Genomic DNA, 56,548 nt, shown 5'->3' with positions numbered 1-56,548 from the left:
AACGCGGGGGCAGAGCCATCCGAGGCGACCCAGTTCACATGATCCGCCGGGATACCCAACTGTTCCAGCAAGCCGAGCCAGGCCAGATGCGACAGGCCACCCCGGTTGGCCCCCGAGGCCGCGATGGACATCGGATCCTCTTCCATCGCGCCGATCAGGCCCTTGGCATCGCCATAGGGCGCGTCGGCGGCGATGTTGATCGCGATGGGATCGGCGTTGAAGCGGCCGACATAGGTGAAGTCCTCCGGCGTGACGCCCGCAAGGCCCTGCGCCGCATACATGGTGCTTTCGATGGTGATGACGCCAAGCGTGTAGCCATCGGCATCGGCATTGGCGATGGCCGAATGCCCCACCAGACCGCCGCCGCCGGTACGGTTCACGACGTTGAAGGGCTGACCGAAGATCTCTTCCAGCTCCGATGCAACGGCCCGCGCCGTCGCATCGGTTCCCCCGCCCGCCGACCAGGGTACAATGACAGTGACTGCCTTTTCGGGCCAGTCCGCCATGGCAGCGCCCGCAGTGGCGATCAGGGCGATACCCGTCGCGCAAAAGACCCGGCGACCGGACTTGATGACATCTTTAAGCATGGTTTCCTCCCAGTTGCTTCGGTGAGCGCCTCTCCCAAGCAGACTCACACTTGACATATGACTTATGTCATAAGTAACGTATCCAGTATTGGAGCGGCCCGTCAACCGCCCTTCTCGAATTTCCGCCGCGCCTTTCAACCCACTGCAATCAAGGGACGAACTGACATGAGCTTGTCTTCCACGCCGACCAACAACCGGGAACGTCTGCACGTCACCGTGCAGGCCACGTTGGAGGATCGCATCCTTGGCGGGGACCTGAAGGTGGGGGACAAACTGGAATCCGAAAGCCGGATCGCGCAGGAATTCGGCGTCTCGACACGGTCCGTCCGCGAGGCGATCCAGGCGCTGGAAACCAAGGGGCTTGTGCAGCGGCGACACGGCGGCAACACGACCGTCGTGCGTCAGGACGTGAACGAATTCATCGGGTCCCTGGCCGTTACCGTGCGCCAGCAACTGGCCGGCGACCCCGATTACCTGCGCGAACTGATCCAGGCCCGCCAGATGATCGAAACCGAGGTGATCGACCTGCTTGTCGCCCGCGACAGCCCGGTCGACGAGGCGATCGAAAAGGCCCTGGCCGGGATGCGCACCGCGCGTGACAAGGGCGACTTCGACGGGTTCGTCAATGCCGACGCGGCCTTTCACCTGGCCCTCGTGCGGTGCTCCGGCAATCGTATCCTCGCCATCATGTACGAAAATTTCGCCAACCTGATCAGTGACATGATCCAGGTGTCCAGCCGGGTGCCCACCAAGTCGCTGGACGAGGCCTATACCGAACACGAAGAGATCTTTGCCCGCATTCGCGACCACAACGGTCCGGGCGCCAAGGATCTCATGCGCGATCAGATCGCGCGGTCCGGGGACTACCTTCGGATCGCGATCGAGAAGGAAATGGAGGACAAGAATGTTTGATTACAGCTACAGCCAGATCGAAGAAGACGCCATCGCGCGCCTGAAGAACTGGTACTCGGGCGATGTGCACGACAGCATGGAGGCGCTCGGTCTATGGGGGTTCCTGGAAGGTATCTCGCTTTTCGGAACGCTGGCGCCGGGGGCCGTGATCGTCGGCCCCGCCGTGACGGTCCAATTCGAACCCTCGGATCGCAAGGGTGAACCCCAGGACGTCTATCACAACGCCATCGACAACGCCCCGCCCGGATCTGTCATGGTCGTCGAGGCCGCCTGCGCCGATGGAAGCTGCTCCGGCGAACTGATGAGCACCGGCGCCAAGACGGCCGGCCTGGCGGCAACGGTGGTCAATTCGACCGTGCGGGACATCGCGCAGGTCCGCGACCTGGGGTACCCGCTGTTCGGCACGCACCCAAGCCCCGTCGGGATTACCGGCAAGAAGGAACCGAAGAAAAGCCAGGTGCCCGTCATCTTTGGCAAGACGACGGTAAACCCCGGCGACATCATCTTTGGGGACATCGACGGCGTGGTCGCCATTCCGCGCGAACACCTGATCGCCGTCGCGGATCAGGCCGACCATCTTGGAGCCGACGAAGCCTCTGCCCGCGACCGCATCCTTGCGGGAGAAAAGCTTCAGGCGGTCTGGCCCGTCTGACTTTCCGGATCAAGAGAGGGCCCTGCCCCCAATGCGGGCCCTCTCCCCCATCGGATTTTCAATACCGCCCGGAACCTTCCGGCGACCCGCAGATCCCGCAGGGCAATTTGCATGACACGCCTGCGAAAGCCTGAATCCCGCACTATTCCGGCCTATCGATCAATTCACTGACATAGCCGCCAGGCGATCAAATTTTTCATAATATGCCTCACCGACCCAAAATTCGGGCATTTCCCCGATCTCTATTGGCGATTGCCGTCCGAATCTCTTGATCGAGCCCTTGGGGCAGGCAAATTGGTCCGGTGCCGACCGCTCTCGAATTACATTTCCTGTGGCGCAAAAGTTCATTTCAACAGACGAACTCCGAATTCGTGTTCTTGAAAGGTCTTTAAATGTTCAAGATTCTGGCCCGGTTAATTCCCATTTCCCTGCTCACCTGTTCAATCTCGGCTTCCGCCAGCCTGGCGCAGCCGCAAAACGGCTGGACCGTCTCGCGGCAAGATGACCTTGGGCTGGTGACAGCCGACGCGCACGTCGCCGGTTCCAGCATCCTTTCCATGCGATGCCTCCGGCCGGACAGCACCGCGAGCCTGGCCATGACGGATCATGTTACCGGCCCGGGAGAGATCAACCTGCTCCTGGCCGCAGATGCACGCGAAGCTTCCGTCACCGCCGATCAGACCTTCGCCTTGATTGTCGATGACCGGCGCGTGCTGAACCTGCCCATGCGCCATGACGGGAGCTCCAACATCCTGCACGCCACCCTGTTGCTGAGCGCGCCGATGTTCTCGAGCCTGCAACAAGGCAGCGAGCTTCAGATCCAGAGCGGGATCAGGGGGCTGGGCAACCGGGTCCTTTCGCTCTCCGGGTCAGGTGCCAGCATCGGGTCCTTGTTGGAATTCTGCAGCAGCGTAATCGGCTCGCGTCAAATGCCGCAGCCGGGCTTCGACTGCGCGATGGCTCAGACCGCGACCGAAGTATCGCTGTGCACCGATCCGAACCTCGCCCGTCTGGATGCCGATATCGCCTCTGCCTATGCATCGGCCCGGGACAGCGGCGCATCCGACGTGCTCGACCAGCAAAGAGAATTCATTCGCAATCGCAGGGACTGCAACGGCGGATTTTCCTGTATCCGGTCGCTTTCCCAGGACCGCCTGGATCAACTGACGCGCCACCCCGCGCTTCTTGCCGAAATCACGCGGAACGATGTCGGCACAGCGCCAACTGCGGCGGGCGCGCTTCCCGTCTCTGCGCTGCCCCCGGCGGCAATGGCGCAGGACGCACAAGACATCACAGCCGCGGGCGCGCTTTCCCGTCTTCGCGCCCGCATGATGCTGCACCTGATTTCGGAACGCGATCTCGAAAATGAACGCGGCGAGCTGGTGTTCATAAACGATATCTACGGGGCGAAGACCATGGACTGGGCCGGGCTGATCGAGGTTGAGGATACCTTGCGCAACCGGCTCCTTGAAGGGGGCATCCGGGCAATGGCGGATCTTCAGGACAAGGCGCGCGGGCTGTATCTGCCGGATCGGATCACCATGGATATCGGCGCGGTCCTGACCCCGGACCAAGGCGCCATATCCGTCTCGTTTGACCCCTCGGGGAACGGAGCGATCACCAATCTTTTCGATGATGCCCCCGTCCCCGGATTGTCCCCGAGTCAGGTCGTCAACTTCGCGGTGACGCTGACGCCCGGATCACCGCACTTCATCCGGATGCCCCTGGACGAAATTCAGGACTTCTCCCTGCCCCTGCAGACGTCACGAGACCTTCTGGAGGCAGGACTGGATCGTCCGGTGAACGCCACCCTGCAGGTCACGCTCGAACTGGATCGCCCGCTTGCCCGCAAACCGCTCGGCCGGGACGGCCTGCGGGCGAAGGGCACCGCCGTCGTGCTGCCTTCCCGGACCCTGTCGGCCAGCCTGTCGCTGCGCGACGCTGATATTCCCGGCGTGCAACAGCAGCTTCATCAATGGCAATTCGACGGTGCGGACACGGCGATAACCGCACCCGGTGCCGATGTCGATGCACTGGCCACAGCACTTGGCCTTGGCATTGATACCTCGCTGGGGCAGCCGCGCTACGTTCTGCCGACTTTCGGGGACGACGCCATGATTGATCCCGATTGGCGGGCTCGGACCTTTGCCGCCGCGCGCATGAAACCCGACCTGGCTTCTGCCTTTCCGGGGCCAAGCTACGCCAGCGCGCTCGAACTGCGGTGGAGGGCCGCCGCGGCAATTCGGCTGGAACCGGATCTGCCATTCGAGATCGGCTTCGCGCAGAAAGTCGCTTTCGGGGCGATGACAGCCCTGGACCGGGCCGAGATATTGGCACCGGACCTGCTGCCTGATCCAAACATCAGCAGATCTTCCAAGCACCCGACAGCCGTTGCCTTGCAGGCCGCGGAACCGGACCTGCGCGCATTGATCGAAAGAAGCACACCGGCATTGCCATTGCCCATGCGGCGCTATGCCTGGATCACGCTTCCTGAACATGACCCCGCGTTGAACGGGTTCGACCTCTCCGACAGCCTCGCGGCATTCGCGCAGGCCCAATTGACGGCCGAGGGAACGGCCTATCCGGGGCTGCCCGACGGGCTGCGCCGACAGGTATTGCACATGGCCCCGGAGGAAGCCGCCGCCTTGCTGGATCGGCTGGAAACGGCGGGCAACGGCAGGCGCGTCCTTGCGGCGCTCGACCATGACGCATTCCCGATCCGGCGGGACGCAGGGCTTGGCATGGGCAACCAGATCGGAAGCATGGGCGGCTCTCAACTCAGGCTTCAGCAACGGCCTCACCTGTTCCGGGCGCTCTATCTGAAGGAAGGCTACGACGGCGCCGTGATCGAACACTTCACCTTTGATCCTGCTGCCTCGGATACCCTGCCGCCCTTCGTCCACCAGACAACGGCTGCCACCCTTCTGGGCCACCTGCCCGAAGAGCGCCTCAAATCCCGTATTGCGCCCTTCATCGACCGCGAAGGACGCACGCACCTTGAGCAAACCGTCATTGTCACCAATGAAGCCCGCCGTCTTCGGGACCTGGCCCGCGACATCCACACGATTGCGTTTACCATGCGCATGGGACCCTATCGCCGTGAACGCGACGGCTATCTAGTCAGCTTGCAACTGGCCGATGATCCGAACCCCAACCTGCTGGATGCGACCCCCTACCCTTTTCCCGAGATAGAGATCGGTGACCCTGAAGGGTTCGAGATCCTGCCGATCTCTCCCGATGACCTGTCGCGCCTTGCCGGGTTCGCGGACCCCACGACCGCAGAGATGACCGTCCTTGTCGAAGCGCCGGTCAAGGGGGTGTCACCCGAGGACCGGGTGATCCTGGGCTGGCCCCTGCAGATGCATTTCGGTCCCCGGAAACAGTTCAGCAATCGCCTTGAAACGATCGCCATGTCTGTTCCCGTACCAACGCCGGAACCCCCGACGCTCATTCTGGCAGACGCCGATGAATTCGAGGTGCCGGACCGGCTGTACATGACGCCCGAACTGGCCGACTTGCTGACCCTGCGCCTTTTGCCGGACCTGCTGAACGAAGCGAGCTTCCATCGCATGATGGCAGAGCGCCTGACGCTGGAACGCGATTTCGCCGCACGCGCTCAGACACCCCCCTGGGGGCCGTTCTTCGAGGATCCGGCGAAGCCGTTTGACACCCTGGCCCTGCCCGCCTTCGTCGACTGGACGCGGGCGCGGGCCGAGGCCCTGCCGGATCGGCTGAGCTTTTCGCTGTCCAACCGGCATCCGCTGACAGGGTGCCTGGGATTGATCGAACTGCCGCCCGAAGGGTTCCAGACCGCAGCGACGATGAACTATGCCGCCCTGGTCGGGGATCATGCCGCAAGCATCGCGCCGAATTTCGGCCGCCCCCTGCAGTCGGAAGTGCCCATGCCGGGCCAGAACACCGCCCTGATCTTCACGGGTCGGCCGCTGCATACCCGTCAGACACGGACGTCCTGCAGGTGGCAGCCCGAACCCGACGTCGCCAGGTTGCAGGACTCGGACGCCCCCTTTGCCGATGTGGTCCTGATCGTGCCCGACCTCCCCAGCCTTGGTACCCTTGGCGCGACGGCTGTCGCGGCAGATCTGCATGCGGATATTTCGGCCTTCCGGACCATCGATCTGGGTCCGGGACCTGACGATCAACCGGGCCTGAGCGCGGCCATCGTGCTGGAACTCGACGTGAACGGGGCGGATATCTGGCAACGCGGCAACGCGGGACAGCCACCGGTGATCGGCGCCAGCCTGACACCGGAAGACTGGCAAGCAGGCGCTGCGCAATCCCCGTCGGCACTGGACATCCTCGGCATGTCCATAGGCATGACCGAAACGGATTTCCTGACGCAGGCCCGCACGCATCTGGGGCAGCCCGGAGTATTTCGCACCTTGCCCGCCTCCGATCCGGGTCTTTATTCCACTGCGGTCGGGCTGGCAAAGCCGGACGGCTCGGATCGACTTCTGGCCATATTGCAGCAAACAGCCGAGGGTCCGGAAGTGGCCGCCCTCATGCGCACAGCGCTCTATCCGATTGGCCAGGTCACAACGGGCGCGCTCATGGATGCCCTGAAACAGAAATACGGCACGCCGTCCCACGAATCCCTGGACCACGGCGCAGGGCGTATCGCCTTTGGGGCGCCGCCACAAGATCTTGACCCCATGGGCGTCTGCGGTCGGTATCACCTTGATCACAGCCCGCGTCATATCTCTTGGGAAGCGATCGACACGACAGGATTCGAGGTCGGCAGCAGCGCCTCGCAGCCGAATATATGGAAGGAATTCGGCTGGCCTACGGAAACAACGGCCATCCCGGAATCCTTCGCCAATCGGGGTCTGCCCCATTGTGGCCCCATGGTGGTGGCCTGGATACGGGAATTGCCCACCGAGCGCAGGCTGCAACTGACGATCTGGTCGCTTGACCTGCCTTCGGCCCTGGCGAGGCAGGAAAATGCCCCGGACCCTGAACCGGAAGCCGTGCCGGAAATCAAACTGTAACAATAGCAGGCTCTCGGGTCGGTAGATCGGACAGGCTGCCAGCCTACCGGGCTGTTTCCGTGTCCCTTGCTGCCCGGTCACGCGGCCCAGGACCGCGCCTTTAAGGCAGCGTTGTCATGATCACGACGATGTCGCCCCCCTTCTGAAACAGGGTCCGCTGACCATCCACGGAGCGGTCGGGCCTTTTCCCCCATCCTTTAACCACGGGAATGGTTTCAGGGACGCGGGACCCCACGCCCATTGCCCAAACGGCCGAAGAATGACAAACATAAGCAGAACACCCCAAGAGTGCCCTCTCATGAAAGGGCAGGTCAATCTCCGTACAGGCATACAGAAAGACCGATCATGCATAATTCCACCGTCGTGACGTCGATGAAAGATGAAGCCCCTTACATCATCGAGTGGGTGGCATACCATCGGGCATTGGGATTCGATCGCATTGTGATCCTGGCCAATGATTGCACCGATGGAACGCATGAGATTCTTTCGCGGATGAATGACATGGGGGTCATCACCTATATAGAGAACAAGGTACCTCTCGGCGCCAAACCCCACTCAAGAGCCCTGAAGATCGCCAATCAGTCGGACGAAGTGAAAAGCGCCGATTTCGTCATGGTGCTGGACGCCGACGAATTCCTGGTCGTGAAGCAGAAACCACATACCCTGGACGTGCTCATCAAGGAAATGACCAAAAGATCCGCGGATATGATGGTCATCCCCTGGCGGATCTTCGGCTCTTCAAAAAGGGTCAATTTCAAGGATCAACCGGTTATCGAGCGGTTTACCTGTTCCATGAGCGTGTCCGGGTTGCCCAAGGCCGGCGTAAAGACGTTATTCCGACAGTCGGATGACACACGTCTCGCCATCCACTTTCCCAAGCCCTTGATGAAGGGGGGGAAAGCAATAACTGACCCCAAAAAGAGCTTGTGGATAGACGCCGGCGGCAAGAAAATTGACTCGGGCAAGCTTACCTGGAACGGCGGCAAGAACAAGATCCATCGCGACTTTGCCGAAGTTGCGCACTTCATGATCAAGAGCCTGGACGAATACCTCCTCAAGATATTCAGAGGAGACGGCCTCATGAATTCCAACCGCCATGGCATAGATTACTGGAGAAACGGCGACCACAATACGGAATCCGACTTGATCGTATCGGATATGTGCCCCGGCTTTGAGGCCGAGTACGATAAACTGTCCGCGGACCCGGAGCTGGCATCCCTGCATCAACAGGCTGTCGCCATGCGCCTCAAGCGTGTCCGGAAGATCCTGACCAACCCCAGCGTGAAAGAATTGCGTGACATCCTGAAGCGCAGCACTCAGGGATCCCTGAAAAAATCCGACGTCAAGAGATCGAGAGATCTCGTTACGGAAATGTCACCGCCGCCAGTCCCTGAAGTCATCATGGACGGTCCCATCCCCCATTCAACGCTACTTAGCATTACCGCCCCGGGATTGGCGGATTCCAGCGACATAGCTCATCGGGTATTCAAGGGTGCTCGCTCGAATGCGACCATGTTTTCTCCCGAAAAGGATTTTGCAAAACGACCAATCACCAATTTGGTAAAGGGGCTGGAAAGAGCTCAGAAAGGCAATCGCACAAAAAGCCTGAGTGCGAGATGGTTTCACAACTATGCCCGCGCCCTTCCTCAAGACGGATGGCCGCTCGATGAGGAAATTCTGGTCGTGATAACCCGCGACAGCCCCTCGATCATGGAGCAGTTTCCAACCTACGTCACTCGTTCGAAATCGAAGTACGTGGACAAAAACCATGGCGGCCGGCCCCCGTTGCGAAAAGTTCTTTCCGGCAAGGAAACACCGGAAGACCTTGAGGCCCTCATTGCCGATGGGACGATTGAAGATCCCCGGTTGAAGCTGTCGAAGTACCTGTCAGCAGAGCCAAAGGCCATCGTATTGAACCTGGATCATCCCGAAGACGTCGCTGCGACACTGAACAGGATCGAAGAAAGCAAGGGGCCTTCGGGTCCGGTCGTCGCAACGCTCCTTCGGGGTGTGCTGTCAAATTCGCTTCCAACCGAAACGGCGCCATCCCCCGCGCCGAGTGCCGAAGAAGCGGTGCCAATTACCCCTGCACGGACCCGGCCAGTCAAACGCGTCACCACACAACCCTTGCGCATGCATTGGTTCCAAAGAAACGGTGGCAACAGCGCGGGCAATTTCGGGGATGAACTGGGACCGATGGTCGTGCGCCACCTGACCAACAAAGAAGTCGCATGGGCTCCCGCCGGTCAGTGCGACCTTGCTTCGATCGGCAGCATCCTCTCTCAGGTTTCCCGCGCGGCGCAGAAATCGAAACGCAAGACCCCTCTCTTGATCTGGGGCAGCGGGCTTATTGAAGAGGATGCGACCCCCCTCCACTCCAGCTTGTCGGTATTGGCTGTCCGCGGGAAAAAGACACGTTCAACCCTGGGCCTTGACCCGGACATGCCGCTCGGAGATCCCGGGATCTTTGCCTCGGACCTGGTCCCTGCGGCCGCGAAAAAGTACCGCTGGGGGATCGTTCCGCATTATTCGCAGCGGAATTCCTCCAACATTCGCGCCCTCGGCCGGTCAGATGACTGCATCATCATCGACCCGACAGACTCGGTCGAGAACGTCCTGAAAAAGATCTCCAGTTGCGCGGCCATCATGTCCTCCAGCCTTCATGGGCTGATCGTCGCGGACAGCTACAACATCCCCTGTCTCTGGCTCAACATTCCCAGCCACAAGTCGCATGAATTCAAGTTCGCCGATTACTGTTCGGGATTGGGCCGGGAACTTTTTTCGGAAGTTTCCCTGGAACAAGCTGAAAACGCCTTGTTGCTGGACCCCCCGGTCGAGCCGCATTTCGTGGACGCTTCCATCAAGGAACAATTGTCGAAGGCACTGATCTTGTGACCCCTGGCCGAATATTCATCCAGCCCGATATCATGTAGGGCCTGCCTTGTGGGCCGGCGGTGCAGGGAATTTCCTGCCCGCCGCCGACAGCCGATCCGAGGTCCGGCGCCCCGCGCGAACAAGCGGCTATCCCAAGATCCTGTTCACCTTGCTCCTCGACCTAGGGCTCAACGCCTCGATCATGACATCGCCCGCATCGACCCTCTCCTTCAAGCTTTGGACAAGTTCAGGGGCCCCGGATTGCACCACGCTATCCAGATATACGGAAAACAGCTTTTTCTTCCTCAGGGTCGCCATCTCGACGTTCAGCAAGTGCCCCGCTCGGGTGAAATCGGACGCATTGAAGGCCAGAACGCCATCATCCAGCTGACGGTTCAATGTTCCTTCGGGAAAGCGAAGGCGATCATTTTCTATCGACTCACCGGCAACAAAGCTGTTGAGCAAGTAGGTCAAACTTCCTGCCTGCTTCAGCATTTCAAGCGGCTTATGGCCGGAGTTCGGGATATTGATCAAGGTCGCGTCCGGATAGGCAGGAAGCACCCACTTCTCGACCGTTTTACGATCTTTCGGCTGACGTTCATCATACACGATTGTCGGAGAGAACTTCGAAATCGGACAATCCTTCAGATCCGGTGTATGATAAAAACCGCGTTTCAGTTCATTGATCTTCTCAGCTCCCAGCCGCTTGATCGTCGCAGGACGGTAGTGAAGCGGATGCTGGCTGTTGCGCGGGCAGGCCGACAATATGCGCGCATCAATCGCCCCTCCGTAGTAAAGCGCGGCATAACCACCCGCGCTGGATCCATAGGAAACAACGTCCTTTCCGTCCACGACCCGCGCAACGGCATCGTAAAAGGTCTCGAGCGAAAGCGAGCGAAACTTGGTTTGCTGAGCCTTGCCTACATAAATGTAATTCCAGCCGTTCTTGATGCAAACGGAGGCACCGAATCCTACCGGCCCCATTCCTCCGCCCTGAGGCGCAAAGCAGACTATGATCTTTGAGCAGGTGGGGTCGTTCTCATGAAATGTAATTCGATGTTCATCGCCAAGATCAAGTTCATAGACGCTCATTTCCAATCAACCATAGCCTACTTCTTGGAACCTTCCCCGAGCCCGCAAAAATTCGTCATCTTGAAACAATCCAGTTCCTGCACATCATATTTATCCCGGCAACATTAACAATACAGAAATACGTCCGGAAGCTCCGAGGGCAGAAGCGCTCCGTCATGTCCCGACGAGGTGGACCACCCACCGCGGCAGGCCGTGCGGCACCTGCGCTTTCAAGAAATGCAACTGCCCCGTCGGTGGGTCGGGACGTGAAAGCCGAGACCACTTGAAGATGCCAGATGCTCGTCGACCTTGATGGCCTGTTCCAGCCCCCGCTCGTAGTCCTTGATCACCACTGCATTCAGCGGGTCGTTGCCCGCCTCGATGGCGGCGACGGCCTGTTGCGCCACTTCGGTGGCCCCTGCCTTCGCAACCGGGGTCAAAAGCCGGGCCTGTGACCGGGGATGCTGCTTCGGGCAGCAAACCTCAAGCCAAATTTTATAAACTTTGTAAATTGTATAAAATATCATTGACCGACGCGGAAGCCGACGGACAACTGACCCTCAGACAAGAACAGATGGCGCCGCGGGCTGCGCCTGAAACGGACAGTAAAGAGGTTTGGGATGAAGATCGCTATTCTTGGGGGCGGCAACGGATCGCTGGCAGCTGCGGGGGATTTTTCCCTTGCGGGGCACGAGGTACGGCTGTGGCGGCGCGGCGCGGCAGATGTGGCGGAACACGCCACCTTTGACGACACGATCACCCTGCGCGACGCCGACGGGACCCATAAGGGCAAAATGGCGCTGGTCACCAATGATATTGCCGCCGCGCTGGACGGGGCCGAGCTGATCTTCTGTCCAATTCCCGCCACGGCGCATGACGACCTTGCCCCCGTGCTGGCGCCGCATCTGAAACCCGGTCAGGTGATCTATCTGCCGCCGGGGACCCTGGGCACCATGATCCTGGCGCATGCGGCGCGGGACGCCGGGACGCTGGCGGGCGTGGCCTTTGCCGAAACCGGCACGCTGCCCTGGCTGGTGCGCAAGCATGGCTTTGCCGAAGTGGTGATTTCCACCCGGGCCGTCCGCCTGCCGACCGGCGTTTACCCGGTCGCGCTGCGGGAGGCCGCGCTGAAAACCATCGACGCGGCCTTTCCCGGTGTGATCGAACCCTGCGAAGATGTGCTGTCGGCGGCTCTCATGAACGCAGGCCCGATCATCCACCCGCCGCTGATCCTGATGAATGCCGGCCCTCTGGAGCATTTCGAGGCCTGGGATATCCATAACGAGGGCACGCAGGCTTCGGTGCGCGCTGTGACGGATATGCTGGATGCCGAACGTGTCGCCGTCCGCGAGGCTTTCGGTTACGGCGCGCCGCACTTTCCGCTGGCCGACCACTATCACGACGACGGCGAGATGTGGATGTATGACCGCAAGAGCCGTGCCAACCTGACCGACAGCGGCGACTGGCGGGAAAAGATCGACCTGCACGCGCATCGCTACATGATGGAGGACACGCGCCTGGGCCTGTCCCTGATCTGTTCGATGGCCAAAGTCGCAGGCGTCGATGTGCCCTTGTCGCGCGGCCTGCTGGCCATCGGCGGCGCGATCAACGGCGTCGATTTCATGCAGGACGGGCGGACGCTGGCCGACGTCGGCCTTGGCGGGCTGTCGCTGGAGGACCTGAAAGCCGCCGCCGAAGGTCCCTCCGCATGACCGACCCGATTGCCTGTCTTGGCGCGGGTCGCATGGGGCGGGGCATCGCCATCGTCTTTGCCTACGCCGGTCACCCGGTCAGCCTGATCGACTTCAAGCAGCGCGACGCGGCAAGCTTCGCGGCGCTGGCCGAAGAGGCCCGGACCGAAATCACTGCAACGCTGCAGATGATGTCGCGTTTCGGCATGTTCGACACCGCGCTCGTGCCGGACATTGCCGCACGCATCCAGGTCGTGCCCGAAGCAGAGGCGGCCAGCGCGCTGGCATCCGCTGCGGTGGTGTTCGAGGGCTTTCCCGAGGTGCCCGCGCTCAAGCGCGAGGCCCTCGCTCGGGCCGAGGGGCTTATGGCCCCGGATGCGATCCTCGCCTCGACCACTTCGACGATCCTTGTCGATGACCTATCCCCCGCGCTGGCGCGGCCCGGCCAGTTTCTCAACGCCCACTGGCTGAACCCGGCGTTTCTCGTGCCGCTGGTCGAACTGTCGCCCGGTGCCGCCACCCGGCCCGAGGTCACAGCGCAGTTGTCTGCGCTGCTCGAGGGGATCGGCAAGGTGCCCGTCACCTGCGCCGCCAGCCCCGGTTACATGATCCCCCGCATTCAACAGGTGGCGATGAACGAAGCGGCCCGCATGGTCGAGGAAGGCGTCGCCAGCGCCGAGGATCTGGAAAAGGCCATCCGCTACGGATTCAGCTTTCGGTTCTCGGTTCTGGGCCTGCTGGAATTCATCGACTGGGGCGGGGGCGACATCCTGTTTTACGCCAGCGAATACCTGTCGAAAGCGCTGGAGAACGACCGCTACGCCGCCCCCGAGGTGATCCGCGCCAACATGGAACAGGGACGCATCGGTCTAAAGACCCGGCAGGGCTTCCTGAACTACGCCGACATGGACGTCGATGCCTACCGCGAAGATCGCCTGCGCGCCCTGGCCGGACGTCTGGCGGCCGAAGGGTTGATGGTGCCGCCCGTCGTCTGACCGGCGGCCGTCTCTTTCCGCCCGACCACAAATCGGGCGGATTTTCGAAAGAAAATTGAATCGTGCAAAATAAGTTTGACTCCGAAAGGTCCGGGAAAAATCATCCAAATCGCACGACAACAGAAGCCTGCCCCCCAGGGGCGGAACATTACAGGCCGGTCAACCGGCTGGACCACACCCCAACAGGAAAGCGAATGACATGATTGACAAGACCACTCCGCGCCGCCGGTCTCGCGTCAGCCTGGGCATGATGGCAGCCGCCGTCGCCGGTATGATGCTGTCGGGCACCGCCCTGCGTGCCGAAGAAGTGCTGAAAGCCGTCAGTGCCTTTCCCGTGCCGATGTTCTGGACTCAGGATTTTCAGGATTTCGTTGCGGACGTGAATGAAAAGGGCAAGGGCGTCGTCAGCATCCAGATGATGGGCGGCCCCGAGGTCGTCCCCTCGACCCAGCAGATCGACGCGGTGAAACGCGGCATCATCGACATCCAGTATGGCCCGGCAACCTATCACCTCGGCTCGGCACCGGAAATCGACGCGCTGGTCGGCTCCAATGTCACACCGCAGGAAGCACACGAGGATGGCGGGTTCGCACTGATGCAGACCATCCTGCAGGACCGTCTGGGCGTGCGCCTGCTGTCGATGGCGCAGACCGGACTGGAATTCTTTATCTGGACCGTCGACGAGCCGAAGATCAAAGAGGATGGCGGCATCGATCTGGACGGGATGCGCCTGCGCTCGCAACCGATTTATGCCTCGTTCTTCGAAGGGCTGGGCGCGGTTCCCGTTTCGGCAGGGGTACCGGATGTCTATACCGGGCTGGAACGCGGCACCTTCGACGGCATCGGCTGGCCAATCGCCGGCGTCACCGACCTGTCCTGGGACAAGTACCTGAAATACCGCATCGATCCGGGCTTCTTCAACTCGGACCTCGTGATCGTGATCAACCCCGACAGCTATGCCGACCTGTCGGATGCGGCGCGTGCGATCATTGACCAGGCCGCGATGGATTACGAACGCAGTTCCCGCGAGCGCCTGGCCGAGGTCACGGCCGAGACCGACCAGAAGGTGCGCGATGCCGGCATCGAAGTCATCACACTGGAGGGCAGCACAGGCACCGCCTACCTCGACAGCGCCTTCGGAAGCGCATGGGCGCGGCTGAAAGCCTCGGACACCACGCATTACGACGCGTTGCGCGCGGCGTTCTACCACGAGACCGAATGAACCCGCGACCCTGCAACCCCCGGGGCGGGCCCGCTCGGGCCTGCCCCGCCTTTCCCAGAACAGGACGTGCCCCATGCTGGTCAGGCTCTATGACCGCGCCATCCTTGGCCTTGCCGCGACTGGCGCGCTCAGTCTCTTTCTGATCACCCTGATGATCGTCGTCGATGTCGTTTTGCGCAATACCGGCTATCACCCCCTGCAATCCGCAAGCGCACTGTCGGAATATGCAATGTTGTTTTCCACCATGGCCGCCGCGCCATGGCTGGTGCGCGAGGGCGGCCATGTCGCCATCACGGCCTTTGTCGCCATGATGCCGCCGGCCCTGCGCTTTGCCATCGCCATGGCGACCCAGGCCCTGGCGGTCGGCATTCTGTCCCTGCTAAGCTGGCGCGCCGCCGTCATCGGGGTCGACAAGGCAGCAAGTCACACCATGGACATGCGCGCGATCACCATCCCTGCCTGGGTGCTCTATGCGATGCTCGCGGTCGGGCTGGGGCTCATGGCGCTGGAGTTCCTGCGCCTCTTGTTGCGGCGCGCGGTCTATTCCGGCAGCGCGGGGGCCTGATCATGGAATGGTACATGACCTGGGTCGGGGCCACCGCCCTGTTGCTGGGTGGCTTGCTGACGCTGATGTTCCTCGCCATGCCGGTCGCCATTGCCTTCCTGGTGATCAACGTCGCGGGCGTCCTGCTGTTCATGGGCGGCCTGAACGGCATTGATCAGCTGATCGCCAACTCGACCGATTCCATCACCTCCTTCGCTCTGGTGCCGGTGCCGCTTTTCACCATCATGGGCGAGCTGCTGTTTCACACCGGCTTGGCGGTAAAGCTGTTCGACGCGCTCGACATGTGCTTTGGCCGCATCAAGGGGCGGCTCAGCTATCTGACCGTCGCGGGTGGCACCTTGTTCGCCACGCTGTCGGGGTCCTCCATGGCCAATACGGCGATGCTCGGGTCGACCCTGATGCCCGATATGCTGCGCCGGGGGTACAAGCCGCATCTGATCATGGGGCCGATCATCGCCACGGGGGGCGTCGCGATGATCATTCCGCCGTCGTCGCTGGCCGTGTTGCTCGGCTCTCTGGCGCGCATCGACGTGGGCGCCCTGCTGGTCGCGGGGCTGATACCGGGGCTGGTGCTGATGGCGATGTTCGTTGCCATGATCCGGCTGCAGATCGCGATCGACCCCGACGCGGCGCCGACCTATGCGGTCGAACGGCATTCTCTGGGGCAGATCCTGCGCGCGCTCGCCATCAACGTGGCCCCGATGAGCCTTGTTGTCTTCTGTGTCATCGGCCTGATCCTGCTGGGATGGGCGACACCGACGGAATCCGCGGCCTTCGGGGCGCTCTCTGTCGCGATCCTTGCGGCGGCCTATGGCAAGCTGACCCGCGAGGCGCTGACCAAGGCGATGATGGGCACCCTCAGGGTCTCGGGAATGATGTTGCTGATCATCATCGGCTCCACGACCTTTTCCCAGCTTCTGGCGTTTTCGGGGGCCTCTGCCGGGCTGATCAGCTTTACCACCGGCTTCGACCTTGGCCACTACGGGATACTGGCAGCCATGCTGGTGGTGCTGCTGGTGCTGGGCATGTTCATGGACCAGCTGTCGATCATGATGCTGACGCTGCCGGTGTTCATGCCGCTGATCGCGCTTTATGGCATCGACCCGATCTGGTTCGGCGTCACCATGCTGCTGGCGCTTGAGATGAGCCTGGCGACACCCCCCTTCGGCCTGCTGCTGTTCGTCATGGCCGGCGTGGCGCCCAAGGGCACGACACTGGGGCAGATCGCGCGGTCGGTGCTGCCCTATCTTGGCTGCACGCTGGTGCTGATCCTGTTGCTGGCGGTATTTCCGGGCTTGGCGACATGGTTGCCGGGGCTGATGGACTAGGCCGGCGTGGCGGCGCTCAGGTGCCGCGCGCGACCTCGTCCTGCCCCTTCAGCAGGCTCTCGATGATCTCGCCCGTGCGGCGAAACCCCTTGGCCATCATCGCGACGGCTTCGTCTTCGCGCCGGGCAACGGCATGGGCGGCTATCTGACGGTGTTCCGCCAGGTAGGATTGCCTGAGAAACACATTGCCGCCCTCGGTCGTGAAATACGGCCAGCGATAGCGCTGTGTCTGGTTGTAAAGCTGGGTGGAAAACACCTGCATCCAGTTCGACCCGCTGGCGCTGATCAACGCCCCGTGAAAGGCGCGGTGGCGATCCTCCAACTGTGTCGTCTCTTCTTCGGTCGCCGCGCGCCCCAGCTTGAGGTTGCGTTCGAAACAAACCGAAAGCTTGTGGAAGGCCCCCATCACGCGCCCTTCCCAATCGTCGTCGCCCCGACGGATCGACCGCCGGAACGCCTCGCAATCGATCAGGATCCGGGTTTCGATGGCGTCCCACATCTCGGTCGTCGAAATCTCGGTCACGCGGAATCCGCGCGCGGCGTAGGACACGACCAGCTGCTCGCTCTGCAACCGGTTCAGCGCCTCGCGCAGCGGCGAAAAGCTGAAGCCATAGCGTTCCTTCAGCGCCTGCAGGCGCAGCGGGCTGCCGGGGCGGAACTGTCCCTTGAGGATATCGGCCCGGATCCGGTCATAGGCCAACTGGCCCAAGGTCTGGTCGGCGGGCTGCGCTGTGGTGTTGTCCGATGGCATCTGCGCCTCCTGGATCGGGCCCATCGGGGGCCGCTGATGTGGGGATCAGGTTAAACACCGCCGCCGGTTGCGGAAATACAAAATATGAAATTTTCGAAAATAGTCCCGCGCCGTGGCCCCGGCATCAGGACACGTTCTCGATCAAGACCGCCCTTTCCGGGTCTCGCCTGGACAGGCCTTGCTGGCGACGTGAAAGGTCCCTCCCCCAACGAGGCGCTTCATGCCTCATAATACCGCCCAAAGCGCCGCCATGCGTCATATCCATCTGCGTCCAATAATCTTGCATTATCAGCCACGGCCTTTCCGCCATTCGGGATTGCCTTCACCCCTTTCATTCAGATGCCAGGATCGATAAATCGCCCCCTGCCCTACCGCCCAAGCAACCGTTCCAGTTCCGCGACGGCCATTTCCACGACATCCCGGTGCAGCTTCCTGCCCTTCAGGCGGATCGTCCAGCCCTGCCCTTCTTCGGCATATTCCAGCGTCACACCGCTATCCAGAGGGACCTCGCGCGGGGTAGCCGCCGCCTTGCGTGGACGTCCGCCCTTGCTGCGGTCCGGCGTCGCCGGCTCGACCAGGGTCATCGCCTCCCCGATCATCTCGGCCTCTTCCTCGGGCGTCTCCGCCACCCGGCGGGCCAGCGCTTCGCGCAACTGTGATTCCGCGCCATTGCGCAGGGCGGTGGCGATCTTCAGGCCATCCCGCTCCTTGATCATGTCGGGAAAGGCCAGCATGTCGCCAAGTTCCTCGAAGATCAGGGCAAAGCTGCGGATCTTCGACCGCTTTGCCTTGGACGCCATGGGGAACAGCGCCTCGACTGCGGCCTCAACGTTGACGAAAGCGCCCTGCTGGCTGGCGATCACGGCGATCCGGCCCCGTTCGAAATGGCTCAGATTGGCGCGGATCTCGTTTTCTTCGACCATGGCGGCAAAGGTGCCCCCCATGGCCGAAGGGTCGCGGACCACGGCCTTGATCTTTTCATACTTCCCGCTCTTGGCGTTCAGGCCCCGCAGCGCCTGGAAGGCCCGCAACCGCCGATAGCCCGACAGCAGACCGAACCGATAGCCGCGCCCGTCGTCCTCCAGCGGAAATACCTCGACCGGAAGGCGCAATCCGTTGGCGGCGATGGACAATTGCAGTTCCTGCATTTCGTCCGCGTCCAGCACCACACGGTCCCGGACCAGGGCCTCTCCGTCGATCAGGTCCAGAGGGATCTCCTGCATGACCAACCCGCTGCTTTCGGCCGCACGCAGCCTTTCGGCGTCGCCCTGATCTTTCGCGATCCGGGCCCGCTCGGCCGCTGGTCGCGCCTCATGGGCGCCAGCCGTCTCGGCAGCAACCTGAGCAATCGGCGCCGTCAGTGGCGCCCGCCCTGCCCCGGTTTCGCGGCGAAACTCGTCCTCGATCTTGCTGAGCGCCTCGTCCGAGGGCGTCTCCAGCTTGCGTCTCTTGGCCATGGATCAACCCTCCTCCGGCTGCGGTTCGTCTGCCTGGCTTTCGGCCTCTGCCATCTGCTGATCGCGCCACCAGGTACCCAGGATCACCTGCTTCACCTCGGCCCAGGTCCGGTCAAAGGTCTCGCGCCCGCGCACATAGGTCTCACGATTGAAGTCACGGTAATCGGTCTCGTAGATCCCGGAAACCTGCTCTCCGGCCTGGCCGACCATCGCGGTGACTTCCTGCCGGTAGGTGGTCATGAAATCGCCGAAATAGGCCTGAATGACATTGGCCAGATCTGTTTGCTGAGCGGAGTCGAACCGGGTGATCAGCGCGCGGACCGCGTCCCATTCGAACCGCATCTCGGGCAGGCCATCCTGTCGCCGGATCCGGTTTTCGCCCTCCTCGATCGAGGCGAAGGTGGAATAGATCATGTCGAAGAACCGCCCCGTGGAATCGAATTCGAGGAAGCTCGCGCCAAGCGGCACCAGAAGGATATCTGCCGCCGACAGCGCGTTGATCGTCAGGTAGCCAAGTGCCGGGGGCGTATCGAGGAAGACCACGTCATAGTCGTCCAGCAACCCGCCGTCAGACAGAGCGTTCTGCAGCGCATCCCAAAGCGGCCAGGACCGGGCCTGCATGCGCCAGACGGGCACCTGAAATTCAGACCAATAGAGGTTCAATTGGGCGCCGATGAGATCGATATTGGGCCAATGGGTCTTCTGGATAAGGTTTCGCGGCGAAACCGTTAACGCTTCGGTAAGGGTTTCGTCGAAGGGGATCGCGGGTTGGCCGGCCGCCTCGCGCACAGTGTTTTCCTGCTGAAGATGCATCGCGTAATCGCGTGCCAGCAGCGGAAAGGCCGTCTGCCATTCGTCTTCGACCTTGCCGCCCATGATCGAGGTCATGGAGCCCTGGCTGTCGAGGTCGATCACCAGAACCTTGTAGCCATCGAGCGCCGCCGACATGGCCAGATGCGCGGCTGTCGAGGTCTTGCCCACGCCGCCCTTGAAGTTCGCCACGGCCACGACCTTGGCCGGCAGACCCTTGGGCCGCCAGGCGCGGTATTCCCGGTTCGGGTCACCTTCGGCGGCGAAGTGATCGCGCAGGCGCAGCACCTCGTCCAGGGTGAACCATTTCGAATTCCCGTCGCCGGTGCCCTGAGGCAGATCCGGATGGGATTTCAGCACCCGACGCATATGGGCGGGCGCGACGGGGATGAGGTACTTGCAGACTTCCCAGGTCGAGAACTTGCGCAACCGCTTCTGACCGTCGGGGGCATAGCCACGCCGGGCCAGGTCATCGCGGCCCCGCGCGGCGAAATTCGCCGCCTTGGCAAAGCGCGTAGTGTTGATCGGCTCCGACAGGGTGCTTGCCGCTTCGGCCGGATCTATGTTGAAGTAGGGCGGGACCTCAGGTCGGTTGCCGCCTCCAGATTTCGTGGCCATAGAAACTCCGCATGTCTGCTGTTTTCCAAGATATCCCGGCAAGTATCGCACATGCCATGATCAAAGTGAATCGCGATGCGCTGTTCCTGCTGAAAAATCCTAAATCAGAAACAGCAGACGATCCGTTTCAGGTCTTTGAGAATCTTTAAAGAATCTTTACGTCCCAAATTCGTAAAATATATCAACCGGTTACCTGACCTCAGGTGCCATTTAGCAGGGGCAGGGGGGCCGTGGTACGGGACCAAGGGGACCCGGATACGGGATCAAGGGCTCCGATTCGCGGGAAACTGGGGTTTGCAGAGTCCTTTTGGCGTGGAAACCGCCTGTTCGGGCCCGGTTTGCCGGGGTCGGCCCGGGGGCCGCAGACGGCCTGTCCCGTAGCCGGGCACCTTTCCCGACGCCAGAAATCCAAAGGTACCCGCCTACGGGAAGAGGCTAAAGGTGCCAAAAGGAAACTTGCTTGCGGGCACCTTATCCGGGATACTCGAGCCAAGGCGCGCGTCTGGTCGGATCGGGGATTCGGTCGGGGCAGCGTCATCCGACGCAAAGATCGGACAGAGGCAGATCAATCGGCAGGAGAATGCATGGCATGATCGATATTCCCCGCGAAAAGCTGACGGGCAGTTTGCGCCGTGGCGCGGTCAAGAAACACGTGGCGGCGGTGCATGTGTCGGGCAAGCTGACGCTGTTGCAGCGCAAGCTGAGCAATGTGCTGCTGCTGAACGCCTATGACACGCTGATCAGCCAGCCGGTGCACCGGATCGATGCGCGCACCCTGTGCCTGATGATCGGGTACAATTCCAACGATCAGGAAACCCTGAAGGCGTCGCTGCGGGGCCTGGCCGAGACGACGGCGGAATGGGACATGCTGGACGAGGAAGGCCAGCAGGAATGGGGGGTTTCGTCGCTGCTGTCCTATGCCAAGCTGAAGGGGGGGATTTGCGAATATGCCTATTCCCCTGCGCTGGCGGAAAAGATGCACGACCCCAAGGTCTTTGCGCTGATCAACCTGAACATCCAGCGACGGTTCACCAGTGGCCATGCGCTGGCGCTATATGAAAATTGTTATCGGTTCGTGCGGACGGGCAGCACCGGCTGGTGGGATCTGGACCTGTTTCGCCGCCTGATGGGTGTTGCCGACAGCGCCTATTACGACACCTACAAGCACCTCAATGCCAAGATCATCAAGCCCGCCGTAGCCGAGGTGAACCGGACATCCAACATCGTCGTGACGCCGGAAACCCGCAAGATGGGGCGCAGCGTGACCGATATCCGGTTCCGCATTGCCGAGAACCCGCAGCTGGCGATCCTTGACCTGGATGACGGCGCGGGGCTGCGCAATTCCGAGGTGTATGCGCGCATCCGGGCGCTTGGGGTCAGCGACCGTTTGGCGCGGCAATGGATCGTCGAACATGGCGATGGATACGTTCGCGAAAAGCTGGATTACATCGCGGGGCAGGGGGGGGTGAAGAACGCCGTCGGCTATCTGACCGCCGCGTTGAAGCAGGATTACAGGCAGGATGAACAGTCCGGAAAGGCTGCGGACGTTCGGGGAACGGAGGTTTCGCGGCGAAACCCCGCGACCAGCCCAAGGGCGCAGCGTCTGGGGCGAATACAGGATCTGGCGCGGGCCCGGACGCCGACCCAGAGGGATGCGGACAAGCGGTTGTTCCTGTCCCAGCTGGAAGGTGCCGCACGGGACGATTTCGAACGCTATGGCTGGATGTCGGCGCTGAATGCGCGCGCGATCCTTGCCTTCTGGGAGGAGTTGTCGCCGGGGGCTTTCGACGGGGTTGCGCCGGAATAAGTATTTATTTCAATGCCTTGAGCGGCATACTTGGTCCGGCAAGTTGGGGCCGTCAACCTGGTTCAGGGTGAAGACCTTGTGACAAGGCTTTGGCCTCGCTAGGTTTTTCGCAAGGACAGCAGCCGGGAAGCCGAGATGACCGATAAGGAACTGCCCCAGGTGAACGCCCCCTTGGGGCCGATCAAGAGAGAGTCCCATTTCCCGACCGGGATCTATTTCCGCGATTTCAATGACGCCGCCGAGGTGAACAGCCATTTGCTGGAGGCGGTGCTGGCCGAGCGGGCGGCGGATGAGACGGGTATCTCGCGCTCCAACGTATCGAAGTTGGGGGGCTGGCACAGCCAGACGGATCTGCACCGCAAACCGGCTTTCGCGGATTTCTCGGCCCGGCTGCTGGCGACCGTCACGGATATCGGTACATCACTGCGCTATGATCCGGCCTATGAGATCGCGATCGACAACATGTGGGCGATCATGAACCCGCCGGGCAGCTACAACCGCGCCCATATCCATCCCAATACGCTGTGGAGCGGGGTCTATTACATCCAGGTCCCGCAGGAGTCCGGGCGCATCGTTTTCACCGATCCCCGGTCCCAGGCGCTGACCGCCCCGGCGATGTTCGATCCGAGCCAGCCACGGACGCCCGAGAGTTGGTCGGAGGTCTTCTTTGATCCGCGTCCCGGCCGGATGATCCTGTTCCCCAACTGGCTGTACCACGAGGTCGCGGCGAATATGTCCGAGCTGATCGGCCTGGCGGGCGAGCGTGTGATCCTGAGCTTCAACCTGTTTCAGCGGCGTCGGAAATAGGGCAGGGGGTCAGTCGAACGGGGGCAGGTTGAAGAATGCCTCGGGGTTGTCGACAAGGGTTTTCTGACGGGTTGGCGCGTCGAGCCAGCCGAGCACGCAATCCAGCAGCGCCTGATCGTCGGGATAGTCCGCTTCGGTCTTGGCCATGTTGTGGGGCCAGTTGCTGCCCCACAAGAGGCGCTCTGGCGCATGGTCGGCGATCTTCATCGTCAGGGCGGCGATGTCGGGGAAGTCCGGGCCGCCGGCCTTTGAGCTTTCGTAGCAGCCGGCCAGTTTGAACCAGCATTTGCCGCCGTCGATCAGCCGCTGCGTGGCCGCGACCTCCGGGCCGTCGGGCAGGGCGCCGTCGAAGAACTTGCCGTGGTGATCAAAGACCCAACGGGCGCGCAGGGCCGCAAGGCGTGGTTCAAGCTCCTGCACCCTGTTGCCGTTGAATTGCGTGACCAGCACCCAGCCCATGTCGAAGGCGATGGCATCCAGCGCCTCGAGCGCGTCGAGGCCGACTGCGCCGCCCGGCAGGTCCATGATCCGCAGACCGATCACGCCGGCATCTGCCAGGCGGGCGATCTCTGCACCGCCGACATCCGGCTTGATCGCAGCGATCCCCCTGGCCACGCTGCCCATTTCGGCCAGACAGGCCAGAAGGCTGGCGTTGTCGTCCTGTTGTGCATTGCCTTGCGCCACGATCATCCGGTCGATCCCCAGCCAGTCCATCAATCCGCGGTACATGGCGGGTGTCGGCAACGGCTCGGGCGGGTTCGCAGGTCCGCCGGGCAGGGCAGGGTAGCCCGGCAGATACATGTGGCAGTGACTGTCCACCGCGCCACGGGGCAGGGCGATGGCGGGCTTGGGGCCGGAAACGGGACGATGCATGCGCTATTCCTTCGGGGCGAATTCTTTCAGCGCGGCGCGGTCGATCTCGATCCCGAGGCCGGGGCCGCTGGGGATCCGGACCATGCCCGCCTGATGTTCGATCGGTGCGGTCAGGATCGCCTGCCGGAAGGGGTTCTCGGTCCGGTCGAATTCCATGATCGGCTCCACCGGGTTCAGACGTACCGGGTTGGGGATCATCGCGGCCATGAATTGGAGGCTGGCGGCGATCTGCACGCCGGTGCCCCAGACATGCGGCACCAGCCGGATGTTGTGCAGGGCGGCCAGATCGGCGATCCGCTTCATTTCGCTAAAGCCACCACAGCCGCAGAGATCGGGCTGCAGGATGTCCACCGCACGGGTTTCTATCGGCTCGCGCATGCCCCATCGTGTGTGCCAGGTCTCGCCACCCGCAACAGGGATGGGCTGCATCGACCGCAACTCCTTGTAGGCGGACAGGTGTTCGGGGGTCACGGGCTCTTCGAACCAATCGACACCGTAGTCGGCAGCGGCGCGCCCCACGCGGATCGCCTCGACCGTGTCATAGCCGTGGTTGCCGTCGATCATCAGCCGCATGTCGCTGCCCATGGCGTCGCGCACGGCGCGGATAACGGCAAGGTCCTCGTCGAAACCGAAGCCAATCTTGATCTTGGCCGCATGGAAACCATCGGCACGATGGCGCGCGATTTCCTCGGCATTGTCCGAGGCCCGGTCGACTCCGTCCCGCTTGAAGGCGCCGGTGGCATAGGCCTTGACGCTTTCGCGGAACCGCCCGCCCAGAAGGGTCGAAACGGGGACGCCGAAATGCTTGCCCTTGATATCCCACAGCGCCACGTCGATGCCCGACAGCGCGGTCACCGGCAGCCCGCGCTGGCCCTGATCGCGCAGCGCATTGTACAGCACCGCCCAGACCTTTTCGGTTTCCAGCGGATCCATCCCGATCAGCCAGTTGGCATAGGCGCGGACCACGGCGGCATTGGGTCCCGCGGGGCCGAGGCATTCGCCCCAGCCCACTGTGCCGTCATCGCAGATCACCTCGACCAGCACATGCTGGCGCTTGTCGAACCGCATCGACGCGCTTTCAAAGGCCGTGTCGAGCCGGTGTTCCAGGATATGGGTGCGGACGGCGTCGATCTTCATATGGGTCTCAGCGTTTGTAGGGGGCGATCAGGGCGGCCATCATCTCCATCTCGTCCGGTTTCAGATCCGTCAGGGGCGACCGGACCGGCCCGGTGTCGAAGCCCTGCAATCGGACCCCGGCCTTGATGGCGGAAACGGCATAGCCCTTGGACCGATTGCGAATCTCCATGAAGGGATAGAAGAAATCATTCAGGATCTCGGTGCAACGGTCCCGGTCGCCGGCGCGCAGTTTTTCGTAGAATTCGATCGCGAGGCCGGGGACAAAGTTGAACACAGCCGAGGAATAGGTGGTGAAGCCGGCGCCCAGGTAGGATTCGGCGAACAGTTCCGCCGTGGGCATCCCGCCGAGGTACATCAGCCGGTCGCCCATCCTGGCGGTGACCTGCCGGACAAGCCCGATGTCGCCGGAGCCGTCCTTGAACCCGATCAGGTTGGGACATTCGTCACACAGGCGGGCAAGGGTGTCGGGCTGCAGGATCGAATTGTCGCGGTTGTAGACCATGACGCCGATGCCGACGGATTGGCAGACCTTCTTGACGTGGGCATAAAGCCCCTCTTGCGGCGCATCGATCAGGTAATGCGGGATCAGCAGGATGCCGTCGGCCCCGGCCTTTTCCGCCGATTGGGCAATTTCCACGGCGATTTCAGTGCCGTAGCCGCAGCCCGACACGATGGGGATATCGCCCGAAACGGCCTTGGCCGCCGCGACGATTTCCGGAATTTCGCCGGGCTTCAGCGAAAAGAATTCGCCCGTGCCACCGGCGGCAAACAGGGTCGCGGCCGGATATTGCGACAGCCAGCCGACATGGTCTTCGTAGCTGGCGCGGTTGAAGGTGCCGTCCGCGCCGAACGGCGTGACCGGGAATGACAAAAGGCCGGATCCCAGCGAATCCTTCAGGGCGATCGGGTCCATATCGGTGCTCCGCTAAATTGACTTAAGCCACAGCTATCCGAGTCACCTGATATGTGTCAATAAGTTGTATGATCTATTTGGCGCCGTCGCGCAAAAGCCGTCGGTAGCGTTGCTGACTTCCCAGCAGGTGCGTGCGCATCGCCTCGCGGGCGGCCTCGCCATCGCCTGCGGCCACGGCATCGGCAATTGCGCGATGTTCACCGGAAATCATCGAGATATAGCTGTCCGGGCTGGGCGTCTGCCCGGCGTCCGGCAGATTGGAGCGTGGAATGATCGCCAGCCCCATGACCTCGAGAAACTCGCGAAAGCGCGGGTTGTTGGTGGCATCGGCCACCGCCAGGTGAAAGCGCAGGTCGGCGTCGCTGGTCGGTTGCCCCTGTTCGGCAAGGCGGCGGACCTCGGCTTCGGCCTCGTAGATCACGTCTTCCTGCGCGGGTGAACAGCGGGCGGCGGCCAGGGCGGCGGCCTCCATTTCCACGGCGATCCGCAGTTCCAGCATCTCGATGATCGAGGAAATGCGCGCCGGATCCAGGATCTGGAAAGGCCGGGGCGCGATCGGCACCGGTTCCAGCACGAAAACCCCGGCGCCCTGTCGCGGCTCGACAAGGCCATCGGCGCGCAGGGTGGCGATGGCTTCGCGGATCACCGTGCGCGAGACCGAAAATTCTTCGGTCAGCCGGGCTTCGGAGGGCAGGCGGTCGCCCGGCGTGAACTCCTGCGCCGCGATGCGGCCACGCAGCTGGGTGACGACATCCGCCACCAGGTTGCCTCGGGGGGATGCCCTCCCCGCTTTGTCATTTGCCATGGGTTGCTCCCTTACCTCAGAAGATAAGAGGAATTTTGCCGGCTTTGTCAAATGCAGGGCGCATATATCATACAGGTTGACAATTAATAAGATGAATATTCATATGTAGCCCGGTCAGACGGGCAGTCATCCTGTCCCCATCGTTGAAATAGGAGCCCCCATGAAACGTCTGCTGATCACCGGCGCTGCCGGCAACCTGGGCAAACTGGCGCGCGCACGGCTGGGCCATATGGCCGAGGTGCTGCGTCTTTCCGACATCGGCCCGATGGATCCCGCCGCCGGCCCGCAGGAGGAAATCGTGCAATGTGATCTGGGCGACGAAGCGGCGGTGATGGACCTGGTAGCTGATTGCGATGGCATCCTGCACCTGGGTGGCTATTCCGTCGAAGGCCCGTGGAAGGACATCCAGACCGCCAATATCACCGGCGTCTACAATCTTTACGAAGCGGCCCGCGCCCATGGCATGCCGCGGATTCTCTTCGCCAGTTCGAACCACGCCATCGGCTATCACACCCAGGACAAGGTGCTGACGGTCGAGGACCCGATGAAACCTGATGGGCTTTACGGCGTCTCGAAATGCTTCGGCGAAGCCATGGCTTCGCTCTATCATTCCAAGTTCGGCCAGGAGACGGCGATCGTCCGCATCGGCTCCTGCTTCGAAAAGCCCGCCGACCGGCGCATGCTGTGCACCTGGATGTCGCCGGATGATTTCATCCACCTCATCGAATGCACCTTCCGGGTCCCGATGCTTGGCTGCCCGATCATCTGGGGCGTCTCGGACAACGACGAAGGCTGGTGGGACACGCGCACGGCCCGGCTTATCGGCTGGCGCGCCCGCGACAATTCCGAGATCTTCCGCGCCGAAATCGAGGCGGCCGCCCCCTGTCCGCCCGCCGATGCGCCCGAAAGCCTTTATCACGGTGGCAAGTTCACCGCGGAACCGATCCACAAGTAACGCCGGGAAACGCCGGGGGGCCTTGTCGGACGGCCCCCCGGCGTCGGCGCCAGGCGCCCCACCGCCCGGTTTCCCTGTTGCAAATATCCTGGGGAGTCTCCGGCACGGAGACGGGGCAAAGCCCCAGCCGACGCGGCCCGCTGCACAAGCCTTGGGCATTTACACATTTGAATGCCTGCATACAGCATCTTCCCCCGTGACTCTGCCGCCCGATCCTCCATAGCGTGATCCCCGAGTAGAAGCAGAGGGGCTCCGGCCGGATCGTTGCTCATCCAACCTGACAAGTATCCGGACTCCACCGGATGGCGAGGGATCGTGATGAGCCGTATCAACCTATGCAAGGGCCTCGGGCTCGCTGCTGCTTCAGGGCAGGGCGGCCATGACCTCGATCTCCACCACGAATTCCGCGCGGGTAAAGCCCGAGACGATCATCAGGGTGGATGCTGGCAGATGGGCGATATCGGCCAGCCAGGCATCGCGGGCCGCCATGTACCCCGCCATGTGCTCGCGCCCCGTCACGAAGGCATTGATCCGCAGCACCCCGTCGCGCGAACTGCCGGCCTCTTTCAGGATCGAATCGATATTGGCAAAGCACAGCGCCGCCTGGGACTCGGCCCCTTCGGGGATCGAGCCATCGGGCGCCAGTGCCAGTTGTCCGGAGGTCAGGACAAACCCGCTGCCGCCCTCGCAGGCGACCCCATGGGCATAGCGGGCAAAGGGCGGGGCGATATCGCCGGGAACAAGGCTGCGGATCATCAAAAGCTCCTATCGGTTGCCGCCCCTGTGTCGCAGCATGGCGCCGCCGCGCCAAGCCTCGGGATGCGCGGCCCCTGCCGGGCGCACGCATTTCACGAGCCCTGTGGCAACGCTGCCCAATCCCTGACCAGACGGTCGGAATTCTTGCGATTCCAAGGGCGGGATCCCTTGCCGGACGGCCGGGGATCTGACCAACGTTCCTTGGGGAAACCTTTCATAACACTTAATAAAAATCCAATCGGGAGACTGAAATGAAGACCTTGAAACTTACCGTGACGACAGCCGCCCTTCTTGGGGCCGGCATGGCCCAGGCGCAGGATCTGACCGAGGTCAGCTTTGGCACCAACTGGCTGGCTCAGGCCGAACATGGCGGCTTTTACCAGGCCGTCGCGGATGGCAGCTACAATGAATGCGGCCTTGACGTGACCATCGTGCCGGGCGGCCCGCAGGTGAACAACCGCGCGCTGATGCTGGCCGGCCGCATCGATTTCCACATGGGCGGCGACCTGCTGCAGGCCTTCAATGCCGTCAAGGAAGGCGTGCCGGTCGTTTCGGTCGCCGCGATCTTCCAGAAGCACCCGCAGGCCATCATCGCCCACCCCGGCCAGGCCGAGACCTTTGCCGATCTCAAGAACCTGACCCTGTTGATCGGCGACAACGGCTATCAGTCCTACTACCAGTGGATGATGAAGGAATATGGCTTCACCGCCGAACAGCGCGAGCCCTATACCTTCAACCCCGCGCCCTTCCTGGCCGATGACACCATCGCGATGCAGGGCTACCTGTCCTCCGAACCCTACCTGATCGAGAAGGAAGGCGGCTTTACCCCCGATGTCTTCCTGATCGCGGACGCCGGCTATTCCACCTATGCCACCACGATCGAGACCATGGCCGACACGATCGCCGACAAGCCCGAGGTCGTTTCCTGCTTCGTCGATGCCTCGATCAAGGGCTGGTACAACTACCTCTACGGTGACAACGCGGCCGCCAATGCCATGATCACCGGCGACAATCCCGAGATGACCGAGGACAAGATCAGCTACGCCATCGAAAAGATGCTGTCCGAAGGGATCGTGGATTCCGGCGATGCCGAGACCATGGGCATCGGCGCCATGACCGACGAAAAGGTCGAGGATTTCTATGACAAGATGGTCGACGCCGGCGTGATCGACGCGGACATCGACTGGAAATCCGGTTTCAGCACCGAGTTCGTGAACAACGGCGTCGGTATGGACCTGAAGTAACACAACAGGGCTGGGGGCTTCGGCCCCCGGCCCAACGGGAGACAACCATGCCAGATATTCGTCCCGCCCTTGGTGCGCGCCCGAACCTGCTGCAGATGAGCCATGTCGAAAAGACATTCCGTGGCGACATCGTGGCCCTGCGCGACATGAACCTGACCGTGAACCAAGGCGATTTCATTTCGCTTCTGGGGCCTTCGGGCTGCGGCAAATCCACCGCGTTGCGGATCATCTCGGGGCTGATGCGCCCCACGGCCGGCCAGATCCGCTGGAGCGGCGGCCAGTCCAAGGATGATCTTGGCATCGTATTCCAGGAACCCACCCTGATGCCCTGGGCACGGGTCATCGACAACGTCTGGCTGCCCTTCCGCCTGCGCGGCGTGCCCTATGGCCAGGTCAAGGATGACGTGCTGCGGGCGCTCAAGCTGGTGGGACTGGAGAAATTCCAGCGCGCCTTTCCGCGTGAATTGTCCGGCGGCATGAAGATGCGGGTGGCCATCGCCCGCGCCATGGTGACCCGGCCGCGGCTGATCCTGATGGATGAACCTTTTGCCGCGCTGGACGAGATCACCCGGCAGAAGCTGAACAACGACCTGCTGGCCCTGCGCGAAGCCATCGGCTGCACGGTCATCTTCGTCACCCATTCGGTCTTTGAATCCGTCTTCCTGTCGGATCGGATCGTGGTCATGGCCGCGCGCCCCGGCCGCGTGATCCGCGAAGTCGAAGTGGACGCCCCCTATCCCCGTACCGAGGAATTCCGTACCTCGCCGGAATATGCCGCCCATTGCCGCCAGGCGTCGGACGCGCTGCACCAAGCCATCGGAGAAGTCGCATGAGCATCACCGAATCCGCCACCGACGCGCCGCTGTTCGATGCCGAGGAAGACGCCCGCGCCCGCAAGGAGCGGCTGATGCGGATGGCTCGCTGGATGCTGCCTTCGCTGGTGCTGGTCCTGTCGGTTCTGGCCTGGCATCTGTACGTGACCATCGCCGAGGTGCCCCATTACATCCTGCCCGGCCCCGTGCTGGTGGCGCAGAAGATGGTCGAGGACTGGCCGATCCTCTGGCCTGCGATGCTGATCACCGGGCGGCTGACCCTGCTGGCGCTGCTGATGGCGGTGGTCGGCGGCGTCGGGCTGGCGGTGGCCTTCACCCAGTCGAAATGGGCCGAGATGTCGTTCTTTCCCTATGCGGTGATCCTGCAGGTGACGCCGGTGGTGGCCATCGCGCCGCTGTTGCAGATCTATATCGACAATGCCTTTGCGGCGGCGCTGCTTTGCGCCTGGATCGTCGCCTTCTTCCCGATCCTCAGCAATACGACCATCGGGCTGAAATCGGCGGATCACAACCTGGACGATCTGTTCACCATCTACGGCGCGACCCGCTGGCAGCGGCTGCGGTTCCTCTACGCGCCCTCGGCCCTGCCCTTCTTCCTGGGCGGTCTGAAGATCGCCGGGGGGCTGGCGCTGATCGGGTCGGTGGTGGCGGAATTCGTCATCGGCCGGGCGGGCACCGGGCTGGGTCTGGCCTCGACCTTGCTGGAAGCCTCCTATCGTTTCAATTTCGGGCGCCTTTATGCGGCGCTCATCCTGATCTCTGTCATGGGCGTGGCGATTTTCGCGCTGATGAGCACGATCAGCTATCTCGCGCTGTTCCGCTGGCACGAAAGCGCGCTTAAACGGGAATAACCATGGACTTCAAGACTTTACCCGATGGGCCCCTTGCTCTGAGGGGTGTGACACTGCCTGCCTGCCTGCTGGGGCAGGAGGGCGGGTTGATCCGCACCGATATCGGTATCGCCGATGGCAAGATCGCCGCCCCCGCCGGGACGGACGTGGACATGGGCAGCGCGATGCTGCTGCCTTGTTTCACCGACATGCACACGCATCTGGACAAGGGCCATATCTGGCCCCGCGCCAGCAATCCCGACGGCACCTTTGACGGGGCGCTGAAAACCGTGCGCGCCGATCACGCGCTTTGGTCGGCCGAGGACGTGCGCGCGCGGATGTCCTTTGCGCTGCGCTGCGCCCATGCCCATGGCACGGCGCGCATCCGCACCCATCTGGATTCGCTGGAAGGGCAATACCTGCGCAGCTTCCCGGTCTTTACCGAGATGCGCGCGGAATGGGCGGGGCGGATCGACCTGCAGGCCTCGTCGCTGGTGTCCTGCGACCGGGTTGCGCGGGGCGGCGAATTTGCCGATCTGCTGCGCGTGGTGGCCGAGGCCGATGCGACCTTCGGGCTGGTTTCCTACCCGATCCCGGATCTGAAGGACCGCTTGCTGACCTTCTTCGACATGGCCGGCAGTGCCGGGGTCAGCGTCGATTTCCACACCGATGAGACCATGGACCCGAGTTCCGAAACCCTGCGGCTGATCGCGGAATGCGTGATCGAAACCGGGTTCGACGGGGGCGTCGTGGTGGGCCATTGCTGTTCGGTCTCGACCCAGGACGAAGCCCGCGCCATGTCGACACTGGACCTGATCGCAAAAGCCGGGCTGAACGTCGTCTCGCTGCCGATGTGCAACCTGTTCCTGCAGGACCGCCACGCCGGACGCACCCCGCGCAACCGCGGCGTCACCCTGGTGCACGAGATGAAGGCGCGCGGCATCTCGGTCAGCTTTGCGTCAGACAACACCCGCGATCCCTTCTATGCCTACGGCGATCTCGACATGGTCGAAGTGCTGCGCGAAGCCACCCGGATCGCGCATCTGGATCATTCCGACCCCGACTGGATCCACAGCTTTACCACCACTCCGGCGGCCGCCTGCGGGTTCGAGGCAGAGGGACTGACCATCGGCGCCCCCGCCGACATGATCCTGTTCCCCGCCCGCGACTGGACCGAGCTTTTCGCCCGTCCCCAAGCCAACCGCATCGTGCTGCGCGACGGCAAGGCCATCGACCGGACCCTGCCGGATTATTCTGAACTCGACCACCTGATGAGGGCCAAATGAGCGCCAATATCGAGGCCGCAAAGGCCGCCCTTTCGCACCTGGACCTGGAAACCCGCGAGGCCGGGATCAAGGCCGCCAGCCGGGATTTCTTCTGGTATTCGCCCGTCCTGAAGGACCGGCTGGATCACGTCATGGCCGATTTCGTCGTCCGTCCGACCAGCGAGGCCGAGGTGATCGAGGTCCTGAAGGTCTGTTTCGCCCATGACGTGCCGGTCACGACGCGTGGGGCCGGAACCGGCAACTACGGTCAGGCCATGCCGCTGGCCGGGGGCTGCGTGCTGCACCTGCGCAACATGGACAAGGTGCGCGAAATCACCCCCGGTCGCGTCGTGGCCGAACCCGGCTGCCTGCTGAAGAATGTCGATGCCGCAACGCGGGAGCATTCGGGGCAGGAACTGCGCATGTTCTCCTCGACCTGGGAAACCGCGACCATCGGGGGCTTTGTCGCCGGGGGGTCGGGCGGTGTCGGCTCGGTCACCTGGGGCAGCCTGCGCGACCTTGGCAACATCATCCGACTGCGCGTGGTGACGATGGAGGCAGAGCCCCGCATCCTGGAATTCCGCGGCGAGGAACTGGCCCGCGTGTCCCATGCCTACGGCACCAACGGGATCATCACGGAAATCGAGATGCCGCTGGCCCCGGCCTATGACTGGGTCGATATCTTCGTCTCGACCGAGGACTTCGGCGCCGCTGTGGCCCTGGCCGAGGACGTGGCGAACGAAGACGGCATCCTGGTCAAGCTCGCCTCGGTCTACGAGGCCCCGATCGCGCACGAGTTCTTTCAGCGGGTAAAGCCCTTTGTCAGCGAAAACAGCAACCTTGTCGGGCTGATGATCGCGCCGCATTCGATGGAAGGCTTCCTGACCTTCCTTGCCCGGCGTCCCGAGGTGACCCTGATCTATCGCAGCGACGATCACGACTGGCCGCGCCGTCCCGGCAAGGTCTTTGAATACGGCTGGAACCACACCACCCTGCGGGCACTGAAGGTCGATCCGTCGATCACCTACCTGCAGGTGCGCTATGGTTTCCCCGACCATGTCGCGCTGATCGAAAAGATCCGCGCCAGCTTTCCCGAGGGCGAGATCCTACAGCACCTCGAGGCAATGCGCATGGGCGGCAAGGTCGCTTTCGGCGGCCTGACCCTTGTGCGCTTCACCACAGAGGAACGGCTGGACGAGATCGTGCGCCTGCACGAAGAGGCCGGCGCGATGATCTTCAACCCGCATCGCTATACGCTGGAAGAAGGCGGGCGGCAGATGACCGATGCCACGCAACTGAATTTCAAGCGCGAGGCCGATCCCAAGGGGCTGCTGAACCCCGGCAAGATGATCTCCTGGGATGATCCGGAGTTCGGCTATGATGCGATGTATGCCTATCCGGGCCTGAAAGAGACGGCGGAGTAGACCCATGAAAGCCCTTGTCATCTTTGCCCATCCCGTCCCCGAAAGCTTTTCCTCGGCGCTGCACCGCAAGGTCGTCGACACCCTGACCGCACGCGGGTGGGAGGTCGACGACTGGGACCTGAACGCCGAAGGCTTCGATCCGGTCCTGTCCTGCGAAGAGCGCCGCAATTATCAGGACACCGAAAGCGACCGCAGCGCGGTGCAGCCCCATGTCGACCGGATCATGCAGGCGGATGCGCTGGTGCTGGTCTTCCCGGTGTGGAACTTCGGTTTCCCGGCGATCCTGAAGGGGGTCTTCGACCGGATCTTCCTGCCCGGCGTGTCTTTCCGGCTGGAGGACGGTTTCGTCAAACCGAACCTTACCCATATCAAGAAGCTGGCCGCCGTCACCACCTATGGCGGCACCCGCTGGCGCGCCTTCGGGGCGGGCGATCCGCCGCGCAAGATCGTGAAGCGTGCGGTCTGGCATGTCACCCGGCCTGAAAAGACCCGTTACCTGGCGCTTTATGACATGAACCGAAACAGCGAAGAGACCCGCAAGGCGTTCCTCGACAAGGTCGGCCGCGAAATGGACGCCCTGTGATGCGGGCCCTTGTCGTCTATTGCCACCCGCGCGCGGACAGTTTCAACGCGGCCATCCGCGATACCGTGCTGGGGCGGCTGGCGGCGGCAGGGGCCGAGGTTCGCCAGATCGATCTTTACGGCGAAGGCTTTGACCCGGTGATGAGCGCGGCGGAAAACGCCGCCTATCTGGATGGCACGCTGGGGACCGAACACCTGGCGCAGCATGTGGCCGGTATCGACTGGTGCGATACGCTGATCTTCGTCTATCCGACCTGGTGGTATGGCATGCCCGCGCTGCTGAAGGGCTGGTTCGACCGGGCCCTGCTGCCCGGCTCGGCCTTCATCCTGCCCGAAGAAGACGGCGGGGACATCAAGCCCGGCCTGACCCATATCACCCGGCTTGGCGTCTTCACGACCTGTGGGGCCAGCTGGTGGCTGACCCGGCTGATCGGCGCGCCGGGGCGTCGCACGATCCTGCGCGGCGTCCGCCTGCTTTGCGCGCCGCGGTGCAAGACCACTTTCGCCGCCCACTATCTGATGGACAGCTCGACCCCCGACAGCCGCGCGAAACACCTTGACCGGGTGCATCGCAAGCTGGACCGCTTTCTAGGCCATCGCGCCCAGGCCTGATGCGCATAATCCAGACAGGCATTCGCCTGACGACAAAAGATTTTCCGGAGTAACCCCATGACCCGCCGTAACTGGTACGAATACCGCGCCCCCGAATTCAAGGCCATCGACCCGCTGCGGTCCATCGCCATCCTGCCGACCGCCGCAGTGGAACAGCACGGGCCGCATCTGCCGGTCGGCACCGATACGATGATCGCCGAGGGCATGCTGGCGCAGCTGCAACAGGATTGCCCCGAGGATCTGGATATCCGGGTGCTGCCGATCATGGCCGTGGGCAAATCGAACGAACATCTCTGGGCCGAGGGCACCCTGACGCTGACGGCGGAAACCGCTCTGCGCGCCTGGACCGAAATCGGCCTGTCCGCCGCCCGCGCCGGGTATCGCAAGATCGTGATCGCCAATTCCCATGGCGGAAATCTGGACCTGATTTCCATCCTCAGCCGCGAATTGCGGGTCGAGGCCGGGATGCTGGCGGTGAAATGCCAATGGGGCAACTTCGGCTATCCCGAGGGCATGTATACCGATCACGAGCGCAAGTACGGCATCCATGGCGGAGATGTGGAAACATCGCTGATGCTGGCCTTCCGCCCCGATTGCGTCGACATGAGCGCGGCTAAGAACTTTGTCTCGACCGCCGAAACCGCGCCAATTCCGCCCGTGGGCCCTATCAGCCAGGCCTGGGTCGCCTCGGATCTGTCCGAAGACGGCACGGTCGGCGATGCCTCCATCGCGACGGCGGAAAAGGGGCAGGCGACGGCTGCGCACGCGATCGCGGGTTTCATCGACCTGCTGCGCACCATCCGGGACGCCCCCCTGCCGACGGGAAAAACCAAGATCGAGATCTGACCCGAGGCGGGTCTTGGTCCGGCCAGGCGTGCCGTTCACCTGATACGCGAGGAGTAGGGGATGCGCGTGACACGGGCCATCGGCGGGGCCGATGGTCCTTTACGCTTGTCCGTCGCATCGGTAGCGCTATCTGAGACGATTTGGATCAAGCGGGCGCTGTCGATTCGTGTGGATCCGTTCCGGCGACCCGACCGCAGCCCGCCACACGAAACCACATTCAGGAGATTCCGCCATGGCCACCACGGGCAAGCAACTATTCACGACATTGGAAGCAGACGGCACGCTGACCGTCGCGATCGAGGACGTGAGTTTCCCTGATCCGACCGGCAACCAGGTCCTGGTGAAGATGGAAGCGGCGCCGATCAACCCGTCGGACCTTGCCATCCTGGTCGGTGGGGCCGACATGGAAAACGCCACCTATTCACCCGGCAAGTTCGTCGCCAAGATGCCCGAGGCGGTCAACGCCGGGTCGAAATCCCGCCACGGGATCAAGCTGCCTGCCGGTAACGAAGGCGCCGGGACGGTTGTTGCGGCGGGCGACAGTGACGCGGCCAAGGCGCTGGTCGGTCAGCGGGTTTCCTGCCTTCCGGGGCATGCCTTCAGCCAGTATTGCATCGCCGATGCGGCCATGTGCCTGCCGCTTGGCGACCACACATCCGAGGAAGGCGCGAGCGGCTTCGTCAATCCCATGACCGCCCTCGGCTTTGTCGAAAATGCCCGGATGGACGGGCAGGACGCGATCCTGCATACGGTCGGGGCATCGAACCTTGGCCAGATGCTGACCCGCATCTGCAAGGAAGACGGCATCGGCCTGGTCAATATCGTCCGCAAGGCGGAGCAGGCCGATCTGCTCGCCAAGATCGGATCGACCCATGTGGTCAATTCCTCGGAAGACGGCTTCATGGATCAACTGTGCTCGGCCATCGACGACACCGGCGCCTTCTACGGCTTTGACCCGGTGGGCGGCGGCCAGTCGGTCGACACGGCCTTCAAGGCGATGGAGAAGGTCGCGGTCCGCCAGATGACGGAATATTCGCGCTATGGCTCGAACCAGGCCAAGCGCATGTTCATCTACGGCCGTCTGGACACCAGTCCGACGGTGCTGAGCCCGAGCTACGGCTTTGGCTGGACCCTGTCTGGCTGGCTGCTGTTCCCCTTCATCCAGTCGGCGGGGCAGGAAACCGTCAGCCGGATGCGCAAGCGGGTGCTCGACAACCTGACCACGACCTTTGCCAGCAACTACAAGAAGCACGTCAATCTTGACGAGATGCTGACCAAGGAAGCCGTCACCGACTATCGCGCCATGAAGACCGGCGAGAAATACCTCGTGACGCCCTGGTCCTGAGGACAGGTGACGACCCGGGCCGGGAATGGGTCCCGGCCCGGGGTCAGGTGGGATACGAGGCTTGGGCCGTCGAAGACATGGGCCCCTCCCATCCGCCGGTACCGGCGCCCGGAGAAAGGCAAGCCCAACCTCAGGCATCGCGGAGCCCGCACGCCAAATCCCGGTCATCCACGAAACTCAGGTACTTGTCTTGGGTTCGGACGGCCTTGCGATGCCGACAAGGTCCATGTTGCGGCGATGCAGGAAACACTGGTGTCGCAAGGCGCCCGGATCACCGGAGGCCATCGGACCTGGGCAAGGGTCTGAACCAGGGCGATGGCCTTGGTTACCGTCCCGGCGGCGGGTCCTGATGCGTCATCGGGGCCTTTCCATTCAGGGCGGCGCGCAAATTCCTGCTTTGCGTGAAAAGCTGTTCGGCGTTCTCGGCCCCGATGGCCTCGATGATGATCCGGTCGACCTCCTGCCAGACCGCAATGATCTGGTCCCGCAGGTGTCTGCCCTTTTCGGTCAGTGACAGGATCGCCGCGCGCTTGTCCTTTGGATCCTTGCGCAATTGAATGAAATCGTTGCTGATCAAGCGCTTGGTCATCTGGCTCATGCTGGCCGGGGTAACGTTGAATTCCGACGACAACTGGCGCTGCGAGGCCTCTTCCATACGCCCGAGTGCATGAATGAACCGCGCCTGACCAGCATGAAGGCCAAGCGGCTTGAGCAGCTCACGCAGCCGCACTTCCAGCAGATGTGTGCTGTGGAGCAGCAGGTGAAACTCCGCGCCTTGTGTTCGCGTCTGCATGAAGTTAGGGTCCTAACCAAGTTGGGTGCGGATGTTCTAACCGCAGCTTTGCTGCGGGTGCAATGCCTGTGTCCCCCGATCCATGTTCTTGCGGCCCGAGCGCGGCCGAGCATCGAAGCAATGTCATTAGAAGACAAGTTCAGGAGACCCCAGAATGATGTTCCCCTCGCAGCCGCGCAGCCAGTCGGCCCGCAATTGCAGCATTTTCACGCTTGGCGCCCTTGGCGGCATGATGGTCGCAACCGGCGCCTTCGCCCATGCCGGGGAGCACTCTGTCGCGGATGGTGCCCTGGTCAGCCCCAGCGAGATCGTCGATTGCACTCTGGAAACCGGCGCGGCCGCGGAATGCGCGCGTTACGTGGTGAAATACCTGCCCGACGACCTAGAGATTGGTCCGTTCTGTCCCGCGACGCTGGCGGACGAGGGCGGCATCTGGCACTGGGACGGCGATGAGGCCGGGGTGTACCGGATCAACGAAGACTTCCTGCGCATGCTGGACGAGCAGGGCTACACCTTCTTCAACGACGACGGAGAGGTCTATTCCTTCGACATCCGGACCGAGCAGCCGGTCGAGACCAACGAATGCATTCAGGCCACGGTCGATACCGATGTCGAGATGACGGTCCTTATTCCCGCGAATCCGGTGATGGCGGAGGAGAAGACCGATCTGGGCACGGTCGCGCAGGTCGGGATCGGGCTGGACGGCGTGCCGATCTTTGCGGATGCGCCATCGGTTCTGGATACCGGACATATGCCCGCGCTTGATACCTGTGGCGGACATATCGATCCCGGCGGCTGGTATCATTGGCATGCCACGGCGACGGACCTGAACACGGTCTTCGAAAACGAAGGCGTCGCGGCGGAATGCCTGAATGTCGAACAGGATCAGACAGCGCAGTTCGGCTATGCCTTCGACGGCTTCGCGATGTACGGCACGCTGAACCAGGATGGTTCGGTCCCTGACGATCTGGATGAATGCGGCGGCCATATCGGTCGGCCGGAGCAGGGCGAAGAGCCCGTCTATCACTATCATTCCGGCACGACCTTCCCGAACCTGCCCACTTGCCTGGTCGGCGTGGTTGCGCAGGATAACTTCTCGACCAACGCGGCGGGGGGTATTGGGGCGGCGAATGCGGGTGGCGGCCCCGGTGGTCCCGGTGGCGCGCCTGACTTCGACGCGATTGCCGAGGCTCTGGGTGTTGAGCCCGCCCAGCTGGAACAGGCCATGCAGGACGCCGGCGGACGCAACGCGGATCTGAATGCGGTGGCGGAGCAGCTTGGGGTCTCCGTGGATGCGCTGCAAGCCGCCATGCCTGGTCCCGGCCAGTAAGTCGCTGCGGCGGGGTCTCAGTCCCCGCCGCCCGAGAAATAGCGGCTGAGCGCGATGATGTCATCCTCGCTCAGTTCCCGCGCGGCTGCCAACATCAGCGGGTCATGGTGGTAAGTGCCTGCGGCCCACAGCCTGAGTTGATCGGCCAGGTAGGCTTCCGGCTGACCGAACAGGGCCGGTCCGCGCGACGGGTCTTTGCCATGGCAGGCAAGGCAGGCGGGTACATCGCGGGTGCCTTGCCGCGCCAGTTCTGCGCCCGGACCTGTCGGGGTGGGCCGCGGCGTGGGCTGGGGCGTTCCTGCGGCCAGTTCCGTCAGCAGCGCCCTGTCGTCCTGTGGGGGCACGAGGCGGGCGGCCTGGGCCATGATCCCGCTTGGGCGGGTGCCGCTGCGGTAGTCTTCAAGCTTCGCGGCAAGGTAATCCAGCGATTGTATATCCAGCCGGGGCACCGGCCCGCCCACCTGCGTATGGCAGCTGGCGCAATAGGCCGCACCGGTCAGGTCGCGCGAAGGGACCTCTGGCGCGGCGCCGGTCTTCAGCGCGGTCAGGTAGGCGACGACGGACCAGACCTCGTCGCCGCGATGTTTCACGGGCCAGGCGGGCATCCCGCTCATCTTCACGCCGTTCTCGATGATCCAGTGCAACTCGTTCGGTTGCCAATGGGCGATGGCCTCTTCGATGGGGGGCGGGGCGGGCAGCATGGCGCGGATGGTGGCGCTGCGCGCCTCGTCCGGCGTGGCGTGGCAACCTGCACAAGCGGTGGCGTAATGCCCGGCGCCGAGGGCAATCAGGTCGGGGTCATCCAGCGGTGGGACCTGATCCATCGACGGCGCGCGCAGGCGGACCGCGTTGCGGAACGTGGTGTGCAGCACCCTGGAGACCCCCGGCAAATGGCCCGCCTGGGCCGAGACGTTATATAGCCCAAGTCCGACCACGGCCCCGGCCCCGGCCAGGCCGAGCCCGGCAAGGACCGCCAGCGTCAGAAATACCGTTCTCATGCCATCCCCCTTTCCCGCAGGGCCTGCCCGGTCAGCCAGAGACCGGCAATCAGGTAGACCGGCGTGCCCATGGCCAGCATCAGCATGCCGCCGATCTGCTGCCCGCCCAGATCCGGCGCCGTGCCGCAGATCGCGGCGTAGATGTCGCGCGGCGCCAGCACCAGAAGCGCCCCCAGCAGGGTCATGTGCATCGAGGTCAGCAACAGCCCCCCCGCGCCCGCCAGCGGTTGATCGTGGCGCAGGCAGCCCGTCCAGACCAGCAGCCCGGCCGACAGGAAACTGGCCTGTTCGGCCACCAGCCCCACGGTCTGAAGGCGCCCCGCCGCATGGGGGGCGGGCAGGTGCCAGCCCCAGACCACGACAAATTCGATCAGCGCGGCGGCCAGCGGCGGCACCGGCAGGCGGTCCGCCACGCGCGGCAGGCCCAGCACGATCAGCGGTGCCGCCAGCGCGACCAGCGTCATGTGGCGCAGCATGTGGCTGGCAAAGACCGGCAGCATATCATCCAGCGGCAACAGCCAGACCAGCCCGAGCAGGCCAAGGCCGGGAGCAAGAAAGGCCCATCTCACTGGCAGCCCCCGATCAGGATCAGGGGAAGCGCAACGAAGATGACCCCGATGGCCGAGATGATCGACAGCAGGAAGGCCGCATGGCCCAGAAACCGGTGCCTGTCCTCGGGTCGTCCACGGCGGTTCACGCGGTCTCCGGTCGCGGAGAGGTTCCATTGCCGCCAGGCGGCCAGCCCGATCCAGCCGATCCCGCCAAGCGCACCTGCACTGAACAGGATCAGCCCAAGGCGCACCGCGTCGATGTCCCAGCCCTTGGCGCAGGTGACGGCGACCAGCCCGTAGCAGACCAGAAAATGCGCGGCCCAGATGACGGGGGCCAGCGTGATGCGGAACAGGCTGGCCTGTTCTTCGGCAAGCTCGGCCCGGTCCTCTTCGGGGCGCGGCGGATGGTCCCCGGTCATAGCGCCCCCGGGGCCAGGCCCATCACCGCGCAGGTTACCAGCGCCGCAAGCACCACGAAATGCCAGTAAAGCGAGACATTCCAGAGGTCCGCGTCATAGCGCGGCGTCAGCTTGCCGAACAGGGAACCGGCCAGGCAGTAAAGCTGCATGATGACCCCGACGCCGGCATGGACGGTGATCCAGATCGTCAGTGCCCAAAGGACGGCCGGATAGACATGGCTTTCCGGGTCCAGCGTCCAGACGGAGCCGATCAGCGCCGCCGCGCCGCCCGCTGCTGCCAGCGGCGCAAGCCCGAGGCAGAGGCGCGCCGCCCCGACAAGCCCGCTTCGGTTCAGCCGGCGCGCGCCAAGGGTCAGCGCCCAGGACCCGGCCAGCCCAAGGGCGGCCAGCGCGACCAGAAGAGCAACTGCATGCGCCGCCCCTTCGGGCGGGAAATTCGGCGCGGCGGTCCAGTAAAAGAAGAACCCGAAGACGAGCGAGGCAAAGGCCGTCGCATCCCCCAGCATCGTGATCCACATGGCCCACCACCCGACCGAGGCAGAGCCGGCGGCATAGGTCGGCAGGGTCAGCCCGAGGCCCACGTCCTTGCTGTCCGCTTCCGGAGGGCGGGCGGTCGAGGTCCAGAGCCAGTAGAGGATGCAGCAGACCGCCAGCGCCCCGCAAACCATTGCGGGCGGATAAAGGTGGAAGGTCGGCAAGATGAAGGCCCCGCCGGTGAATCCGGCCGCCAGATGGGTGATCCAGGTCGGCCCGGTCACCCGCTGGACCTGCACCGGCTCGGCGTCGATGACAGAGGTGACCAGCGTCTCGCGCTTGCCCTCCTGCGCGTCGGGCAGATAGTAGCGCCCGGCGTCCATCCGGTCCTGCATCCCCGGCTGATCCCACAGCGGATAGCGCGAGGTGACATGGGGGATCGAGCGCACGCCCCAGGTTTCCTCGGGCACGTCGTGGGTCCATTCCAGCGTGCCTGCCTCCCATGGGTTGCGCGGGATCTGAGGCTGGTCCTTCTTGGGCCGGATCAGATCCCAGACAAACACCACGAAGCCCGCCGCCACGACGAAGGCCCCGAGGGTCGAGATCATGTTCAGACCGTCCCAGCCAAGGCCCGTGGGATAGGTATAGACCCGGCGCGGCATCCCCCAGAGGCCGGTCAGGTGCATCGGCAGGAAGCACAGGTTGAACCCGCTGAAGACCAGCCAGAAGGACCAGCGGCCCAGGCGTTCGGACATCAGTTTCTTCTGGAAGAACGGGAAGAAGTAATAGACCCCCGCGATCACCGGAAAGACCATGCCGCCGAACAGTGTGTAATGCAGGTGGGCAACGATGAAATAGGTGTCATGCGCCTGGAAATCGAAGGGCGCCATGGCCAGCATCACGCCCGTCAGCCCACCCATTGTAAAGATCGCCAGCGCGCCCGAGATCCAGAGCATCGGCAGCGTCATCTTCACCCGTCCGGCCATCAGCGTGGCGAGGAAGGCAAAGATCTGGATGCCCGTGGGGATCACCACCGCCTCGGAGGCGGCCGAAAAGAACCCGAGCGAGATCGAGGGCAATCCGGTGGTGAACATGTGATGCACCCAGAGCCCGAAGCTGAGGAACCCGGTACCGACGGCCGACAGCACGATCCAGGAATAGCCGAAGATCGGGCGACGGGCGACCGTGGGGATGATCATCGCCGCGATGGCGATCGAGGGCAGGAAAATGATGTAGACCTCCGGATGGCCGAAGATCCAGAACAGGTGCTGCCACAGCATCGGATCGCCGCCGCGTTCGGGGTCGAAGAAGGGCCAGTTGAAGCTGCGCTCAAGCTCGAACAGGAAATCGCCGGCGATCAGCGGCGGAAAGGCGAACAGGATCATGCCCCCCACGACCAGCACGTACCAGGCGTACAGCGGCATGATGTTGACCCGCATCCCCGGCGGGCGGCATTTCAGCGTGCCGACGATCAACTCGACCGCTGCCGCGATCGAGGCGACCTCGATGAAGGATAGCCCCAGCAGCCAGATGTCGCTGCCCGGCCCTTCGTCCTGTGTCGCCAGGGGAGGATACATGAACCAGCCTGATCGCGGGGCCACGTCGAACAGGATCGAGCCGATCACGAAGACTCCGCCGATCAGGAAACACCAGTAGCCGAAGGCCGACAGGCGCGGGAACGGCATGTCCCGCGCCCCCAGAAGCCCCGGCAGCAAGAGGATCGAGACGGCCTCGAACATCGGGACGGCGAACAGGAACATCATGGCAGAGCCATGCATGGTGAAGAGCTGGTTGAAACGGTCGGCGGAGATCAGGTCGTGTTCCGGCACCGCCAGTTGCAGCCGCATCAGCAGCGCCATGATCCCGGCCAGCAGCATGAAGACCAGTGCGGTCAGGCAGTACCACTTGCCGACCTCGGAATTGTTCACCGCCTTGACGTAGCGCCAGCCTTTCGGCGTTTCCCAGACCTTGCGCAGCCTGTCCGCCTGGGCACGGCGCAGGTCGTCGGGAACGGGCTCGGCCAGCATCGCTTGGGTCGGGGGATAGGGGCCGGACGGCGCGGGCAGGGGTGAGGTGTCGCGCGGCGCTCGTGTCATTTCAGCCCTTTCAGGTAATGCGCAAGATCGGCAAGATCGTCTTCGGGCAGGTCATAGCTGGGCATCCGGACCTCGGGTTTCAGCGCCTCGGTATGGGTGATCCAGGCGGACAGATCGTCAAGCGTCATGGGCGAGCGTCCGGCGCCGATGCTGAGACGGCTGCCGATATGGGTCAGGTCCGGACCGACCGTTCCGACGGCCTCGGTGCCCCGGATCGCGTGGCAGGCGCCGCAGCCCTGTTGGGCGAAGACCGCCTTGCCGCGGGTTGCGGCCGGATCGGCCGGCGGGGCGGCATCGGCGGCCTGGGCTGCAAGCCAGGCATCGAAATCCGCGCGCTCCATCGTGACGGCGGAAAAGGCCATCCAGGCGTGGCTGGCGCCGCAGAATTCGGCGCATTGGCCGCGATAGGTGCCGACCTTGTCGGGATGCAGGCTGATCATCGTTTCGCGGCCGGGGAACATGTCCATCTTGCCGCCAAGGGCCGGGATCCAGAAGGAGTGGATGACCCTGTCCGAGGTCAGGCGGAACTCCGTCCGCTCGCCCACGGGCAGGCGGATTTCATTCGCGGTGACGATGGGCGCGCTTGCGCCTTCGGGCCAGTATTCCACCCGCCACCACCATTGCTCGCCCGTCACGCGCACCACCAGCCCGTCACCGGGCCGTCGCGGATCGGGCAGCAGGGCAAGGCCCCAGACCAGCAACGCGGTCAGGATCACCGTGGGCAGTATGATGCCGCCGCCGACCAGCAACCGGGCTGCATGACGCTGATCGATTCGTCCCGGAAGGACGCGGGACATGACGTAAAAGGCCCCGTTCACCGCCAGCCAGAGGACAACCGCGCCGGCCAGCATGACCCAGAACAGCTCTGCGATGCTGCCTGCGTCCTGACCGGCGATATTGAGAGAAGACTGAGCCTGCCCGCAACCGGCGAGACCGAGAAGCGGAAGACCTCTGAAAACTGACATGTCGGCCAGAAAGCGGCCATGGGACCGCCGACGCTTCTGCATGCTCATGCTATCGCAACGCGGTCGTCGCCAAGTTGTTCCCGAAGATTGCAGTACAACCTGGAAATTTTTTGGCCGGAGGGTGGTCGGTGGTGGCCGCATCAGGGCAGGGGGTCAGGCACCCACCTCGATACTCCCGGTGGTGTCGCTCTGCCGCTCGACCATGAACCGGGCCCTGATGAAGACCATGGCAACCAGCGGCAGGACGGCGGCGGCGTAGAACATCACCTGGGGCCCAAGGCTGCCGACCGCCAGACCGGCAAGCGCGGGGCCGATCACGCAGCCCGCCGCCACCGCCAGAAGCGCCGCGGTGAAGCTGAGCGAGGGGAAGGCGGGAAACAGGCTTTCGGACCAGAAGGCAAGGACCGCGCTGGTCATCATGACATGGATGCCCTGCAACCCGGCCGATGTCGCAAGCCCGCCCAGATGATCCGGCATGAAGGCGGCCGCGGCCAGCGACCCGGCCCCGGCCAGCATCAGCAGGCGGACCAGCCAAGTCAGCCCGATGCGGTCGCGCAATCTGTCCGTGGCAAGGCCGGTCAGGCCGAAAAGCCCGTAGAAGATGAAGACCAGCGCCGGGGCCGTCCCCTGGGGCAGACCGGGAAGGCCGTCTTCGGCAAACCGGTCGGCTGCGAAGGAGATATAGATCGCCGAAGTGATCCCGAAGATGAAGGCCACCCCGAACAGCGGCAGGGCCACGGGCTGCAAAAGATCGCGCCAAACGGCTTCGGGCGGGTCATCGGGGGCCTTTTCCACCTGCCGCAGCGCGGCCCAGTTGATCGCCAGCGCGACGATGCTGGCCGCGGCGAAGACCCCCCAGCAGATCCGCCAGCCGAAGCCGAAGAAGACCATGCCAAGGGCGACCACCCCGGCCAGTGCGATGCCGACGCTGGTGCCGGTGCTGATCACGGACAGCGCCGAGGCGCGGTCGCGGTCCCGCACCTTGCGATGCACCGCGTCGTTGAAAGGCGTCCAGGCGAACCCGGCGCTGGTGGCGGCCAGAAAGACCCCGGCGGCAAGGATCGGCACGTTCGGCGCTATCGCAACCAGCCCGAGGCCGAGGGTTGCGGCCGCGAGCCCGGCAAGAACCGGGTGTTCCGGCCCCCTTCGGTTCAGCAGAAGTTGCGCGACCAGGAGACCCGCGAAGAAGCCCGCGAACCCGAGGCTGGAAACAAGCCCGGCCGAGGCGGCGGACATCGAGAATTCCGATCTGAACTCCGGCACGAACAGGCCGAACCCCATGCGCCCCGGACCAAAGCTGATGGCGGTGGCGAAGAACCCGGCGGTGGACAGACTGCGAAAGAAAGTGATGGCGAGGGCCCCCTTTCGCAGTGAAATGCCGCTGTCGTCGGTCTGGTTCCCCGTATCGGTCGGATGGGTCGTGACTTTGCGCGTTTGCCCGCCGGTCGGGGCGGCGGGGGGGCGCCGACGCCTTTTCCCCCAGCTACCGCAAGATGCCCATGTCCTGCACGTCCTGGCCCAGTGACCCGCTCAGGTCCTCGATCGAATCGTGTAACAGTTCGAGCATATAGGGCGGGTTATGCGCGAAATTGCCGGGATCGGCCGCGATCAGTTTCCAATTGTAAACGGCGCGCAGGCTGCGCGGGGTCCATGAACTGAAGGCGACGGGCTGGCCGTCCTGTTCGTCCGCCAGCCCGTCGGCATTGGCATCGGCGAAGAAGTAGGGATAGCGGTGGCTGTCATAGACAAAGGCCGCCCCCGCAATGTCCCGGGTATAGTCCTCGATCAGCGCCATCAGCACTGCGGCATTGGCCTGAATATCGGACCGGATCCCCTTGGACAGGTCGCCGCTGCCGTCATAGCTTTGCCGGGCGATGCGGATTTCCTCGACGGAACTCGCCTCGTGGCAGGTCAGGCAGGTGTCGAATTCGATCTCCAGCGTATGCGGCTCGTGGCAGGAATTGCAGGATGAGACCGGGCGCGCATGGAAGAACCGGCCGGAGTATTCCTTGCCGGCGTAGTGATAGCCGGCCCCGCCATAGCCCCCCAGCCAGGAGGCCGCGGCGGTGGCGTAGTGCGGGTTGATGAACCGCAGGTCGGCGCTTGGCGTGTCGAGGTCGCGGTCGGCGGTGGCTGCCTCGACATCCTTGCCGGATGTACGGCCCTGGTGGCAGGTCATGCAGGCGGCTTCGACGCCTTCGACCGGGTGCATCAGGCCGCTGGGAAAGGCGACTTCCCTGATTCCGGCCAGACCGGGATTGTGACAGGTGCCGCAATCGACGACGCCCCCGGTGTTGATCGGCCCTTCGACACTGCCCGCCGGGGTGCCGTCCAGCCCGTGGAAATCACGAAACCCCTCGCCGGAATGGCAGGTGGCGCAGACCGGGTTGACGACCTCCTCCTCGTCCCAGTGGCTGAAGGCCTCCGATGCGGCATCCGCATGGCCCGAGCGGAACCAGTCGCTGATGGCCTGGTTGTTCTGGATCTCGATATCCGAAGGGCTGAACGGGCCTGATTTCGGCATGGCATAGGGCACCGCGTCCGTCGTGTCCTCGCCTTCGGCTTCCTGACCCAGGGCGAAATGCCCCCCGGCCAGCAAGAGCAGGCCGCAAGTCATGGCAAAAAGGGGGGCGAGGGGTCCGAAACGCTTGGCCATGAAATCTACTCCGGTGTTTGGGGGCATCGGGAATTCAGATTTCATCCTAGCATTGATTGCGGCGTCCCCGCTTGATCTGCATCAAGAGACCCCGGCGGGCTGTGTGGTACCCATGCGCCATGTTGCAGCTTGCTTTCCGGACAGGTCTTACATTGCCGTTCCAGTCCCCGCCGCCAGGCACGGGCGGGGTCGCGGATGTCATCTGCGCCGAAGCCGGGATTGTCGGGCCTTCGGGCACAGCGCCGCGCGTCACGTTGCACGTCGAAGAGGGGGCATCGGTCGCGCAGGGGGCGCCCGTGGCCAGTCTGCGCGATGCGCCGGACGTGTGTTTCGTCGCGCCGATGTCGGCCAGCGTGGCACGCAGCGTGCTTTTGCAGGGTCACAAGCTGTCCGAGATCGTGCTGTTTCGGGAGCCGGGTGGCGATGTGCTGACCCACGATACCTCTGGCGCGGCAACCGAGGCGGGCCTGCGTCGCCTGATGCAGCGCGCCGGGTTCTGGTCCTGGGTGCGGCGCCGCCCGTTTGGCGGCATGCCCGGAGCGGACGAACGTCCGGCCGCCATCTTTGTCATGGCGGCGGATACGCGGCCCTTTTCGCCTGATCCGCGCCTGGCGCTAGAGGGCCGCGACGAGGACTTTGGCCGGGGTCTTCGCGCGCTGGCGTTGATTGCGGAGGGCCCTGTGTATCTGTGTCAGCAGGCTGGGCCACCCCTGATCGACACGGCGGATGTGCCCGGCCTGCGCATTGTCACCTGCGGGCGACGCCATCCGCAGGCGGCGGCCGGACTGCGGATGCTGACGGTCTTTCCGGCAGGGCTGGAAACGCCGGTCTGGGATATCCATGCCGAGGATGTGGCCGCCCTTGGGACCCTGATCGACACCGGGCAACTGCCCATGACCCGGCTTGTCAGTGTTGCGGGTTCGGCGTTGCGCGAAAGTCGGATGGTGCGCACGCAGGTCGGGGCGCACCTGCGCGGGCTGACCCATCGCATCGCCAGGCCGGGGCCGCATACGGTCCTGTCGGGGTCGCCGCTGGAGGGCCGCGCCGCGCAATGGCTGGCGCCGCGCGACCGGCAGGTTACCGTCCTGCCGCGCAAGACATCAGGCGCGCAGGGCCATTGGCTCATGTCCGCGTTGACCCGGTCGGCCAGTCCCAAACCGGTGATCCCCACGGCGGCGCTGGATCAGGCCTTTGGCGGTATGGTCCCCGCAGCGGCTTTCGTCCGCGCGCTGAGCTGCGGGGACGATGAGACCGCGATGAAGTTGGGGGTATTGTCTCTGCTGGAAGAGGACATTGCGCTGGCCGACTACGTGCTGGGCGGGGAGGCGCATCTGCCGCGGCTGCTGGCCGGGATGCTGGATCGCATCCGGACGGAGGCCGGCGCATGAGCCGGGGCATCTGGACACGCGAGACGGTCGTGATGCTGCTTCTGGCGGCCTACCTGCCGCTGGCGCTGTTCTGGCTCTGGTACGGCGGGATCGAGGCGGCAAGCAAGCTGGCCCTGGTGGCGCTGGTGCTGGGGATCTGGCAGCTGGTCTTCCTGCTGGCGCGGGCACAGCCGATGTCGCTGTCGGCGGGGATCACCGCCCTGGGGATTGCCGTGCTGGCCCCCGAAGGCCTCGGGGCGTTCCGGTTGATCCTCGGCATCAGTTTCGGAACGGTGATGGGCGAGCTGGTCTTTGGCGGCTGGGGGCGCAACGTGGTGAACCCGGCGACCGTGGCCCTGTCGTTCCTCGGTTTCGGCTTTCCCGGCCTTCCATGGCCCGAGATCCTGACCCCGGTGGCCTGGGCGGCGATCCCGGCAGCGGTGATCGGCATGGCGGCGGGGGTGATGCCGGTCGGGGTTCTTCTGGGTGCGACGCTCGGCGTGGCGGTTGCTCTGGGGTTCGGGGTATTGCCCGTCTCGGTTCTGCCGGCGGCCGGTGTGGTGCTGGTCCTGCTGGTCGCGGACCCCGTCACCAGTCCGACGACGCCCGCGGGGCGCTGGCTGAACGGGCTGTCCTACGCTGCGCTTGTCACGCTTTTCGCGACCGGCTGGCACGGGGCCGCGCCCGTCCAGATCGCCGTGGCCACCGCCTTGCTGACCTCGCTGCTTGCGCCGGCGTGGGACGAAGGGGCGCTGGCCCTGTGGTATGCGCAAAGACGGAGGCGACATGGCCGGCACTGACCATAATCCCTGGCGGCGGTTTCTGGCCCTGCCCAATGAAAGCCGGACCAAGACGCTGGTCATGGCCTTTCTGGTGTCGGGCATCTGTGCCCTGATGGTCAGCGGCGCGACCGTGCTTCTGCGCCCGATCCAGACCGCCAATCGCGCGGCCGAGGAACAGGCCCGGATCGCGGAACTGGTGCGCGGCATTCCCGGCATGACCGACCTGCTGGAACAATCGGGCGGCACCCTGTCGACCGTGGTGATTGACCTCGACGACGGGCGCGCGGCGCAGGACGTGACGACCGAGACCTTTGCGACGGTCCTTGCGGATACGGCGAACTGGACAGCGCTCGAGCCTGCCGCCGATATCGCCGGGCTGGCGCAACGCCCTGATTATGCGCAGATCTTCCTGCTGCGGACCGGGGAGGAGATATCGCTGGTTCTGCTGCCGCTGACCGGGCAGGGCTATGGTGGTCGGATCGACGCGATCCTTGCGCTGGAAGGGGACATGAACACCATCGCGGGCATCGCGATCACCGGCCATTCGGAGACCCCCGGTCTTGGCGGCCGGATCGAGGACCCGTCCTGGCAGGCGCGTTTCCCCGGCACCCTGCTGCGCGACGAAGGAGGCGAGCTGCGCTTTGGTGTCGCGCGGGGCACTGCGAGCACCCCCTACCAGGTGGACGGGATCACCGGGGCGACACGCACCGGGCGCGGGGTCTCGAACATGGTGCAATTCTGGCTGGGGCCGGATGGCTACGGCCCCTTGCTCCGCGCGATCAACCGGGGGGAGTTCTGAGCCATGGCCGCGCGTTTCGACGTCCGGAGAACCCTGACCGAGCCCCTGATCCGGCAAAACCCGGTGACGCTGCAGATCCTCGGCATCTGTTCGGCGCTTGCGGTCACCACGTCACTGTCCACGGCGCTGACCATGTCGGTTTCCCTGACTGTGGTCCTGACGCTGTCGGCCATGATCATCAGCGTGATCCGCCGCCATATCCCCGACAGCATCCGCCTGATCGTGCAGATCATCATCGTCGCATCGCTGGTGATCGTCATCGACCAGGTGCTGCAGGCCTATTTCGCGGATATCAGCAGCGCCCTGTCGATCTACGTCAGCCTGATCACCACCAATTGCCTCGTGCTGGGCCGGACCGAGGCCTATGCCCGCCATAACCCGCCGCTCCACGCAGCGGTGGACGCCTTCGGCAATGGGCTGGGCTATTCGCTGATCCTGTTGCTGGTCGGAGGCCTGCGCGAAGTCTTCGGGCGCGGGCAGTTGTTCGGCTGGCAGGTCTTGCCCCTGGCCGAGGCCGGCGGCTGGTTCACGCCGCTCAGCCTGATGTTGCTGGCGCCCTCGGCCTTCTTCCTGTTGGGCGGCGTGATCTGGGCCATCCGGACCCTTCTTCCGACGCAGGCCGAAGCCCCCGACCATGTGCCCCCGGCAGACGTCAGGGCCATCGAATGACCGAGCTTTGGACCCTTTTCCTGACTGCGGCCTTCGTGGACAACATGCCGCTGACGCTGTTCCTGGGGCTATGCACCTTTCTCGCGCTGTCCCGGCGGCCGGCCAGCGCCATGGGCCTTGGCATCGCCATGACCGGCGTGCTGGGGGTGACCGTGCCGCTTAACTGGCTGATCTACCGGGGCTTGCTGGCGCCCGGCGCATGGGCCTGGGCGGGGCAGCCCGATCTTGATCTGTCCTATCTGGTGCTGATCGCCTTCATCGGAGTGATCGCCGCGACAGTGCAATTGCTGGAAATGCTGCTGGATCGGTTTTTCCCCGCGGTCCATGCGTCGTTTGGCGTGTTCCTTCCGCTGCTGACCGTGCAATGCGCGATCCTGGCTGGTAGCCTGTTCATGGTGGACCGGGCCTATAGTTTGGCGGAATCCGCCGTCTTCGGGCTGGGCAGCGGGCTGGGCTTTGCCATTGCGGTCGGGTTGCTCGGCGCGTTGCGCAAGCGGCTGGCCTATGCGGATCTTCCGGTGGGGCTGCGCGGGCTTGGCATCGCCTTTGTCCTGACGGGGTTGATGTCGCTGGGGTTTGCCTCCTTCGCGCAGATGGCGGCGACGCAATGACAGAGATCGCGCTTGCCACCCTTGTCATCGTGGCGCTGGTCCTTGGGCTGGCGACCGGGCTGGTCGTCCTGCGGCGGCGGCTGATCCCGGCGGTCGCGCTGGATATCGCCGTCAACGACATACGGCATGTGCCGGCGCAAAGGGGCGACCGCCTGCTCGACGCGCTGCAGAATGCCGATATTCCCATCCCGGCGGCCTGCGGCGGCAAGGGGACCTGCGGGCTGTGCCGCGTCATCGTGACCGGCGAGGGCGCGGGCGAACCCAAGGCAACGGAACGCAGCCTGCTGTCGCCAGGGGAACGGCGCGACCGGGTGCGTCTTGCCTGTCAGACCAGCCTGCGTGGGGATTGCGCGGTGCAGGTCCCCGAAGGCATCCTGAGCGCCGGCGCGGGCTTTGCCTGCACGCTGGCCTCGACCCGGATGCTGGCGCCGCTGATCCGGGAGATCGTGCTGACCCTGCCAGAGGATCGCCCGACCGACTTTCATGCCGGCGATTTCATGCAGGTCACCGCGCCGCCGTTTCGTCTGGATTTCAGCACGCTGGATCTGGCCGAGACCTTCCGCGACGCATGGGACATCGCCGGTTGGTCGGGCCTCGAGGTGTCCTCTGAAACGGAGGTCACCCGCGCCTATTCGCTAGCCAGCCGACCCCAGGACGCAGGTACCGCCGTGTTCAACATCCGCCTTGCCGTCCCCCCCGCCGGGCGGGAAGACGAGGTGGCGCCCGGTCTGGTGTCTTCCTGGCTGTTCTCGCTGCAACCGGGCGATCAGGTGATGGCCTCCGGTCCGTTCGGAGAATTCCACGTCCAGCCCACCGAGCGCGAGATGGTCTTTGTCGGCGGTGGCGTCGGCATGGCGCCCCTGCGGGCGATGATCCATCAGCAACTGGGGCGCGGCACAGCCCGCCGGGTGCGCTATTTCTATGGCGCCCGCAGTGCCTCTGACCTGCTTTACACCCATGAATTCGAGGCGCTGGCGCGGGAGAATGCCAATTTCAGCTGGACGCCCGGCCTGTCCGATCCCGCTCCCTGTGATCGGTGGACCGGGGCGACCGGCTTCATCCACGAGATCCTGCGGGCCGAGATGATCGCGCATCCGGCGCCCGAGGATTGCGAATACTACCTTTGCGGCCCGCCCGTCATGATCTCGGCGGTGCTGGGAACACTTGAACGGTTGGGCGTCGAGCCCGAGTCCATCTTTTACGACGATTTTGGAGCCTGAGACATGCAGCGACTTCAGCCATCACGGCGCGCCTTCCTGGCCGGTCTGGGCGCAGCCTGCGCGGCACCGGCGCTCGGCCACGCCAGCGCAAGCCCCATCGAAGACCTGTCGGGCGCGGCCTTCGGAACGCGCTGGCAATTGACCGGCCCGTCGGGGCTGGGCCAATCCCGCCAATCCATCGAAGCCCTTTTCGCCGATATCGATTGCGAGATGTCGCCCTGGCGCGCCGACAGCACCATCAGCCGCTTCAACGCCAGCAACTCGGGAATGCCCGTCAGCGCAGAGATGTCCCGCGTCGTGCAGGTGGCCCTTGATCTGGCCAGCCGAAGCGAGGGCGCCTTCGACCCCACGGTCGGCCCCCTGGTGGCCCGCTGGGGTTTCGGCCCGATCGAACAGGGCGCCGCGCCGGATTGGCGGAACCTGTCTTTGCAGGGCGGCCAGCTTGGCAAGGCGGAGAGCGACCTGACGCTGGATCTTTGCGGTATCGCCAAGGGCCGGGCGCTGGATCGCGCCGTGGACCTGATGCGGGGGCAGGGGGCCGAACATCTGCTGTTTGACCTCGGGGGTGAATTGCGCGCGCTCGGGGGCCATCCTGAGGGCCGCGATTGGCGCGTGGCGATTGAAAGCCCCCTGCCGGGACAGTCCGTCGCCGCCATCCTGCACCTGCCCGCCGGCATGGCGGTCGCCACCTCCGGGGTTTCGGCGCAGGGCTATGTCCTGAACGGGCGCGTCTGGGGGCATATCATGGATCCGAACCGCGCCGGGCCCGTGGAAGGCAGGCTGCGCGCCGTCTCGGTACTGGCCCCGGATGCGATGACCGCCGACGGTTGGGCGACAGCCCTTTTCGCGGCGGGGGACGAGGGTGGCCCTGATTTGGCCCGCGCGCACGACGTGCCGGCGCTGTTCCTTTATGAAACGGACACGGCCTTGTGCCGGGTGGTGACGGGGGGCATGGGCGATGTTCTTGCATGAAAGAAGGCCACGATGATCGAAGTATTTGCCGCAGTTGCGATCATGGGCCTGGCCGCGATGGGGCTGGGGCTGGGATTGATGCTTGGGCGCGGACCGGCCCTGACCAGTTGCAGTGCCGCCGCGAACGGCCCGGGCGGGCGTTGCGCCGATTGCCCGCTGCGCCGACGCAAGGACGATGAGGCGACGCGATGACCAGGGTGCCGATAACGCCGCTTATCAGGACGCAATACCTGACCCTGGCCCCGGAAACGCCGATCCGCCGCGCCACCGCCCTGTTGGTCGAGTCCCGCGAAGCCGTCGCCCCGGTCTTGCACGACGATGGCCAGATGGTTGGCCTGCTGACGCAGAAGGATTGTTTCCGCTCGGCGTTGCACGCGAGCTATTACCGCGAATGGACGGGAAACGTCTCCGACCACATGAGCCGGACCGTCGTGTTTGCAGATGCGAATGACGACTTGATCAAGCTGGCCGAGATGTTCCTGGCCTATCCGCACAGGATCCTGCCCGTTTGCGATGCCGAGCAATTGGTGGGGCTTGTGCACCGTTCGGACATTCTGACGGAATTGGTGCGTTTGGGGTAACGAAGCACTGTTCCGGGTGGAACTGCTGAACAATGGTTGCGAAGGGCGTCAATGATTTCCGCAGCACGGATTTTTCAGGTCCGGCACTGACCCTGACCGACCGCGCGCGACTTTGCGCGGCGGTCCTGCGTTCCGGTCCTGGACGGCGTGGCCCTTGTCGACTGTCAGGGTCTGCTCAAGCCCGGTCAGGGATGTGCGCCCGACCGAGCCTGGGCGCAGAGGCGTGTCTAGAACAGCAGCGGCACGAAGGCGATCAGCAGGTAGACCAGAACCAGCACGGCCAGGTAGGGCAGCACGGCGCGGGTGATCCGCTCGATCGGAAGGCCAGCGGTGGTCGAGGCCACGAACAGGTTGATCGCCACCGGCGGTGTCACCATCCCGATGGCCAGACCGACCACGATGATGATGCCGAAATGCACGGTCCCGATCCCCAGTTGCGCGGCCAGCGGCAGCAGCATCGGGGTCAGGATGATCAGCGCCGATGCGGTTTCAAGGAAGACTCCCGCCAGCAGGATCACGGCCATGACCAGCAACAGCAGCACATAGGTGTTGGACGACAGCGACAACGCCGACTGCGCAACCTGGTTGGGCACCTGCCAACTCGACAGCGTCCAGCTGAGCACCGAGGAGGCCGCGATCACGAACATGATGACTGCCGTGGTGACCCCGGCGCGCACCATGATGTGGTACAGTTGTTTCAGGGTCATGTCGCGGTAGACGAACAGAGAGACGAGGATGGCGTAATTCACCGCGACGACGGCGGCTTCGGACGGGGTGAAGACCCCGGAAAAGATGCCGCCGAGGATGATGACTGGCGCCATCAGACCCCAGCTTGCCGACAGGAAGCTGCGCCCGATGGTCCGCAGGTTCAGCGCCGTGCCACGCGGATAGGCGCGCCGGTGACCCTGGATCAGCGCCACGCCGATCAGGCCGACGCCCATGGCTACGCCGGGGATGAACCCGTTGAGGAACAGTGCGCGCACGGATTCCTGGGCGATTACCGCGTAGATGATCATCGGGACCGAGGGCGGGATGACCACGCCGATGGTCCCGGCCGCCGCGATCAGCGAGGCCGCCGAGGCCGGGTCATAACCCTTGCGCTTCAGCTCGGGCACAAGGCTGGCACCGACCGCCGCCGTGGTCGCCGCGCCTGATCCGGAAATCGCGGCAAAGAACATGCCCGCCAGCACCGAAACGATGGACAGGCCGCCCTTGATGAAGCCGAACAGGCTGTCGGCAAAGGCCACCAGCCGCTTGGAAATCTCGCCCTGCGCCATCACGTCCCCGGCAAGGACGAACATCGGCACGGCGACAAGGGCAAAGGAATTGATGCCCGCGAACATCTGCTGCGGCACCACCATCAGCGGCATGCCCGACAGGTTCAGCGCCGTCATCGTGGCGGCGCCGATCACGATGGCGACCGGCAGACCCAGCAGAAGGAACAGGGCGAAGAGACCGCCAAGAACAAGGCTCATTTGCCGGTCTCCGCTTGCAGGTCCGCCTCGAGGGCGCTGTCGATCTCGACATGCGCGGCGCGCAGGGGGGCGCCTGCCAGAAGCCGGATCAGGTCGATGGCCGTCAACCCGGCCATCAGCAGGGCGGCGGCTGGCATGACCGCGTAGACGTAGGTCATCTGCAGGCGCAGCGAGGGCGACTTCTGAAAGCTTTGCAGGTTCATGTAGCGCCAGCCGA

General features: G+C 63.9%; 53 protein-coding genes (2 of these 53 only partly in view). 32 read left to right on the top strand and 21 right to left on the bottom strand.

Translation table 11 applies throughout. The features are described 5' to 3' along the window. On the bottom strand, positions 1–587 hold the 5' portion of the coding sequence (locus tag PSAL_RS18090; RefSeq protein WP_196222868.1) for a Bug family tripartite tricarboxylate transporter substrate binding protein. 397 nt of this gene lie to the left of the window's left edge; the window shows 587 of its 984 coding nt (coding positions 1–587); it begins with the start codon at positions 585–587; its stop codon lies off the left edge, out of view. A gap of 165 nt (positions 588–752) precedes the next feature. On the opposite strand from PSAL_RS18090, the gene PSAL_RS18085 reads away from it, so the two are divergent. The 4 genes from PSAL_RS18085 (at position 753) to PSAL_RS18070 (ending at position 10,052) form a co-directional block, all read left to right on the top strand. Then, a complete protein-coding gene (locus tag PSAL_RS18085; RefSeq protein WP_196222869.1) occupies positions 753–1,499 on the top strand; it encodes a FadR/GntR family transcriptional regulator in 747 nt (248 codons plus the stop codon). After that, positions 1,492–2,151 (top strand): RraA family protein, encoded by a 660-nt coding sequence (locus PSAL_RS18080; RefSeq protein ID WP_119840477.1) that lies wholly within the window; start codon positions 1,492–1,494, stop codon positions 2,149–2,151. Before PSAL_RS18085 ends, PSAL_RS18080 begins: the two co-directional genes overlap by 8 nt. A gap of 392 nt (positions 2,152–2,543) precedes the next feature. Then, positions 2,544–7,157 (top strand): lysozyme inhibitor LprI family protein, encoded by a 4,614-nt coding sequence (locus PSAL_RS18075; protein WP_119840478.1) that lies wholly within the window; start codon positions 2,544–2,546, stop codon positions 7,155–7,157. Between the two features lie 345 nt (positions 7,158–7,502). After that, positions 7,503–10,052: a glycosyltransferase family 2 protein gene (locus PSAL_RS18070; protein ID WP_119840479.1), complete on the top strand. Its 2,550-nt coding sequence runs from the start codon at positions 7,503–7,505 to the stop codon at positions 10,050–10,052. Between the two features lie 126 nt (positions 10,053–10,178). Here the strand turns inward: PSAL_RS18070 and PSAL_RS18065 are convergent, their stop codons facing one another. Further along, entirely contained in the window at positions 10,179–11,123 is a 945-nt protein-coding gene (locus tag PSAL_RS18065; RefSeq protein ID WP_147407664.1) for an alpha/beta fold hydrolase, read from the bottom strand. 209 nt (positions 11,124–11,332) lie between these two features. Continuing rightward, positions 11,333–11,542, bottom strand: a complete 210-nt coding sequence (locus PSAL_RS18060; protein WP_119840481.1) for a hypothetical protein — start codon at positions 11,540–11,542, stop codon at positions 11,333–11,335. 180 nt (positions 11,543–11,722) lie between these two features. On the opposite strand from PSAL_RS18060, the gene PSAL_RS18055 reads away from it, so the two are divergent. The 5 genes from PSAL_RS18055 to PSAL_RS18035 all read left to right on the top strand — a co-directional run bounded on the left by PSAL_RS18055 (position 11,723) and on the right by PSAL_RS18035 (position 16,903). Next, the gene (locus tag PSAL_RS18055) at positions 11,723–12,814 is read left to right on the top strand and encodes an NAD/NADP-dependent octopine/nopaline dehydrogenase family protein (RefSeq protein WP_119840482.1); all 1,092 of its coding nucleotides are present in this window, start codon (positions 11,723–11,725) and stop codon (positions 12,812–12,814) included. Further along, positions 12,811–13,788 (top strand): 3-hydroxybutyryl-CoA dehydrogenase, encoded by a 978-nt coding sequence (locus PSAL_RS18050; protein ID WP_119840483.1) that lies wholly within the window; start codon positions 12,811–12,813, stop codon positions 13,786–13,788. Before PSAL_RS18055 ends, PSAL_RS18050 begins: the two co-directional genes overlap by 4 nt. Before the next feature lie 199 nt (positions 13,789–13,987). Next, positions 13,988–15,010, top strand: coding sequence for a TRAP transporter substrate-binding protein DctP (gene dctP / locus PSAL_RS18045; RefSeq protein ID WP_119840484.1), 1,023 nt, complete (start codon positions 13,988–13,990; stop codon positions 15,008–15,010). Between the two features lie 73 nt (positions 15,011–15,083). Beyond that, complete coding sequence (locus PSAL_RS18040; RefSeq protein WP_119840485.1) at positions 15,084–15,575, top strand: TRAP transporter small permease; 492 nt, start codon at positions 15,084–15,086, stop codon at positions 15,573–15,575. Between the two features lie 14 nt (positions 15,576–15,589). Continuing rightward, positions 15,590–16,903, top strand: a complete 1,314-nt coding sequence (locus tag PSAL_RS18035) for a TRAP transporter large permease (protein ID WP_196222870.1) — start codon at positions 15,590–15,592, stop codon at positions 16,901–16,903. 16 nt (positions 16,904–16,919) lie between these two features. Here PSAL_RS18035 and PSAL_RS18030 read toward each other — a convergent pair whose 3' ends face one another. From PSAL_RS18030 to PSAL_RS18020, 3 genes are all read right to left on the bottom strand, one after another. Next, positions 16,920–17,654 (bottom strand): GntR family transcriptional regulator, encoded by a 735-nt coding sequence (locus PSAL_RS18030; protein ID WP_196222871.1) that lies wholly within the window; start codon positions 17,652–17,654, stop codon positions 16,920–16,922. Positions 17,655–18,022: 368 nt separating this feature from the next. Next, complete coding sequence (locus tag PSAL_RS18025) at positions 18,023–19,111, bottom strand: ParB/RepB/Spo0J family partition protein (RefSeq protein ID WP_119840489.1); 1,089 nt, start codon at positions 19,109–19,111, stop codon at positions 18,023–18,025. Between the two features lie 3 nt (positions 19,112–19,114). Beyond that, positions 19,115–20,539: an AAA family ATPase gene (locus PSAL_RS18020; protein ID WP_119840490.1), complete on the bottom strand. Its 1,425-nt coding sequence runs from the start codon at positions 20,537–20,539 to the stop codon at positions 19,115–19,117. Positions 20,540–20,550: 11 nt separating this feature from the next. Between PSAL_RS18020 and PSAL_RS18015 the strand changes: the two genes are divergently transcribed. The 3 genes from PSAL_RS18015 to PSAL_RS18005 all read left to right on the top strand — a co-directional run bounded on the left by PSAL_RS18015 (position 20,551) and on the right by PSAL_RS18005 (position 23,153). Beyond that, positions 20,551–20,688: a hypothetical protein gene (locus tag PSAL_RS18015; protein WP_196222872.1), complete on the top strand. Its 138-nt coding sequence runs from the start codon at positions 20,551–20,553 to the stop codon at positions 20,686–20,688. Between the two features lie 440 nt (positions 20,689–21,128). Continuing rightward, positions 21,129–22,346, top strand: a complete 1,218-nt coding sequence (locus PSAL_RS18010; protein ID WP_196222873.1) for a replication initiation protein — start codon at positions 21,129–21,131, stop codon at positions 22,344–22,346. 135 nt (positions 22,347–22,481) lie between these two features. After that, positions 22,482–23,153 carry a TIGR02466 family protein gene (locus tag PSAL_RS18005; protein WP_119840492.1) on the top strand — a complete coding sequence of 224 codons (672 nt, stop codon included), beginning with the start codon at positions 22,482–22,484 and terminating at the stop codon, positions 23,151–23,153. A gap of 9 nt (positions 23,154–23,162) precedes the next feature. Here PSAL_RS18005 and PSAL_RS18000 read toward each other — a convergent pair whose 3' ends face one another. The 4 genes from PSAL_RS18000 to PSAL_RS17985 form a co-directional block, all read right to left on the bottom strand. After that, positions 23,163–24,026 carry an amidohydrolase family protein gene (locus PSAL_RS18000; protein WP_119840493.1) on the bottom strand — a complete coding sequence of 288 codons (864 nt, stop codon included), beginning with the start codon at positions 24,024–24,026 and terminating at the stop codon, positions 23,163–23,165. A 3-nt stretch (positions 24,027–24,029) separates the two neighbouring features. After that, positions 24,030–25,163, bottom strand: a complete 1,134-nt coding sequence (locus tag PSAL_RS17995; protein WP_119840494.1) for a mandelate racemase/muconate lactonizing enzyme family protein — start codon at positions 25,161–25,163, stop codon at positions 24,030–24,032. A 7-nt stretch (positions 25,164–25,170) separates the two neighbouring features. After that, positions 25,171–26,076 carry a 5-dehydro-4-deoxyglucarate dehydratase gene (kdgD, locus tag PSAL_RS17990; RefSeq protein ID WP_119840495.1) on the bottom strand — a complete coding sequence of 302 codons (906 nt, stop codon included), beginning with the start codon at positions 26,074–26,076 and terminating at the stop codon, positions 25,171–25,173. A gap of 73 nt (positions 26,077–26,149) precedes the next feature. Continuing rightward, positions 26,150–26,881 (bottom strand): FadR/GntR family transcriptional regulator, encoded by a 732-nt coding sequence (locus PSAL_RS17985; RefSeq protein WP_119840496.1) that lies wholly within the window; start codon positions 26,879–26,881, stop codon positions 26,150–26,152. A gap of 160 nt (positions 26,882–27,041) precedes the next feature. On the opposite strand from PSAL_RS17985, the gene PSAL_RS17980 reads away from it, so the two are divergent. Then, entirely contained in the window at positions 27,042–27,836 is a 795-nt protein-coding gene (locus PSAL_RS17980; protein WP_119840497.1) for an NAD-dependent epimerase/dehydratase family protein, read from the top strand. A gap of 363 nt (positions 27,837–28,199) precedes the next feature. Here PSAL_RS17980 and PSAL_RS17975 read toward each other — a convergent pair whose 3' ends face one another. Beyond that, positions 28,200–28,592: a RidA family protein gene (locus tag PSAL_RS17975; RefSeq protein ID WP_119840498.1), complete on the bottom strand. Its 393-nt coding sequence runs from the start codon at positions 28,590–28,592 to the stop codon at positions 28,200–28,202. A gap of 251 nt (positions 28,593–28,843) precedes the next feature. Here PSAL_RS17975 and PSAL_RS17970 point away from each other — a divergent pair, with 251 nt between their 5' ends. The 9 genes from PSAL_RS17970 to PSAL_RS17930 all read left to right on the top strand — a co-directional run bounded on the left by PSAL_RS17970 (position 28,844) and on the right by PSAL_RS17930 (position 37,573). Then, positions 28,844–29,836 carry an ABC transporter substrate-binding protein gene (locus PSAL_RS17970; RefSeq protein WP_119840499.1) on the top strand — a complete coding sequence of 331 codons (993 nt, stop codon included), beginning with the start codon at positions 28,844–28,846 and terminating at the stop codon, positions 29,834–29,836. Positions 29,837–29,883: 47 nt separating this feature from the next. Beyond that, positions 29,884–30,669 (top strand): ABC transporter ATP-binding protein, encoded by a 786-nt coding sequence (locus PSAL_RS17965; protein WP_408004218.1) that lies wholly within the window; start codon positions 29,884–29,886, stop codon positions 30,667–30,669. Further along, the gene (locus tag PSAL_RS17960) at positions 30,666–31,520 is read left to right on the top strand and encodes an ABC transporter permease (protein WP_119840500.1); all 855 of its coding nucleotides are present in this window, start codon (positions 30,666–30,668) and stop codon (positions 31,518–31,520) included. The genes PSAL_RS17965 and PSAL_RS17960 overlap by 4 nt, the downstream gene beginning before the upstream one ends. Before the next feature lie 2 nt (positions 31,521–31,522). Next, the gene (locus tag PSAL_RS17955; protein WP_119840501.1) at positions 31,523–32,785 is read left to right on the top strand and encodes a cytosine deaminase; all 1,263 of its coding nucleotides are present in this window, start codon (positions 31,523–31,525) and stop codon (positions 32,783–32,785) included. After that, positions 32,782–34,188 carry an FAD-binding oxidoreductase gene (locus PSAL_RS17950; protein ID WP_119840502.1) on the top strand — a complete coding sequence of 469 codons (1,407 nt, stop codon included), beginning with the start codon at positions 32,782–32,784 and terminating at the stop codon, positions 34,186–34,188. The genes PSAL_RS17955 and PSAL_RS17950 overlap by 4 nt, the downstream gene beginning before the upstream one ends. A 4-nt stretch (positions 34,189–34,192) precedes the next feature. After that, positions 34,193–34,771 carry an NAD(P)H-dependent oxidoreductase gene (locus PSAL_RS17945; protein ID WP_119840503.1) on the top strand — a complete coding sequence of 193 codons (579 nt, stop codon included), beginning with the start codon at positions 34,193–34,195 and terminating at the stop codon, positions 34,769–34,771. Then, on the top strand, positions 34,771–35,382 hold the full coding sequence (locus PSAL_RS17940; RefSeq protein WP_119840504.1) for an NAD(P)H-dependent oxidoreductase: 612 nt from the start codon (positions 34,771–34,773) through the stop codon (positions 35,380–35,382). Before PSAL_RS17945 ends, PSAL_RS17940 begins: the two co-directional genes overlap by 1 nt. 57 nt (positions 35,383–35,439) lie before the next feature. Next, positions 35,440–36,228 (top strand): creatininase family protein, encoded by a 789-nt coding sequence (locus PSAL_RS17935; RefSeq protein ID WP_119840505.1) that lies wholly within the window; start codon positions 35,440–35,442, stop codon positions 36,226–36,228. Positions 36,229–36,460: 232 nt separating this feature from the next. Continuing rightward, positions 36,461–37,573: a zinc-binding dehydrogenase gene (locus PSAL_RS17930; RefSeq protein ID WP_119840506.1), complete on the top strand. Its 1,113-nt coding sequence runs from the start codon at positions 36,461–36,463 to the stop codon at positions 37,571–37,573. A gap of 325 nt (positions 37,574–37,898) precedes the next feature. Here the strand turns inward: PSAL_RS17930 and PSAL_RS17925 are convergent, their stop codons facing one another. Continuing rightward, a complete protein-coding gene (locus PSAL_RS17925) occupies positions 37,899–38,366 on the bottom strand; it encodes a MarR family winged helix-turn-helix transcriptional regulator (protein WP_119840507.1) in 468 nt (155 codons plus the stop codon). A 154-nt stretch (positions 38,367–38,520) separates the two neighbouring features. Between PSAL_RS17925 and PSAL_RS17920 the strand changes: the two genes are divergently transcribed. Then, the gene (locus tag PSAL_RS17920) at positions 38,521–39,696 is read left to right on the top strand and encodes a YHYH protein (protein ID WP_119840508.1); all 1,176 of its coding nucleotides are present in this window, start codon (positions 38,521–38,523) and stop codon (positions 39,694–39,696) included. A 17-nt stretch (positions 39,697–39,713) separates the two neighbouring features. On the opposite strand, the gene PSAL_RS17915 is transcribed toward PSAL_RS17920, so the two are convergent. The 7 genes from PSAL_RS17915 to PSAL_RS17885 form a co-directional block, all read right to left on the bottom strand. Beyond that, positions 39,714–40,694, bottom strand: a complete 981-nt coding sequence (locus tag PSAL_RS17915; protein WP_119840509.1) for a c-type cytochrome — start codon at positions 40,692–40,694, stop codon at positions 39,714–39,716. After that, a complete protein-coding gene (locus PSAL_RS17910; RefSeq protein WP_119840510.1) occupies positions 40,691–41,263 on the bottom strand; it encodes a cytochrome c oxidase assembly protein in 573 nt (190 codons plus the stop codon). The genes PSAL_RS17915 and PSAL_RS17910 overlap by 4 nt, the downstream gene beginning before the upstream one ends. Beyond that, positions 41,260–41,664 carry a hypothetical protein gene (locus tag PSAL_RS17905; RefSeq protein ID WP_119840511.1) on the bottom strand — a complete coding sequence of 135 codons (405 nt, stop codon included), beginning with the start codon at positions 41,662–41,664 and terminating at the stop codon, positions 41,260–41,262. Before PSAL_RS17905 ends, PSAL_RS17910 begins: the two co-directional genes overlap by 4 nt. Beyond that, on the bottom strand, positions 41,661–44,234 hold the full coding sequence (gene ctaD, locus PSAL_RS17900) for a cytochrome c oxidase subunit I (protein WP_119840512.1): 2,574 nt from the start codon (positions 44,232–44,234) through the stop codon (positions 41,661–41,663). Before ctaD ends, PSAL_RS17905 begins: the two co-directional genes overlap by 4 nt. Then, complete coding sequence (locus tag PSAL_RS17895; RefSeq protein ID WP_119840558.1) at positions 44,231–45,199, bottom strand: cytochrome c oxidase subunit II; 969 nt, start codon at positions 45,197–45,199, stop codon at positions 44,231–44,233. The genes ctaD and PSAL_RS17895 overlap by 4 nt, the downstream gene beginning before the upstream one ends. Positions 45,200–45,352: 153 nt before the next feature. After that, positions 45,353–46,462 carry an MFS transporter gene (locus tag PSAL_RS17890; protein WP_231388712.1) on the bottom strand — a complete coding sequence of 370 codons (1,110 nt, stop codon included), beginning with the start codon at positions 46,460–46,462 and terminating at the stop codon, positions 45,353–45,355. A 220-nt stretch (positions 46,463–46,682) separates the two neighbouring features. Beyond that, positions 46,683–47,882 carry a cytochrome c3 family protein gene (locus PSAL_RS17885; RefSeq protein ID WP_231388711.1) on the bottom strand — a complete coding sequence of 400 codons (1,200 nt, stop codon included), beginning with the start codon at positions 47,880–47,882 and terminating at the stop codon, positions 46,683–46,685. Between the two features lie 92 nt (positions 47,883–47,974). On the opposite strand from PSAL_RS17885, the gene PSAL_RS17880 reads away from it, so the two are divergent. Genes PSAL_RS17880 through PSAL_RS17840 form a run of 9 tightly spaced genes read left to right on the top strand, consistent with a single transcriptional unit; the run spans position 47,975 to position 54,856 of the window. Beyond that, positions 47,975–49,243 carry a Na(+)-translocating NADH-quinone reductase subunit A gene (locus PSAL_RS17880; RefSeq protein ID WP_119840514.1) on the top strand — a complete coding sequence of 423 codons (1,269 nt, stop codon included), beginning with the start codon at positions 47,975–47,977 and terminating at the stop codon, positions 49,241–49,243. Further along, the gene (locus tag PSAL_RS17875) at positions 49,240–50,022 is read left to right on the top strand and encodes an RnfABCDGE type electron transport complex subunit D (RefSeq protein ID WP_119840515.1); all 783 of its coding nucleotides are present in this window, start codon (positions 49,240–49,242) and stop codon (positions 50,020–50,022) included. Before PSAL_RS17880 ends, PSAL_RS17875 begins: the two co-directional genes overlap by 4 nt. Beyond that, on the top strand, positions 50,009–50,803 hold the full coding sequence (locus PSAL_RS17870; protein ID WP_119840516.1) for an FMN-binding protein: 795 nt from the start codon (positions 50,009–50,011) through the stop codon (positions 50,801–50,803). The genes PSAL_RS17875 and PSAL_RS17870 overlap by 14 nt, the downstream gene beginning before the upstream one ends. A gap of 3 nt (positions 50,804–50,806) precedes the next feature. After that, on the top strand, positions 50,807–51,472 hold the full coding sequence (locus PSAL_RS17865; RefSeq protein WP_119840517.1) for an NADH:ubiquinone reductase (Na(+)-transporting) subunit D: 666 nt from the start codon (positions 50,807–50,809) through the stop codon (positions 51,470–51,472). Further along, entirely contained in the window at positions 51,469–52,083 is a 615-nt protein-coding gene (locus PSAL_RS17860) for an NADH:ubiquinone reductase (Na(+)-transporting) subunit E (RefSeq protein WP_119840518.1), read from the top strand. Before PSAL_RS17865 ends, PSAL_RS17860 begins: the two co-directional genes overlap by 4 nt. Continuing rightward, positions 52,080–53,303, top strand: coding sequence for an NADH:ubiquinone reductase (Na(+)-transporting) subunit F (gene nqrF / locus PSAL_RS17855; protein ID WP_119840519.1), 1,224 nt, complete (start codon positions 52,080–52,082; stop codon positions 53,301–53,303). The genes PSAL_RS17860 and nqrF overlap by 4 nt, the downstream gene beginning before the upstream one ends. A 3-nt stretch (positions 53,304–53,306) precedes the next feature. Continuing rightward, the gene (locus tag PSAL_RS17850) at positions 53,307–54,275 is read left to right on the top strand and encodes an FAD:protein FMN transferase (RefSeq protein WP_119840520.1); all 969 of its coding nucleotides are present in this window, start codon (positions 53,307–53,309) and stop codon (positions 54,273–54,275) included. A 12-nt stretch (positions 54,276–54,287) separates the two neighbouring features. After that, positions 54,288–54,467 carry a hypothetical protein gene (locus PSAL_RS17845; protein WP_119840521.1) on the top strand — a complete coding sequence of 60 codons (180 nt, stop codon included), beginning with the start codon at positions 54,288–54,290 and terminating at the stop codon, positions 54,465–54,467. Continuing rightward, a complete protein-coding gene (locus tag PSAL_RS17840; protein ID WP_119840522.1) occupies positions 54,464–54,856 on the top strand; it encodes a CBS domain-containing protein in 393 nt (130 codons plus the stop codon). The genes PSAL_RS17845 and PSAL_RS17840 overlap by 4 nt, the downstream gene beginning before the upstream one ends. 227 nt (positions 54,857–55,083) lie before the next feature. On the opposite strand, the gene PSAL_RS17835 is transcribed toward PSAL_RS17840, so the two are convergent. Both PSAL_RS17835 and PSAL_RS17830 read right to left on the bottom strand, forming a co-directional pair. Continuing rightward, positions 55,084–56,331 (bottom strand): TRAP transporter large permease, encoded by a 1,248-nt coding sequence (locus tag PSAL_RS17835; protein WP_119840523.1) that lies wholly within the window; start codon positions 56,329–56,331, stop codon positions 55,084–55,086. Further along, positions 56,328–56,548: the 3' portion of a TRAP transporter small permease gene (locus PSAL_RS17830; RefSeq protein ID WP_119840524.1), read on the bottom strand. 322 nt of this gene lie beyond the right edge of the window; the window shows 221 of its 543 coding nt (coding positions 323–543); its start codon lies off the right edge, out of view; its stop codon occupies positions 56,328–56,330. The genes PSAL_RS17835 and PSAL_RS17830 overlap by 4 nt, the downstream gene beginning before the upstream one ends.

This window comes from Pseudooceanicola algae, from assembly GCF_003590145.2.
Taxonomy (GTDB): domain Bacteria; phylum Pseudomonadota; class Alphaproteobacteria; order Rhodobacterales; family Rhodobacteraceae; genus Pseudooceanicola; species Pseudooceanicola algae.
Note: the sequence above shows the minus strand (reverse complement) of the source record. Positions and strands in the feature narration are given on the sequence as shown.

Coding starts and splice junctions, on each gene's coding strand:
- PSAL_RS18015 (WP_196222872.1), top strand. CDS start 20,551: ATGTCTGCTGTTTTCCAAGATATCCCGGCAAGTATCGCACATGCCATG.
- PSAL_RS17925 (WP_119840507.1), bottom strand. CDS start 38,366: ATGCAGACGCGAACACAAGGCGCGGAGTTTCACCTGCTGCTCCACAGC.
- PSAL_RS18040 (WP_119840485.1), top strand. CDS start 15,084: ATGCTGGTCAGGCTCTATGACCGCGCCATCCTTGGCCTTGCCGCGACT.
- PSAL_RS17935 (WP_119840505.1), top strand. CDS start 35,440: ATGACCCGCCGTAACTGGTACGAATACCGCGCCCCCGAATTCAAGGCC.
- PSAL_RS18035 (WP_196222870.1), top strand. CDS start 15,590: ATGACCTGGGTCGGGGCCACCGCCCTGTTGCTGGGTGGCTTGCTGACG.
- PSAL_RS17845 (WP_119840521.1), top strand. CDS start 54,288: ATGATCGAAGTATTTGCCGCAGTTGCGATCATGGGCCTGGCCGCGATG.
- PSAL_RS17945 (WP_119840503.1), top strand. CDS start 34,193: ATGAAAGCCCTTGTCATCTTTGCCCATCCCGTCCCCGAAAGCTTTTCC.
- PSAL_RS17895 (WP_119840558.1), bottom strand. CDS start 45,199: ATGTCAGTTTTCAGAGGTCTTCCGCTTCTCGGTCTCGCCGGTTGCGGG.
- PSAL_RS17875 (WP_119840515.1), top strand. CDS start 49,240: ATGAGCCGGGGCATCTGGACACGCGAGACGGTCGTGATGCTGCTTCTG.
- PSAL_RS17860 (WP_119840518.1), top strand. CDS start 51,469: ATGACCGAGCTTTGGACCCTTTTCCTGACTGCGGCCTTCGTGGACAAC.
- PSAL_RS17985 (WP_119840496.1), bottom strand. CDS start 26,881: ATGGCAAATGACAAAGCGGGGAGGGCATCCCCCCGAGGCAACCTGGTG.
- PSAL_RS18050 (WP_119840483.1), top strand. CDS start 12,811: ATGACCGACCCGATTGCCTGTCTTGGCGCGGGTCGCATGGGGCGGGGC.
- nqrF (WP_119840519.1), top strand. CDS start 52,080: ATGACAGAGATCGCGCTTGCCACCCTTGTCATCGTGGCGCTGGTCCTT.
- PSAL_RS17970 (WP_119840499.1), top strand. CDS start 28,844: ATGAAGACCTTGAAACTTACCGTGACGACAGCCGCCCTTCTTGGGGCC.
- PSAL_RS17995 (WP_119840494.1), bottom strand. CDS start 25,163: ATGAAGATCGACGCCGTCCGCACCCATATCCTGGAACACCGGCTCGAC.
- PSAL_RS18080 (WP_119840477.1), top strand. CDS start 1,492: ATGTTTGATTACAGCTACAGCCAGATCGAAGAAGACGCCATCGCGCGC.
- PSAL_RS17905 (WP_119840511.1), bottom strand. CDS start 41,664: ATGACCGGGGACCATCCGCCGCGCCCCGAAGAGGACCGGGCCGAGCTT.
- PSAL_RS18065 (WP_147407664.1), bottom strand. CDS start 11,123: ATGAGCGTCTATGAACTTGATCTTGGCGATGAACATCGAATTACATTT.
- PSAL_RS18030 (WP_196222871.1), bottom strand. CDS start 17,654: ATGCCATCGGACAACACCACAGCGCAGCCCGCCGACCAGACCTTGGGC.
- PSAL_RS17850 (WP_119840520.1), top strand. CDS start 53,307: ATGCAGCGACTTCAGCCATCACGGCGCGCCTTCCTGGCCGGTCTGGGC.
- PSAL_RS17870 (WP_119840516.1), top strand. CDS start 50,009: ATGGCCGGCACTGACCATAATCCCTGGCGGCGGTTTCTGGCCCTGCCC.
- PSAL_RS18085 (WP_196222869.1), top strand. CDS start 753: ATGAGCTTGTCTTCCACGCCGACCAACAACCGGGAACGTCTGCACGTC.
- kdgD (WP_119840495.1), bottom strand. CDS start 26,076: ATGGACCCGATCGCCCTGAAGGATTCGCTGGGATCCGGCCTTTTGTCA.
- PSAL_RS18075 (WP_119840478.1), top strand. CDS start 2,544: ATGTTCAAGATTCTGGCCCGGTTAATTCCCATTTCCCTGCTCACCTGT.
- PSAL_RS17915 (WP_119840509.1), bottom strand. CDS start 40,694: ATGAGAACGGTATTTCTGACGCTGGCGGTCCTTGCCGGGCTCGGCCTG.
- PSAL_RS17835 (WP_119840523.1), bottom strand. CDS start 56,331: ATGAGCCTTGTTCTTGGCGGTCTCTTCGCCCTGTTCCTTCTGCTGGGT.
- PSAL_RS17880 (WP_119840514.1), top strand. CDS start 47,975: ATGTTGCAGCTTGCTTTCCGGACAGGTCTTACATTGCCGTTCCAGTCC.
- PSAL_RS17865 (WP_119840517.1), top strand. CDS start 50,807: ATGGCCGCGCGTTTCGACGTCCGGAGAACCCTGACCGAGCCCCTGATC.
- PSAL_RS17885 (WP_231388711.1), bottom strand. CDS start 47,882: ATGCCCCCAAACACCGGAGTAGATTTCATGGCCAAGCGTTTCGGACCC.
- PSAL_RS17950 (WP_119840502.1), top strand. CDS start 32,782: ATGAGCGCCAATATCGAGGCCGCAAAGGCCGCCCTTTCGCACCTGGAC.
- PSAL_RS18020 (WP_119840490.1), bottom strand. CDS start 20,539: ATGGCCACGAAATCTGGAGGCGGCAACCGACCTGAGGTCCCGCCCTAC.
- PSAL_RS17840 (WP_119840522.1), top strand. CDS start 54,464: ATGACCAGGGTGCCGATAACGCCGCTTATCAGGACGCAATACCTGACC.
- PSAL_RS18005 (WP_119840492.1), top strand. CDS start 22,482: ATGACCGATAAGGAACTGCCCCAGGTGAACGCCCCCTTGGGGCCGATC.
- PSAL_RS17960 (WP_119840500.1), top strand. CDS start 30,666: ATGAGCATCACCGAATCCGCCACCGACGCGCCGCTGTTCGATGCCGAG.
- PSAL_RS18055 (WP_119840482.1), top strand. CDS start 11,723: ATGAAGATCGCTATTCTTGGGGGCGGCAACGGATCGCTGGCAGCTGCG.
- PSAL_RS18070 (WP_119840479.1), top strand. CDS start 7,503: ATGCATAATTCCACCGTCGTGACGTCGATGAAAGATGAAGCCCCTTAC.
- ctaD (WP_119840512.1), bottom strand. CDS start 44,234: ATGACACGAGCGCCGCGCGACACCTCACCCCTGCCCGCGCCGTCCGGC.
- PSAL_RS17920 (WP_119840508.1), top strand. CDS start 38,521: ATGATGTTCCCCTCGCAGCCGCGCAGCCAGTCGGCCCGCAATTGCAGC.
- PSAL_RS18010 (WP_196222873.1), top strand. CDS start 21,129: ATGATCGATATTCCCCGCGAAAAGCTGACGGGCAGTTTGCGCCGTGGC.
- PSAL_RS17940 (WP_119840504.1), top strand. CDS start 34,771: ATGCGGGCCCTTGTCGTCTATTGCCACCCGCGCGCGGACAGTTTCAAC.
- PSAL_RS17955 (WP_119840501.1), top strand. CDS start 31,523: ATGGACTTCAAGACTTTACCCGATGGGCCCCTTGCTCTGAGGGGTGTG.
- PSAL_RS17965 (WP_408004218.1), top strand. CDS start 29,884: ATGCCAGATATTCGTCCCGCCCTTGGTGCGCGCCCGAACCTGCTGCAG.
- PSAL_RS18000 (WP_119840493.1), bottom strand. CDS start 24,026: ATGCATCGTCCCGTTTCCGGCCCCAAGCCCGCCATCGCCCTGCCCCGT.
- PSAL_RS18025 (WP_119840489.1), bottom strand. CDS start 19,111: ATGGCCAAGAGACGCAAGCTGGAGACGCCCTCGGACGAGGCGCTCAGC.
- PSAL_RS17930 (WP_119840506.1), top strand. CDS start 36,461: ATGGCCACCACGGGCAAGCAACTATTCACGACATTGGAAGCAGACGGC.
- PSAL_RS17980 (WP_119840497.1), top strand. CDS start 27,042: ATGAAACGTCTGCTGATCACCGGCGCTGCCGGCAACCTGGGCAAACTG.
- PSAL_RS17975 (WP_119840498.1), bottom strand. CDS start 28,592: ATGATCCGCAGCCTTGTTCCCGGCGATATCGCCCCGCCCTTTGCCCGC.
- dctP (WP_119840484.1), top strand. CDS start 13,988: ATGATTGACAAGACCACTCCGCGCCGCCGGTCTCGCGTCAGCCTGGGC.